Here is a 57,671-nt window from a genome sequence, read left to right on the forward strand (position 1 = left end):
AGCAGCGCCGCCGCCCTCGTTGGTGAGCGGTTTATAGTCCCAACCCCCAAAACAAGTCAACACGGATTTTCAAAATCATCCAAACTTTCATCCAAGCATCTGATATAAAACACAAATTCCAAAACCAACGGCCAAAACGCCGGTAAATCGACACAAGGCAAGGGTCAGAGCGTCCCTATTGGGGAGAGGCCTGCGGAGGGATTGGTGCCAACCGGTCGCGTCCGGTCGGGATTCCGGCGCGAAGACCGGCCAAACCTGCCAGGGCGGGATCCCTCGTCTTGTCTTGCCTGCCCCCCTCGTGCATGAAGATGAAGACTTCCCCCGCATATCAAGGTGACCCCGTGCGCGTCCTATCCGAAGCCTTCATCCCCGAACTCCCGAACCATTACCACGGAAAGGTGCGGGAGAATTACGACCTGCCCGACGGGCGCCGCATCATTATAGCCACCGACAGGCTGAGTGCCTTCGACCGCATCCTGACCTCCATTCCAGACAAGGGACAGGTCCTCACGCAGACAGCCCGCTACTGGTTCGACGCAACCCGCGACATCTGCCCCAATCATGTGCTCGCCTATCCGGATCCCAATGTCGTGGTCGGCAAGCGTCTCGACATTCTGCCGGTGGAGATCGTCGTGCGGGGCTATCTCGCGGGCACGACGGGGACCTCGCTCCTGACACTCTATAAGCAGGGCCGGCGAGACATGTACGGTCTCGACCTTCCCGACGGCCTTCGCGACAACGAAGTGCTCCCTGCCCCGGTCATCACGCCGACGAGCAAGGCTTTCGACGGCGGCCATGACGAGCCGCTGACGCCCGCGGAGATCGTCGAGCAGAAACTGCTGACGCAATCCCAGTGGGAGACATTGTCCCGGTACGCGCTGGCGCTTTTCAAGCGCGGGCAGGACCTTGCGGCACGGCGGGGACTGATCCTTGCCGACACCAAATACGAGTTCGGCGTGGACGGCGACGGCACGATCATCCTCGCCGACGAAATCCACACCCCCGACAGCAGCCGCTACTGGATAGCCTCGACATATAATGAGAGGTTCACCACGGGAGAGCGTCCCGAAAGCTTCGACAAGGATTTCGTACGCTCCTGGGTCGCGGAACGGTGCGATCCCTATAAGGACGAGATTCCGGAGATTCCCGCCTCCCTTATCGAGGCGACCGCCGACGTTTATCGGACCGCCTACGAAAAGATCACCGGACAGGCCTTCCAGCCGGACCGAAGCGGCGCGACAATCCTCGACCGTATTCGGCAGAACCTGCAGCCCTATTTCTGATCATCCCGAAGGACACCGGCATCAAAAGAAGAGAGGACGGATTGCGCAGACCCCGACGCAAAGCGGAAGAGACACGAGAGGATATCCTCGCGACGGCTGAGACGCTGTTCAGGACGCAGGGCATCGCCAAGTCGTCGATTGCCGACATCGCCCAGCAGCTCAACATGTCTCCGGCCAACGTCTTCAAGCACTTCCATTCGAAGAGCGTCCTCGTGGATGCGATCTGCGACCGTCACGTACGCCGGATGGTCGAGCGATTCAGCAGCTTCGACGATCCGGCGCCGGCGCCCGAACGCCTGCACCTGGTGGTCCAAAAGCTGATGGAAGCGCATCTTCAGGACATCCGCGAGAACCCCTTCTTCCTGGAACTCGTGTTCCTGATGCCGAAGGCCGAACTCGAAAGCGGCCAGCACTACCGCGATCTGATCGAAGAACTTTTTCGTGATCTCATCACGGACGGGATCAGGAGCGGCGTCTATCATTGTGACGATCCGGTGGCCGTCGCAGGCTTCGTCAGTTCCGCATTTGCAAGCGTTCTGCACCCGGTATTCCTTGCCGAAGCAACCGAAGACGAGTTGCAGGACCGCTGTGCTGGGATAGCGAGACTGGTCAATGCTGCACTGCAAAGTCCGCTTGCAAAGTGACGATTTCTCTTTTACGTCACTTTTAACCGGCTCTGGATTTCCCGGGCCTTGGACGCCAATCGTATTCGAGCCTTGGTCGCTGTACGCTACTGCCTGGGTTTGCCCACATACATAGCCGCAATCTTTGGATGACGCTGATGAACAGACGTGCTCTCTTCCTTCCCCTTTTCCTCTCGCTCGCCTTGACGGCCTGCAGCGATTCAAGCCCGGAGACCGCGGCCGGTGGCGCGGCCCAGGAGCGACCACCGTCCCCCGTGAGCGTCGTCACCATGACGAAGGGCGAGTTTCCCATCACCCGCATCCTGCCGGGCCGCGCTTCCGCCTTCCACGAAGCCGGCATTCGACCTCGCGTAACGGGTGCGATCCGCGAGATCTCCTTCAAGGAAGGTAGCGAGGTAAAGACCGGTGACCTGCTCTTCCAGATCGAGGACGATACCTACAGCGCAGCGCTCGCAGAGGCGCGAGCCACCGTTGCCAAGGCAGAAGCGTCGATCCCGAGCGCGCAGGCGAACCTCGCGCGTTACGAGCGCCTGGTGAACAGTGGCGCGACGCAGATCGAGTATGAAAATGCCCGCGTCACCCTCCTCCAGGCCGAAGCGGACGTTGCCCAGGCCAAGGCGGCCTTGCGCACGGCCGAAATCAATCTCGACCTCACCAAGATCCGGGCACCCTTCGATGGCGTGACGAGCATATCCAATGTGAGCATCGGCAATATCGTTACCGCCAATCAGGCTGACGCACTGACGACGCTTCGCCAGATCGATCCGATCTACATAGACCTGACCGAGTCGAGCACCAATCTTCTCGAGCTTCGCAATGCCATGGCATCGGGACGGCTGACCGGCGGACCCAGCCAGGCCGAACTGCAGCTGACGCTCGAGGACGGCACCGTCTATCCGCACACCGGAAAGCTCGACATGTCGGAAATGGCCGTCAGCGAGACCACGGGCACCTACCAGATCCGCGCCGTGTTCCCGAACGAAGACGAGATCATCCTGCCGGGCATGTATGTCCGAGCCGAGGTCACGCTGGGCGTCGAAGCCGGCTACCTGATCCCGCAAAGGGCGGCCACGCGCAACGCGCGCGGCGAGCTCTCCGCGAAGTTCGTATCTGCCGACAACAAGGTCGAGACGCGCATCTTCCCGGTCAGCCAGGTCTCCGGCAACAATTGGCTGGTGGCGGAGGGCATCGCCGATGGCGATCGCCTGATCGTGGACGGTTTCCAGTGGATCGGCGACGGAGCGACGGTCGCACCGGTCGAATCGACTGTCGACGACAGCGGCCTGGTTGTTCCAACCGAGCCGGCCGCGCAGACCGAACCGGCAGCCCAGTGACAGCCCTCATCCGTCAAGACATGCTGTAAGCCCAGCGCCAAGGGATTTTCAAATGGCCAAGTACTTCATCCGGCGGCCCGTGTTCGCCTGGGTCATCGCAATCGTCATCATGCTTGGTGGCGCCCTCGCGATCTCGACGCTGTCGATCTCGCAATACCCCGACATTGCTCCCACGACCGTGCGCATCAACGCATCCTACACCGGCGCGAGCGCGGAGACCGTCGAGAAGTCGGTGACCAGCATCATAGAGGACGGCATGACCGGCCTCGACGACCTGACCTACATGACCTCGTCGTCGAGCACGGGAAGCGCCTCGATCACGCTGACGTTCGGCACTGCGGTCGATCCCGAGATCGCCCAGGTTCAGGTGCAGAACAAGCTGCAGCTCGTCCAGTCCCAGCTTCCCGACGTGGTTCAGCAGGCCGGCATTTCGGTAACGCGCTCCACATCGAGCATCCTGATGGTCGGTGCGCTCGTCTCCACCGACGGCAAACGGAGCTCCGTGGATCTCGGCGACGTATTTTCGACCGCCATCGAAGACCAGATCAAGCGCTTGGAAGGGGTCGGCAGCATCGACATCTTCGGCTCCGGCTATGCGATGCGCATCTGGCTCGATCCTCTGAAGCTTCAGAAATACCAGCTCACGCCCACGGACGTGACATCCGCCATCCAGGCGCAGAACACCCAGGTCTCAGTCGGTTCACTCGGCGGACTTCCCTCCGTCGAGGGCCAGCAGCTGACGGTCACCATGACCGCCCAGAGCCAGCTCACCACCGTCGACGATTTCGAATCGATCATCCTTAAGGTCGAGCAGGACGGCGCGACGGTGCGATTGAGCGACGTGGCAAGGGTCGAGATCGGGCAGGAGAGCTATGGCTCGAGCTCGCGGCAGAACGGCCTTCCCTCCACCGGTTTTGCCGTCAATCTCGCGACGGGCGCGAACGCGCTGGATACCGCCGATCGTGTCAAGACCGCATTGACGGAGCTCGCCCCTACCCTGCCCGAAGGCGTCGAGATTACCTATCCCTATGACACAACGCCATTCGTCGAGCTTTCGATCGAGAAGGTCGTCCATACGCTGATCGAGGCGATCATTCTCGTCTTCGTCGTCCTTCTTATCTTCCTCCAGAACCTTCGCGCGACGCTGATCCCGATGATCGCCGTTCCCGTCGTTCTTCTCGGCACGTTCGGAATTCTTGCGCTGACAGGATACTCCATCAACACCCTCACCATGTTCGCCATGGTGCTGGCGATCGGTCTTTTGGTCGATGATGCGATCGTCGTCGTCGAGAATGTCGAGCGCATCATGGACGAAGAGGGCCTCGGCCCGCTCGAGGCGACGGAAAAGTCGATGGGCGAGATCACCGGTGCGATCATCGGTATCGCACTGGTGCTGACGGCCGTCTTCATTCCGATGGCCTTCTTCGGCGGCTCCACCGGCATCATCTACCGCCAGTTCTCGGTGACGATCGTATCTGCGATGCTCCTTTCCGCGGTCGTTGCGATTGTCCTGACACCCGCGCTCTGCGCGACGATGCTGAAGCCTATCGATCACCAGAAGAAGGGCCGCGGCATCGGTGCATGGTTCAATCGCGGCTTCGATCGCTCCACGAACGCCTATGTTTCGTCCATCGGCTACCTGCTGAAGCGCCCGTTGCGCGTCTTCGTCGTCTTCGCCGTAATCATTGCGGGCTGCGCACTGATCTTCACCCGCCTGCCAAGCTCCTTCCTTCCGCAGGAAGACCAGGGCGTGCTGCTGACGATCATCCAGACGCCAGCCGGCTCGACGACGGCCAGAACCGACGCCGTCGTGAAGCACGTCGAGAAGTACTTCCTCGAGCAGGAGAAGGAGAATGTCGCCGACGTATTCGGCGTGCTCGGCTTCAGCTTCGGCGGCAGCGGCCAGAACAATGCCATCGTGTTCACGAAACTGACCGACTTCGGCGAGCGAACCGGCCCTGGCCAGTCGGCTGCAGAAATCGTCCAGCGAGCAAGCGGATACTTCTTCACATTGCGTGACGCCCAGGTCTTCGCGCTCCTTCCGCCTGCGATCCAGGGCCTCGGCACGTCCAGCGGCTTTTCCATGTACCTCGTGGATAGCGGCGGCAACGGCAATGACGCGCTCACCACCGCCTCCCGGCAGTTGATGCAGACGGCAGCGGCGAACCCCAACATCAGTTCGCTGCGCACCAACAGCCAGCGTGAGGAAACCCAGCTCAGGATTCTTCTCGACCAGGAGAAGCTGGGCGCGATGGGCGTGGACCTCGCAACCGTCAACTCCATGCTCGCAACCATCTTTGCCGGGCGTGACGTCAACGATTTCACGCTGAACAACGAGTTGAAGCCGGTCTATGTCCAGGCGGACGCACCCTTCAGGATGCAGCCGGACGATCTCAAATACTGGTATGCTCGCAACAATGCCGGCGAGATGGTGCCCTTCTCCGCCTTCAGCACCGTCGAGTGGGTTGGAGGAACGCCGCAGCTGGCCCGCTACAACGGCACCAGCGCCATTTCCCTCGAAGGCGCGGCCGGCCCCGGCGTGAGCACCGGTCAGGCGATGGACGAAATGCAGCGGCTGACGGCTGAACTGCCGGGCGGCTATTCCGTGGCATGGCAGGGCATTTCCTACCAGGAGCGGCTCTCGGGTTCGCAGGCGCCGCTTCTCTATGCCCTGTCGGTGCTGATCGTCTTCCTTTGCCTTGCCGCGCTCTACGAGAGCTGGTCCGTACCCTTCTCCGTCATCCTGGCCGTTCCGGTCGGCGTGCTCGGAGCACTGGGTGCTGCCTATCTCTTCGGCCAGTCGAACGACGTCTACTTCAAGGTGGGACTTCTCACCACGATTGGACTGGCCGCCAAGAACGCGATTCTGATCGTGGAATTCGCCAAGGACAGGCAGGAACAGGGTATGGGCGTGATCGAGGCTGCCCTCGAAGCCGCCCGCCTTCGCCTCCGGCCGATCGTCATGACATCGCTTGCCTTCATCCTCGGGGTCGTACCGCTGGCCATCGCCACCGGGGCCGGCTCGGCAGCTCAGAATGCGATCGGCATCGGGGTTCTGGGGGGTATGCTTTCTGCAACACTGCTGGGAATTTTCTTCGTTCCTTCCTTCTTTGTTGTGGTCAGGCGGTTATCAAATCGTAAAAATCCAGACATCGTGGCATCCGATAAAGGATGAGTAGCGTGTCCCCGCCGAAATCATTCGATTCAGGCGGGGACGTGCTTAAGCCATGCCGGCGCATTTGAATTTCCGATAGGGCATTTGGGACAAAGATATGAAATCTATCAACGTAGCGGCTCCACTCGCCTTGCTTCTCCTGTCCGGCTGCGTTGTCGGCCCCGAGCATGTCTCGCCGGAGATCACCCTTCCCGCGAAATTCGCGGAAGGCCCCAATACCACCAATGGCAACATCGCAGACACGGCCTGGTGGACAGCCTTCCGCGACAGCCGCTTGAACGGCTATGTCGACCAGGGCCTTGCTCAGAACCTGAGCGTTCTGCAGGCCCTGGAGCGAATCAATCAGGCTGAGGCGGCCGTCATCACGGCCGGCGCCGGTGGCCTGCCGTCGCTGGATCTGACCGCTGATGGGGATCGAGCCGGAGCTGAGAGGCTGGGCGGAACGGTAAACCCGACGTCCTTGGAGACGCGGACCTCGGCGAGTGCCTCCCTGAGCGCATCCTGGTTCCTCGATCTCTTCGGCCTCTACAAGCGTTCCAGAGAGAGTGCGCTTGCCCAGCTGGGCGCAGCATATGCGAGCGTCGACGTGGCCCGCCTGACCCTCCTGTCGCAGCTCGTCGCCGCGTATATCGACGTGCGCTATTATCAGGAACGGATCGCCATCGCGCGCGAGAACCTCTCTTCCCGCCGAGAAACGCTTGAGCTGACACGCCTGCAGCTGGAAGCCGGAGCGGCATCGCGTCTCGACGTCGTCCAGGCGGAAGGTCTGGTCAATAGCACGTTGGCGGAGATTCCGGGCCTTGAAACGCAGTTCCGTCAGGCCGCACACCGGGTTGCGACCTTGCTGGGCCTGCCCGCCTCGTCCTTGCTTCCGGAACTTCAAAAAGGTGCGCGCCAACCGGTAGCCCGCTTCAAGGCCAGCGCCGGCGTGCCCGCCGACCTGATCCGCAACCGCCCGGACATCCGCGCTGCGGAGCGGCAACTGGCATCGGCGGTCGCCGAGATCGGCGTGGCCGAGGCTCAACTCTATCCGGCAATTACCCTGAGCGGCGCGATCCAGCCCTCCTATACCCGTGTCGTCGGCGGCTCCGAAGGCGGGCTCTTGAACTGGTCGTTCGGTCCGGGCCTGTCCCTGCCGATCTTCGACGGCGGCGCCCTCAAGGCTAACCTGAGCAGCGCGGAATCCTCCGCGCGGGAATCCTATCTTTCCTGGAAGGAAACCGTGCTCAACGCGGTCGAGGAGGTCGAGAACGCCCTGGCCGCTGTCGCACGCGACGCCAGGACGGTGGAAGCTCTTCGCAATACCGTTCGCTCCTACGAAGAAGCGCTCGATCTTGCGACCGCAAGCTATCGCGACGGCGCCTCGTCGCTGCTCGACGTCCTGGATGCACAGCGCCAGGTTTCCACGGCCCAGGCAAACCTCGCTGCGGCGGTCCAGCAGATGGCCCAGGATTTCGTCGCGCTGAACGTCGCCATCGGCGGCGGATACGGCTACGCCACCGGTGGCGGTCCGCTCGTCGCATCGGCGGCGGCGCTGCCGACCAAGTAACCGAAGCACAAGAGACAACAAAAAACCTCCGGTGGCGAAGCCCCGGAGGTTTTTTTGTTCAGTGGATGACGGCTTGCGTCAGTCCTTGGCGCGCTCGACGTAGGAGTTGTCTTCGGTGGCGATCACGACGCGGGTGCCGGCGTTGATGTGGGGCGGCACCATGGTGCGAAGGCCGTTCGAGAGCATGGCGGGCTTGTAGGACGAGGAGGCGGTCTGACCCTTCACGACCGGTTCCGTCTCGGTGATCTCCAGTGTCACGTGACGCGGCAGTTCAACGGCAAGCGGCACGCCTTCGTGCATGGACAGGATGCAGGTCATGCCTTCCTGGAGGTAGGCCTTCTGGTCGCCCATCGTGTCGACGTCGACGACCACCTGGTCATAGCTTTCCGGGTTCATGAAATGGAAGCCTTCGCCGTCCTCATAGAGGTACTGGAAGTTCACGTCTTCCACGAAAGCCCGTTCGACCTGCTCGGTCGTGCGCCAGCGTTCGGAAACCTTGACCCCATCGACGATCCTGCGCATGTCCACCTGGGTGACGGGCGTACCCTTGCCCGGATGGAAGTTCTGCGCCGTAAGCACCACATAAAGCTTGCCGTCCACATCCAGGACGTTGCCCTTGCGAACGGAGGAAGCGATGACCTTGACCATGAGTATTCCCTTGTAGCTGCCGGCTTGTAACCGCCGGAGATGCGTCGTAGAGGACCGACAGGCCGATCCGGCGGACGGATAAGTATTTCTCGGCGCAACTAGCCTAAAAACCGGCAAATAGGAAGCCTCGCCGGGCAAGCACGCCACAAAAGCTTACGAGCAGGACCATCATATGCAGCGCTCAGGTTCCACATCCGGTCGCTCTCCCTGGTGGGAGCCGCAGGTGCATGCTGACCGCCGCCCGCTTCTTCTTGCCCGCAACCGGCTACAGGCAAGCCTGCGCCGGCACTTCCACGACGAGGATTTCGTGGAAGTCGACACCGCTACGCTCCAGGTTTCGCCCGGAAACGAAACGCATCTTCATGCCTTCACGACAGAAGCGCTGACGATCGACGGGCGCCCGTCCCCGCTTTATCTGCACACGTCTCCGGAGTTTGCATGCAAGAAGCTGCTCACTGCGGGAGAGCGGCGGATCTTCTCCTTTGCGCATGTCTATCGCAACCGCGAGCGCGGCCCGCTCCACCACCCGGAATTCACCATGCTCGAATGGTACCGCGTGGGGGAGGACTACAGGCAACTGATGAAGGATTGCGGCGACCTTCTCGCACTCGCCGCCGAGGCTGCCGGCACGACCCGCCTCACCTATCGTGGCACCAGCATCGATCCCTTCGCCGAAATTGAACGCATCACCGTTGCCGAGGCTTTCCGCCGGTTTGCCGGAATTGACCTTCTCTCGTCGATCACTGGCGACGGCCGGACCGACCGCGAGGGTCTTGCCGCCGGATTGACGCAGGCAGGCATACGCCATGCCCATGACGATACCTGGTCCGATCTCTTCAGCCGCGTGCTGGTGGAGAAGATCGAGCCGAAACTCGGCATGGAACGGGCAACGATCCTCTGCGAATACCCCGTGGCCGAGGCAGCACTCGCGCGTCCTTCCGCCGACGACCCAAGGGTGGCGGAGCGGTTCGAACTCTATGCCTGCGGCGTCGAACTTGCGAACGCGTTCGGCGAACTCACCGATGCCGGCGAGCAGCGCCGGCGCTTCGAGCATGAGATGGCCGAGAAGACGCGCATCTATGGAGAGACCTACCCTATCGACGAGGATTTTCTCCGGGCTCTTGAGGCCATGCCGGAAGCGAGTGGCGCAGCGCTGGGATTTGACCGCCTGGTCATGCTCGCCACCGGCGCGGGCCGTATCGACGACGTGATGTGGGCGCCGGTTGCGGAGACGCTGCCATGACCCGCCCCGTCGCGCTCAAGACCGCCCGGGACCTTGCCGCGGCAGGGCTCGTCGATCATGCTCAGATCGAACCGATCGAGGAGGTCTCGAAGCGATACGCCCTGGCGATCACGCCCGAGATGGCGAACTTGATCAATCCCGCCGATCCTGACGATCCCATTGCCCGGCAGTTCATTCCCAGCGCGGGCGAACTCGAAACCACGCCGGAAGAACGCGCCGATCCCATTGGCGATCACGCCCACACGCCCGTGAAGGGCGTGGTGCACCGTTATCCGGATCGCGTCCTGCTCAAGGCCGTGCACGTCTGCCCCGTCTATTGCCGCTTCTGCTTCCGAAGGGAAATGGTCGGGCCCCAGGGTGACGGCATGATGACGGCGGAGGAACTGGAGGCTGCTCTCGACTATATCCGGTCTCGCGAGGAAATCTGGGAGGTCATTCTGACCGGCGGCGACCCGCTCGTCCTGTCCCCGCGCCGCCTTGGCGAGATCATGCAGGGCCTCTCCGCCATCGGGCACGTGAAGATCGTACGCTTTCATACCCGGGTGCCCGTCGTCGACCCCGGATCGATCATCGCGGACCTCATCACCGCCCTGAAGTCCAGCGGCAAGACCACGTATGTGGCCCTTCATGCAAACCACCCCAGCGAAATGACTGAGGCGGCGCGAGCCGCCTGCGCGCGCCTGGTCGATGCGGGAATTGCGATGGTCAGCCAGACCGTTCTCCTCAAGGGGGTGAACGACGACCCCGCGGTTCTGGCGGACCTGATGAGGGCGTTCGTCGAGACGCGCGTGAAGCCCTATTACCTGCATCACCCGGACCTCGCCCCCGGCACCAGCCATTTTCGCCTCGATATCGCCGAGGGGCAAAGGATCGTCGCCGCCCTGCGTGGCCGCATATCGGGTCTTTGCCAGCCCACTTACGTACTCGATATCCCCGGTGGCCATGGCAAGGCACCTATCGGCGACTGCGCTGTCCGCACCGACGACTGCCACTCTCTCGTGCGGGACTTTTCCGGAACCGAACACCGTTACCCACCGGAGGCGTGAGCGGGTCCGGACGCCGACCCTGCATACAAGCCGGCACTGGCGCAGAGGTATCCCGGTTATTCTTGCCGAAGGCCCGATCATTGTGAGCCGTGGACATCCTGCCGCGCTGGCGGATTGGATTGTCTCCATGTCGGAGAGGGTGGCGCTTTTCCAGGGAATAAAGACAATGAATTCAGGTCGCCGCTATCGTGGTGTCAAATGGCGCACTTCACCCCGATGAAGGCTGTCCTTAATATGAGTCAGATCCGACAACACCCAGTCAGGAATGATTCGATGGGCGGGAATTGATCCTGCGCCTCACCCATGTATACAAATCGTTCCGTGAATAGAGGAAATCCCGATGACGAACTACGTCCTTACCGTAACCTGCAACTCGACGCGCGGCGTCGTGGCCGCGATTTCGGGCTTCCTTGCGGACAAGGGCTGCAACATCATCGATTCCTCGCAGTTCGACGACCTCGACACGAACAAGTTCTTCATGCGCGTCTCCTTCATCTCCGAGGAGGGCGCAAGCCGGCCGGAGTTGGTCGAGAGCTTCGCGCCCGTCGCGAGCCGGTTCGGAATGGCCTGGGAAATCCATGATGCCTCCGACCGGATGAAGGTCCTTCTGATGGTGTCGCGGTTCGGGCACTGCCTCAACGACCTGCTCTATCGGTGGAAGATCGGCGCACTGCCGATCGACATTGTGGGGGTCGTCTCCAACCACTTCGAATACCAGAAGGTGGTGGTGAACCACGACATCCCCTTCCATCACATCAAGGTCACGAAGGAGAACAAGCCGCAGGCCGAGGCGCAGCTTCTGGAACTGGTCGAGCAGACCGGCACCGACCTGATCGTCCTCGCCCGCTATATGCAGGTTCTCTCCGATCAGCTGTGCTCGAAGATGTCGGGAAGGATCATCAACATCCACCACTCCTTCCTGCCGAGTTTCAAGGGAGCGAACCCCTACAAGCAGGCGTATCAGCGCGGCGTCAAGCTGATCGGCGCCACCGCCCATTACGTCACCGCGGATCTCGACGAAGGCCCGATCATCGAACAGGACACGGTGCGCGTCACCCATGCGCAGAGCCCGGAAGACTACGTCTCGCTGGGCCGCGACGTGGAAAGCCAGGTCCTGGCCCGCGCCATCCATGCGCATATCCACCGTCGGGTTTTCCTCAACGGCAACCGCACCATCGTCTTCCCGCCGAGCCCTGGAAGCTACGCGTCGGAACGCATGGGCTAAGCTGGCGCACGGCCAAGCCAGGACCCTCCACGGAGATCCCGATGAGATTTTGGGCGGGCGCAGAGCGGTTTTGCGCTCGCGGGCCTTGCGCATGGCTCTCGCAGCCTTATCTAAATGTCGCAGCAACCACGGCAGAGACGCAATAGAATTTCTCATTTCAGCCGTAATTCTGTCATCGGAAAGAAAAATATCCTAGATAAGGTAAATTTCGTTGCCGATGAATCCAATTCGGGCTAAGGTCCGTTCTGCTGGCGATTTCGGTCGCCCGCAAAAGTGCAACCGCCAAAGGAGAGTGACATGTTTGATATGACGCGCGTCGCCGCCTTTTGTCGGGGAGCGTTCAAAGTGAACGGCACGGAGCTTGTCGCTCTCATGTGCTGTCGAATGTAACGATCCGGATCATCCGTTCCAGAAAATTCATTCGTCAGAGCTGTCGCCGACAGCCACAGGAGAGTCTGCTCATGCAGAAGCAAGTCATAGAATACGGCGGAGAGCCGGTCGGCATCGTCGTACCGGACGAAGACCGGCTGAAGTTCATTGCCGTCAAGTTCCACGTCATAGACCTGGACGAGCACCGCTTCACCTCGGCCGACGAGGTGCGGCTGGCCATCCGGGATCTCGTGCGTGCGCGCAACACCGAGGCCGCAGCTCATGCTTGATGGCTGCAACGGCGGCCGACCTGAAAGCGGGTCGGCCTTCGCGCTCTAGAATGCCGTGAAGGTCAGCGTCGTCAGGGAGCGCTCGATCCCGGGAATGGAGGCGATCTTTTCGTTTACGAAATGCCCGACCTCATCACCGTCCTTGATGTAGATCTTGAGCAGCAAGTCCCAGTCGCCGCTGGTCGAGTAGAGTTCCGACACCAGTTCCGTCTTGTAGATTGCGTCCGCCACCTCATAGGTCTTTCCTGGCTGGCATCTGAGCTGAACGAAGATCGGCTTCATGTTGGGTCTGTCCTTATCGGTCGCCGCATGGGCAAGGGTGTTCGATGAACTATTGGCCCATGCGTTCGCCCACTGCAAGCCGGCCCGGCCCCTCCGGCGCGCGCGCCTCGTTCACCAGCCATTCCTTGAACGCGGCAAAGGGCTGGAAATCCACCCTCTCGGCGGGATGGGCGAGAAAATAGCTTCCAGTCTCGTTTTGCACCGTTTGTGCGGCGATCACCAGCCGGCCCGTCTGCAGTTCGGGCGTTATGAGAAACTCGGGAAGTAGCGCCGCCCCCATCCCGGCCGCCGTCGCCTCCACGATCGTCATGTATTGATCCATCAGCATCCCGTGAAGCTGATCGAAGGCAACGTCCTCGGTCCGGAACCAGTTCTCCCAGGCGTCGGGACGACTGCTCAGGTGCAGCAGCGGAACCTCCAGGAGGTCCGCCGGTCGCTGCAACCCGAAGCGGGCCCGGAACTCGGGGCTGCACACGGCCACCGTCTGCTCCTTCATCAGGAAGGCAAGTTCCGCCCCCGGCCATCGCTCCTCACCGAAATGAATGGCCGCATCTATCGAGTCGAAACGGAAATCGAATGGTTCGAGACGACTGATCAGATTGACGGACACCTCGGGATTCCGCTCCAGGAACCGGCCGAGCCGCGGCGCGAGCCAGCGAGCCCCGAACAACGGCAGCACCGCGATATTGATCACCCCTCCCTTCGGATGGGCCCGCAGATTGAGGGATGCCGTGGAAATCCGCCGCAGCGCCTCGCGGATCTCCCGGGCATAACCGTCGCCGGCAAGTGTCAGCCTTATCGTCTGCCGCTCGCGCCGGAAGAGCGGCGCGCCGAGCTGCTTCTCGAGGGCGGAAATCTGGCGGCTGACGGCGCTCTGGGTCAGCCCGAGCTCGTTTGCGGCCGCGGTGATGCTGCCGGTGCGGGCGGCCGCCTCGAAGGCGGCCAGAAGCGAGAACGAGGGCAGGAAGCGCCTGGGTGGCAGCACGTCATTCCTCCGTTGAATGACCTGTTGAGAAACTGTCGATATTCACGTTGGCACCGCCTCTGTAAAGTCCGTTCCGGAATTCACCCGGAACCCTCGGACATGCTCGATAACCCACGCTCCCACGGATTGTGGGAAATGACCGCCCCGCCGCCGCCCTCCACGCATCGATTGCAGGAGAGCATCTCCGCACAGGTCGTGATCGTCGGCGGCGGATATACTGGATTGTCCGCGGCGCTGCATCTGGCGGAAGCCGGCACCGACGTCGTTCTGCTGGAAGCACACGAGTTCGGCTTCGGCGGAGCCGGGCGAAACGTGGGTCTCATCAACGCCGGCATGTGGGTCATGCCCGACGACTTCCCGAGGGAGCTTGGCCCGCACTACGGAGAACGTCTCCTCGACCTGCTCGGCAACGGACCCTACCTGGTTCGGGACCTCATCGATCGCCACGATATCGCCTGCGAACTGGAGCGTAACGGCACGCTGCATCTCGCCGTCGGCAAGGAAGGGCTGAAGGAACTCGCCGAACGCGCCGCGCAGTGGCAGAAGCGGGGCGCACCGGTCACCCTGCTGGACGCCGCCGAAACCGCTCGCCGTGTCGGATCTCCTGTCTATGCCGGCTCCATGCTCGACATGCGCGCGGGCACGCTGCAACCCCTCGCCTATGCGCGCGGGCTTGCCAAGGCTGCGATCGGCGCGGGCGCAAGGCTCTACCGCGACAGTGCCGTCCTCGCTCACGAGCAGTGCGATGGCAGCCACGTCCTGCGAACGGCAAAGGGCGAGGTGAAGGCGGAATGGGTCATCGTCGCAAGCGAGGCCTACAGTTCCGGTCCATGGGAGGTCATCCGCAAGGAACAGGTCTATCTCCCCTATTTCAATCTCGCCACCGTGCCACTTCCCCAGGAAGAGCAGCGCGCCATTCTGCATGGACGCGAAGGTTGCTGGGACACGCGGGAAGTGCTCTCCTCCTTCCGCATGGATAAGGCCGGCCGGCTGGTATTCGGCAGCGTCGGTGCATTGCGCGGCACGGGAGCGGGAATCCACAAGGCCTGGGCACGCCGGTCAATTCGCCGGATATTCCCGCAGATCGCCGACATCCCCTTCGAGGCTGAATGGTACGGGATGATCGGCATGACGGACAACGCCCTGCCCCGTCTCCACAAGTTCGCGCCCAATGTGCTCGGTTTCTGCGGCTACAATGGTCGCGGAATTTCCCCTGGGACGACCTTCGGCAAGGTGCTCGCCGATCACATCCTCGGCCGTGTTGCCGAAAAGGATCTGCCGCTGCCGATCACCGAACCGGCGATCCCGTCGATGCGACCGCTCAAGGAAGCATATTACGAACTCGGCGCGCAGATTGCGCACTTTACCGGCGAGCGCTTCTGATTGCAGAACCGCCGCCGATCAGTACATTGACCCCAATTCGATATCCGGAAGGACTGACATGACGCTTGCCAATCTCGATCTCGCCCAGGACGTGAAAGACATCTTCAACGATCTCGGCATCAAGCCCGAGAGCTATACCGGTGGTACCCTTGCCGTCCGCTCGCCGATTACCGGGCGGGAGATCGGCAGGCTTCCCGAGATCACGACGGCGGATGCAGCGACGGCAATCGAAAAGGCCCATGAGGCGTTCCTCGCGTGGCGCCTCGTGCCAGCTCCCAAGCGGGGCGAACTCGTTCGCCTCCTCGGCGAGGAGCTGAGGGCGTCCAAGGAGGCCCTCGGTCGCCTGGTCTCCATCGAGGTTGGCAAGATCACCTCCGAAGGCCTGGGCGAAGTCCAGGAAATGATCGACATCTGCGATTTTGCGGTGGGTCTCTCCCGCCAGCTCTACGGCCTGACGATTGCAACCGAGCGCGCCGAGCACCGTATGATGGAAACCTGGCATCCGCTGGGTGTCATCGGGATCATCTCCGCCTTCAACTTCCCGGTTGCGGTATGGTCGTGGAACGCGGCCCTGGCTATCGTCTGCGGCAACGCGACGGTCTGGAAGCCCTCCGAGAAGACCCCGCTGACCGCACTTGCCACGCAGGCGATCTTCGAGCGGGCGCTGTCTCGCTACATCGCCGAGGGCAATACGGCTCCCGGCAACCTATCCACCCTGCTGATCGGCGGGCGTGAGATCGGCGAAGTGCTAGTCGACCACGAGAAGGTGCCGCTCGTCTCGGCGACAGGCTCGACCGCCATGGGCCGCGCAGTCGGTCCGCGCCTGGCACAGCGCTTCGCGCGCTCGCTGCTTGAACTCGGCGGCAACAATGCCGCGATCGTCGCTCCGACCGCCGATCTCGACCTCACCCTTCGCGGGGTTGCCTTCGCGGCCATGGGAACCGCCGGACAGCGTTGCACGACGCTGCGACGCCTGTTCGTCCATGACAGCGTCTACGAAACGCTCGTTCCGCGTCTGGTGAAAGCCTATCAGTCCGTCACCATCGGCAGCCCGCTTGAAGCAGGCAAGCTGGTCGGACCGCTGATCGACAAGGCCGCCTATGACAAGATGCAGAAGTCGCTGGAAGCCGCAAAGGCTGCCGGCGGCAAGGTCACGGGCGGCGAAAGGCTGGAGCAGGACGGCGCCCCGGACGCCTATTATGTCCGCCCCGCCATCGTCGAGATGCCTGCGCAGACCGGCCCCGTGCGGGAAGAGACCTTCGCACCGATCCTCTACGTCATGAAGTACAGCGACTTCGAGGACGCGCTGCGGCTCCATAACGATGTGCCGCAGGGCCTCTCCTCGTCCATTTTCACGAACGACATGCGCGAGGCGGAAACATTCCTGTCCGATCGCGGCTCGGACTGCGGTATCGCCAACGTCAACATCGGGCCCTCGGGTGCCGAGATCGGCGGTGCCTTCGGCGGCGAGAAGGAAACGGGTGGCGGACGCGAATCCGGCTCCGACGCATGGAAAGCCTATATGCGTCGCGCGACCAACACCCTGAACTACGGGCGTACCCTGCCGCTTGCCCAGGGCGTCAGGTTCGACGTAATCTGAGCCATGCGCGGGCCGCTCAATCTCCTGACCGACATCAAGGGCGTGGCTGTCGGCCACGCCACTGATCTGGCGCTCGGCTCAGGCGTGACAGCGGTCATCTTCGACAAGCCGGCTGTTGCTTCAGGAACGGTCCTGGGCGGGGCTCCGGGAGGACGGGAAACCGCGCTCCTCGATCCCGCGATGACGGTCGAGACGGTCGATGCCTTCGTCCTCTCCGGAGGTTCGGCCTTCGGCCTCGACGCGGCAGGCGGTGTCCAGTCTGGCCTTCGGCAAGCCGGTCGCGGCTTTCCCGTCGGCGATACCCGTGTCCCGATCGTTCCCCAGGCGATCCTGATGGACCTCCTGAACGGTGGCAACAAGGACTGGGGCCTCCACTCCCCCTATCGCGACCTGGGCTACGCCGCATTCCAGGCGGCAGAGGGCGGAGCCTTCTCCCTGGGCAGCGTGGGCGCCGGCACCGGAGCGACCACCGCGACGGTCAAGGGCGGCGTGGGATCGGCGAGCGCAGTGACCTCCGGCGGCCATGTGGTTGCAGCGCTGGTTGCGACCAATGCCATGGGCTCCGCTACCGTGGGGGACGGGCCGCATTTCTGGGCTGCACCGTATGAGATCGACGACGAGTTCGGCGGCTTGGGCCTTCCCTCCCCGGTCGATACCCGGATGCGCCTCAAGGGCGTGAATGTCACGGCGACCACGATCGGGGTGGTGGTGACAGATGCGATCCTGACCAAGACGCAGGCGCACCGCCTGTCCATCGCTGCCCATGACGGTCTTGCCCGGGCTATCCTCCCGGCCCACCTTCCCTCCGACGGCGACACCGTGTTTTCCGCGGCAACCGGGGAGAAGGCGGTGGGCGACATGCCGGTCCTGATGGAGATATTCCATCTCGCCGCCCTGGTCTTGTCGCGAGCCATCGCGCGCGGTGTCTTCGAGGCAACCCCATTGCCGGTCGCGGGTGCGCAGCCCGCGTGGCACGACCGCTTTGGCGGCAGCGCTAGCGGCTGAGCTTGTCCAAGGCCGTTTCCAGCCGCTCCCATTGATCTTCGGAGGGAAGGCCGATCCGCAGCTCGTCCGGGCGTCCCACAAACCGCCGAGCGAAGATGCCTTGCCTCCCGAGTACGTCGAAGATGCGCTGCGCATCCGCCTGACGGATGAAACGAAAGAGCGACGTCCCGCCCGCCACGTTTATTCCATGGCCCGCGAGCAACGCATCGAGACGTCCCGCGCACGCCTCAAGCCGCTCGCCCATCTCCAACCTCCACGCCTCGTCCGCAAGCGCCTCGCTGCCGATGTGGAGCGCCGGGCCGGATACCGCCCAGGGTCCTAGCTCACCTTCGATCTGCGCGATGATATCGGGACGAGAGATCGCAAAGCCGAGCCGCAGCCCCGCCATGCCGTAGAACTTGCCGAAGGATCGCAGGACCAGCAGTCCTCCGCCATCGACCGCGTCCGCGACACTCTCCCGCCCAGAAGCATCCTGGAAGGCCTCGTCGACGACGAGAAGCCCGCCCTTGTCACGCATGCGTGCGGCGAGGTCGAGAAGATGTGCTCGCTGGACGATCCTGCCCGTCGGATTGTTCGGGTTGACGATCACGGCAAGATCCGCCCCGGCCAGCGCGGCCACGTCCTCTGTTTCCGTCACTGCGTAGCCCGCCAGGTGCGCGGCTCGCGCGTGCTCCGCATAGGTCGGCGACAGGACGGCCGCGGCCGATCCTTTCACAAGCCTCCTGGCAACGATCGGCAAAAGAATCTGCGTTCCCGGTCCCGCGACCACATGCGAAGCCGAGGGGGTGCCATAGGCGCGGGCAGCGACGTCCTTCAGCCTTTCCAGTTCCCCAGGGTCAGGCAGTCGAGAGAAAACATTGGTCGGCAAGGGTGAATACGGATAGGGATTCGGGTTGACGCCGGTGGAGAGATCGATCCAGGGCTCGGGCGCATCGGGGAAGAGCGCGCGGGCCCGTGCGAGATTGCCGCCGTGTTCAATTGCACCGCCAATAGAATTTCCAGACGCCATCGGCCCAATGTACCTCCTTCTCGCATTCCTCGCGCTGCTGACAGAGCGCGTCATCGGTTATCCAGGCTGGGTATATCGTCTGATCGGGCATCCCGTCACTTGGATTGGAAGCCTGATTTCGGCTCTGGATACGCGCTGGAACCGGGATGGTGATCCAGCTGGCCGCCGCAGATGGGCCGGCATCGCCGCGCTTGCCGTCATCATCTCCGTGGTTGCTTCACTGTCAGTGATCCTCGAGAGCCTGCTTCTGGCCGTCCCCCTGGGCTTTTTCGTTCTCGTGCTGGTGGCGGCAAGCCTCCCCGCGCAGAAGAGCCTCGAGCAGCATGTCGAGGCCGTCGCTTCGGCCCTCGAAACCGGTGGCCTGCCGGCCGCGCGCATCGCGGTCTCGATGATCGTCGGGCGCGACCCCGACAATCTGGATGAACCCGCCGTCTGTCGTGCGGCGATCGAAAGCCTTGCGGAGAATTTCTCGGACGGTATCGTTGCTCCGGTATTCTGGCTCGGCCTCGGCGGCCTTGCAGGGGGGGCCGCCTACAAGGCGATCAACACCGCCGACAGCATGATTGGACATCGTTCACCACGCCACGAGGCATTCGGCTGGGCGTCGGCCCGTCTCGACGACCTGGTGAACCTGCCGGCATCGCGCTTGAGCGCTCTGCTATTCATCACCGCGGCCTGCCTGGTCCCCGGCGCCTCACCCCGCAGCGCCATCGCAGCCGTCATGCGCGACGCCCGACTTCACCGCTCGCCGAACGCGGGCTGGCCGGAGGCTGCGATGGCAGGCGCCCTGGGAATTGCCCTGGCGGGCCCGCGCAGCTATGGCGGCCGGATGGTCGAGGCCCGCTTCATGGGCGAAGGCGGCCGCAAGGACCTTGACGCGTCCGACATCCGCCGCGCGCTACGACTCGCGCGGGTCGCCGACGCGCTCCTCATAGGGGCTTTCGGGCTGGCGGCCCTCGTTCTTACCCGTTGACCGGTCGGGCGAACGCACGGTCATCGCGGTATCAATTTCCGCCCTTGGGCGCCGCGAACCGGCCATCATAGGGAAGCCCGATCTCTCCCAGGGCGGACACGGCGGAGAAGTTCAGAAGGTCGATCCCGCGTTCCGCGCACACGGTTTTCGCAAGCGCGACATGACCCAGGATGCGTTCTTTTGCCCTCGCCACCCCTGAGCGTGCGGTGTCTCCTGCCGTTTCGTAGAAACGGGGCGTGTCTGCATTGGAGATGTCTATTCCGAAGAGCCCGATGCGCTGCGGCCTGCAGAAGATCGCGAATTGCAACGCGCTGATCGCGACCGAGCCGCCCTGGAAGACACCGCGCGCGGGATCATCGGAAAACCCGCTCGCCCCGTCATCGCTCAGCCGCGCAAACGGCAGTTCGGCAAGGGCCGGGTTATGACGCCGTGCGCCGCCATATGGCTTTCGGATATCGTCGATCAGAATGATGTGCTTGTCCGATAGCCAGCCGCTGTCCAGTTCGCAGATGGCCCGCATCACGCTCGGCGAGAACAGGCAGATCGTGCCTGCCCTGATCTTCTCCCGCATCAGCGAGAAGTGACGCCAGACAAAGCGCTCGTCCTCGATAGCGACCGCGAGGGCTTTTTCAACGTCTCCACCAAGCAGGCTGATCGCGCCGTTGAGCAGAATGGCCGAGCCGGAAGCGATTCCGGAGACGTCATTATCGCGGATTGATGGTCCGGAGCCGATTATGTTGATCTCGCTTCCGGCCGCGGCCCTCAGATGCGCCGGGTGCAACAGCGGGGCAATCCTTGCCCCACGGTACGTCACCTCCCCTGAGGCGCCCTCTGCGAGCGGAATGTCGAGTTTCAGGCCCGGCCAGGCATTCTGGGCGTGCGCGCGCGACTTGCCGAGCATGACCTGGGCGAGGATCTTGATGATGGATCGCCGCAAGGGCCGTTCAGATCTTGATCTCATAGGCAGGACAAACCTTGTTTCGAGAGCGCGGCCATCTGCGGAAGGCCAGCCTGAGTTGACCACGACAGGGTTTACCGAACAAATGTTGCAGCGAAAAGCCGGCCTGGCGAGTTAAGTCCTGTCAACTGAAGTCGAAGGTTCGTGGAATGGCATTTCAGGAGGTAAAGACTCGGTTCTACCGTCAGCTCAAATATTCGCTCGTCCGACCAAAGCCCCCGAAGGCGCCGTTTGCCTTCACAGCGCCTGTGGTCGTGGTTGGGTCCGCACCCCTTTCGAACAAGCCTCAAGGTCTGCATGAGGGGTTCACAACCATCACGGTGAACGGTTCACAATCCGTGCTCAAGCAGTGGGGCATCGACGTGCCCGACATCACCTTCATGCAGTTCAACCAGGTCCGAGGGACCAATACCAACGCTCTCGAGGTGCGGCGGGTTCTGAACGGCAAGCGCACAGGCCACCTCTATGTCTTTCTCTGGCGAGAGGGACGCCCTGCGCTGGAACAGGGCCTTGCCGCGTTCAACTACCGGCATGACAAGCTGCACCTCGTCAACCGTTACCAGCGCATGGCTCTTCTGGGCCGAATGTGCGGATTCCAGAGCCTGGAGATCGAGGCCGAAGATAAGTGCTCCAACGGCATCAATGCGGTGCTGTTCGCTTTATACCACAAGGCCCCGGCCGTGATCCTGACCGGCATAAACCCGGCAAGCGCGGGACACGCCTATAATCGCGAGGACTTGCCTCGCCTGCATCAGAGCATGGATCTGAAGGTCCTGCAAAAGCTGCTCGCCGCAAACCACCCGGTCTTCACGGCCGATCCCGAGGTCTCTTCATTGACCGGACTGCCCCTGTGGGCAGGCCGTGGCGACTGACAAGCGCAGGCGGTCAGCTCCCGATGTCGATGCGGTTTTCGCTCAGGAAGTTCACCATGGCGAGATCCTCGACCTCGTTCTCCTGGATGATGCGCATGGTGGTCCGCATCTTGTCTTCCACCCGCGCCGCCGAGGCCGCGTAGGTCGAGCCTCTCGCCATCTTCGCCAGCATCTCCTCTTCCGACTTGCTGTAGTAGTGGTTGAGCTGCAGCGCCTTGTTGGAATAGAAGCCCTGCTGCTTGCGCCCCCTCCGATCGGCACGTTGACCAACGTCATTGCACGTAAGGTCACCAAAATGGCGGGTCGTGAAATGGTGGACCGCCACTTCCGTCACTTCGCAAGGATCGACGATGCACTTGAAGTTCGAGGCCGGCTCTCCCCCGCCGATCGGCTTTGCGGCGCGCCGCGTATAGTTCGTCAATATGCCGCCCGCGGGTTTCTGCTTGTGCCCGCTGGTGCCGAACATGTGCCATGGCAGCGATACATTGGGGAAATCTCCGGTAGCGGCCAGCGCCTCCTCGATTGTCTTTCCGGTCATCGGCAGCAGGAATTCGTCGACATCGATGAACGCCATGCGCCGGAACCGGCCGCCAAAATTCAGGATCGCATGGGCGAAGGCCACCACCTGTCCATCGATCGGCTGACCGGTCTTGGCGGCAGCCACGCGACCCGCCCAGGGAACGATCGTCAGTTCGCTCGCATCCAAGGTGCTTGCGAGGACGCTGCAGGTCTCATCGGTCGAGCCGTTGTCATAGACGATGAAATGCTTCACGCCGACCGCTCGATGGAAGCACGCCCATTCGGCTATATAGGCTGCCTCGTTCTTCACGCAGACGGCGATGGCGACGCCGGCGCGATCCGGACGGGGCGCCGGCGGCTCTATCGAGAGGTTCTTTATTGAAGATTGCGACCGCCTGAACCAGCCCATCGAGCCTCGTCTCCCTCGTAGAATTGATAGCGGAAGCATCCCGCCGGCAACCGGCCAGGATATCTCCGACTTACGGAACGCTATCGCTCGCCACCAGTTTCCTGACGGATCGTCTACTTCTCAATGAACGGCATGGGAAGTGGCGACCGCGTTGACACTCTTCCTTTTATCGTGCTTGTCTGCGCCTCTGTTAATTTACTCATTTTCGAATGTTCACACAAAAAGGCGCGGCGCTGATCGCTCCTTCCATCAAGCAAAGGGTGATGCATGAGAGACGACGTAGCGCAGATCTTTGTCGGTTTCGATTCGAAGGAAGTGGTTGCCTATCACGTCCTTTGCCAAAGCATCATCGAACGATCTTCCATACCGGTGGTCTTCTCTCCGATCGTCCTTGACAACCTCCAGGGCGTTTTCACTCGCGAGCGCAATCCGCTGCAATCGACGGAATTCTCCTTTTCCCGCTTCCTGGTCCCGTATCTCAGCGACTACCGAGGCTGGTCGATCTTCATGGATTGCGACATGCTCGCCCGCGCCGACATCGCGGAGCTTTGGGCCCTGCGCGACGACAAATGGTCGGCGATGTGCGTCAAACACGACTATGTTCCGAAGGTCGAGACGAAGTTCCTCGGCCAGACGCAGACCAAGTACGAGAAAAAGAACTGGTCGAGCATGATCCTGTTCAACAACGCGAAATGCGGCGCCCTGACCCGGGACTACGTCAACACGGCAACCGGCCTGCAACTGCATCAGTTCAAGTGGCTCGACAGCGACGACCAGATCGGCGAGGTGCCCGTGACGTGGAACTATCTCGTGAACGAGTATGACTATCGCGAGGATGCGAAGCTGGTCCACTTCACAGACGGCGGTCCCTATTTCGAGGACTACAAGGACGATGATTACGCGGAGGAATGGTTCGCCATGCGCGACAAGGTCGTCTCCGTGCATCAGAAGTAGAGATGAACACGGGAGTTCCCCCAGTCGGCGTTGAGGCCGCCCGGCTACCCCGGCCGGGGGCAGTTTCGGGCCTGTCCGAAAGCTCGAACTGGCGGGAGATCCTCGCGCCCTATTCGCACATTGTGCTGGTCGCCAACAGCGGCGCGCTGAACGTCGCGGATATTCAGCCGCAGTATCCCGCCACCACACTCTTCGTGTTCTTCAACAGGGTCTACAAGAGCCTGGACAAGCCTTTCGACGGGCATGCGCTGCTGGTATCGCGGGCGCAGCCGAAGGGGGCGAACATCGTGTACCGCAACGAGGTCTCCGATGTTCTTTCCTATTTTGCCCAGGCACATTTTCTCGGCATCCTGAACATCCGCCTGGCAGCCAGCGAGAAACTCAATACCTCCGCGGATTACCAGAACGCGCCGACCGGCCATCTCGATCTCCTCGGTTATTGCGACAGTTTCTACACGAGCGGCAAGACGCCGACGAGCGGGTTCGCGATCGCCCTCTGGCTCAGCGAGTTGAGGCTCCCGGCAAAAATCGTTCTTGCCGGTTTCTCGGCAAAGCGCACGGCGAAATGGCGGGTGGTCTCAATCCATGACTGGAGCTTCGAGCAGACTTTCCTCCGCGTATTCGCCCGCCTCGGCAAGGTCACGATCGAGGGCGGGGTTCCGAAAAATCCCTATGCCGCGCTGGCCGAGCGGTTCCCCGAAATACCGCCGTCCGACATCGAACTCGCGGCCACCGAGGTCCTGTCAGAACGCCTGTCCCACAGCGATGGCGAGATCGACAAGCTGATCTCCCTGACCAATTTCATCCGGGCGGGCGACGAGTTCCTGAGGGGTCTCCGGCCGAGCAGCGTCAAGCGGCGCATCCGGGGTTCGCGGTGACCGGGGATCGGCGCGGCTGGTGCGCCCGCCCCTCATTCGCGGCAGTGCAAGATCGAAACAAGTGAGCAGACGCGCCGGCCGAGCGATTCATCCTTGACCAATCTCCCCGCAGCCGTGATGAGACCGCGAGGTGGGCGTTGCAAAACTCCCCCGACGCGTGCATCCGACCTGGAATTTTCCCGATGAAGCGCATTTTCGATTTTGCCGTTGCTGCCCTGGCGCTGGCCGTTTTCGCCGTTCCCATGCTTTTCATCTGGATAATCGTGAGAGCGACATCTCCCGGACCTGCCCTATACTGGTCCCAGCGCGTCGGCCGAGACAACAAGCTCTTCTGGATGCCTAAGTTCCGGACCATGAAGATAGATGCGCCCGTCGTTGCGACCCACCTCTTGGAAAACCCCGCGCAGCATCTTACGCCGGTGGGCAGCTTCCTGCGGAAAACCAGTCTCGACGAGTTGCCGCAATTGTGGTCCATCCTGAAGGGCGACATGAGCTTCGTCGGGCCACGACCGGCCCTTTTCAATCAGGAAGATCTGGTGGCAGCTCGCACGGAGAAGAATGTTCACAGGCTTCCCCCGGGCCTGACCGGCTGGGCGCAGGTCAATGGCCGGGACGAACTCGCCATCCCTGAAAAGGTAAAGCTTGACGCTGAGTACCTGCATAGGCAGAGCTTCTGGTTTGACCTTCGCATTCTTGGCATTACTGCCCTGAAGGTGCTGGGTGCAGCGGGCGTAAAGCACTAGATGGTTATCGGGATGGCATTTCAGACACGCGCGAGACTATCTGCGCCGGCGGGCAGGAGATCGCAATGATCCCTGCGCTCTCCGAAACCCGCATGGTCCAGAAGCTCAGGGAAAGGATCATCGGGACACCGCGCGTCTGGAAGCGGGTGATCATGATCGGCCTCGACATCGCAACGCTGATGTTCACCCTGTGGGCGAGCTATGCGATCCGTCTTGCTGTCTGGACACCCACGATCACGACCGAGCGACTTGTTCTTGCCGCCCTCGCTCCGGCGATCGCCATTCCGGTATTCATCCGTCTCGGCCTCTACCGTTCCGTCATCCGCTATCTTCCGGAAGCTGCGATCTGGACGATATTGAAGGCCATGGTCATCGCGACCGCCGGATGGGTCATCGTCATCTTCCTGATGGAGATGGCGGGACAGGGGATCGTCCCCCGCTCCATTCCATTTCTCTATTTCATTCTCGGCACGCTGCTGATCGGCGCGATCCGCTTCGGCCTCAAATGGATCGTCACGACAGGGACCGGTCTTCGACGTGACGAGGAGCCGATCCTGATCTACGGGGCAGGCCCGAGCGCGGCGCAACTGGCCCGTGCCTTGCGGGGCCACGGCAATCGCTTCGTCATGGGACTGGTGGATGACGACCCTCGCAACCACGGCACCGAGATCGCCGGCTACAGGGTCTTCCCTTCCAGCGACCTGCCTGGCCTGATCGACCGGTACGGCATCAAGGAAATCGTCCTCAGCATGTCTGCCATCCCGGCTGACACGCGCCAGAAGGTGATTGCACGCGTTACGGGGCTGAATGTCAGGGTCCGCACCTTGCCGGACATATCCGACATCGTGGATGGCCGTTATATCGTCAACCAGATCCGGGAGATCGAGCTGGATGAGTTGCTCGGCCGCTCGTTCGTTCCGGCGGACAAGGAATTGCTGGCGGAAGCGATCAGCGGCAAAGTCGTCATGGTGACGGGAGCCGGCGGCTCCATCGGATCCGAGCTCTGCAGGCTCATCGTTCGCTGGAAACCAAGCAAGCTCGTATTGCTGGAAGCCAGTGAATACGCGCTCTACCAGATCGAGCAGGAACTGCTGGGCAAGGGGGACGTGAACATCGTCCCGGTGCTGGGGTCGGTCACCGACGACAAGACCGTAAGGCGCGCTCTGCGTACCTACGCTCCACAGGTGCTCTACCACGCCGCCGCCCACAAGCATGTCCCTCTCGTTGAGGCGAATGTGCTGGAAGGCATCCGCAACAACGTCTTCGGGACCCTGACCGTTGCGACGGCAGCCGCGGACGAAGGGGTGGAAAGCTTCGTGCTGATTTCGTCGGACAAGGCCGTGCGACCCACGAATGTGATGGGCGCCACCAAGCGATGGGCGGAGCTTATCGTTCGCCTGAAGGCGACGGAGGTGGAAACCAAGGCCGGATGCCAGACCTTCTGCGCGGTTCGCTTCGGGAATGTGATCGGTTCCAATGGCTCGGTCGTCCCCCGCTTCAAGCAGCAGATCGCCAATGGCGGTCCCGTGACCGTGACCGATCCCGACATGACCCGTTACTTCATGTCGATCCCCGAGGCCGCCGAGCTTATCGTTCAGGCGGGAACGCTTTCTGCTGGCGGTGACGTCTTCCTTCTCGACATGGGGGAGCCCGTCCGCATCGGCGATCTGGCCGCCAACATGATCCGTCTCGCCGGCTTCAAGGTACGCGATCCGCAAAGCGAGACTGACACCGGCATCGCCATCGAGGTGATCGGCCGGCGCCCGGGCGAGAAGCTGTACGAGGAACTCTTCTACGACCGCAACAATGCCAAGCCCACCCGCCACCCGAAGATCCTCCGGGCCGATTCCGCCACCATCCTCGGCTACGACATGGTCGGCGCACTCCACGACCTGCAGCAGACATTGGCGGATGAGGACGAGGCGATGGCCCGAAAAGTCCTATTCGGGATGATCACTGAAGACATAACCGAGGCAGACCAGGTTGCCGCCAGCCTCGGACGCTGAGGAGGCACGGCGATGGGAGTGACGCTCGTCACCGGTGCATCGGGTTTCGTCGGGACGCATCTTCTGAAGGAGATGCGCGAGCGCGGTCTTGCCGTGCGAGGCGTCAGTCGCAGTAAGGCGGCGGGGACGCTCACCATTCCCTCCTATGGTCCCGAATTGGACTGGAGGCCGTATCTCGAGGACGTCGATACCATCGTTCACCTGGCGGCCAGGGTGCATGTCATGCGGGAGACGGCCACGGATCCGCTCGCGGAGTTCCGGAGAGCGAATGTCGATGCCACGCTCCATCTTGCACGGCAGTCGGCCGCGGCAGGCGTCCGGCGCTTCGTCTTTGTCAGCACGATCAAGGTGAACGGCGAGCGCACCGAACCCGGGAAACCCTTCACCGCCGACGACCAGCCGAACCCCCAGGACCCCTATGCGGTTTCCAAAGCCGAGGCTGAGGCGGCGCTCACGACCCTGGGTCACGAGACCGGAATGGAGATCGTCATCATCCGCCCGCCCCTCGTCTACGGACCGGGTGTGGGAGGAAACTTCAAGAGCCTCATGAAATGGGCTTCATTCGGCCTGCCTTCGATATTCGAGGATGTGAAGAACCGGCGCTCGCTGGTCTTCGTAGGCAACCTCTGCGACCTGATCATCACGACCCTCTCACACCCGAACGCCGCAGGTCGCGTGCTGCTTGCCGGTGACGGACCGGCGCTCTCGACCCACGAACTGCTCGTGAGCCTTGCCGCAGCCTTCGGGAAGAAGGCGAGAAGCGTGCGAGTTCGCGCAGGCGTGCTTCGCGTCGCAAGTGCCCTGATCGGCCGGAAGGAGGCCTTCAGACGCCTGTTGGACAATCTGGAAGTTGACGACCGAACCACTCGCCAGTGTTTATCCTGGAGACCGCCATATACGGAAGGTCCCGCGCTCGCTGTAACCGGAAGTCCCGCGGCTCATCATCTTCCCTCATCGCCGGTTGAGTGATGCCCGCCGAAGGATTGAAGATGAGCAAGACCATCCCGCTGACTGGAAAGAGGTTGCCCGGGGGAGCGCTTCCCAATTACAAAGTAACGAGCGCGGGCGTGAAGAAAGCACGACCTCTTGCCGACAGGAATTCTCTTGAGCGACGCGGTAGAACTTTGGGGTCATGATGCTTGATTCTCCTCACCTTCCGCCGCTCCTTCAGGCATCTTCCCGGCTAAAGGGCTGGCTGCACCTCACCGCGCTTCCCCTGTGGCGTTCAAACGCATTCGATGCGGAGCGCGGCTTCGCGGAATCGTTGGATTTGAACGGCGAAGCGACCCGGGTCCATCGGCGTAGCCGCGTTCAACCTCGGCAGATATATTGCTTCGCCGAAGCTGGCGTCCGGGGTTGGTCCGGAGATTGGTCTAACCCGGTTCAATCGGGTCTCGCTTACTTCGACCAGGTGTATCGCTTACCTAACGGCTTCTATGGCGCGCTCGCGACCTTCGAGGGCCGCCTGATCGACGAGAGCTTCGATCTCTATAATCAGGCCTTCGCGATATTGGCATTCTGCTACACCGCAAAAGCGATACCGGGATTAGCACCGGAGATGTCCGGCCGAGCGCTGCGCCTCCTCGAAGCCTTGAGATGTGATTACGCTCACCAGAAGGCAGGCTTCCATGAAGCGCGCCCGGAACGCCTCCCGCTCTGTTCCAACCCGCACATGCACCTGTTCGAGGCGGCGCTCGCCTGCGAAGAACAGGCGGGATTCGATAGCGAAATATGGGGGGCACTAGCCGATGAGATTGCGGAGCTCTGCATGAGCCGCTTCATCGACGGCAGGTCAGGCGCACTCCGTGAGTTCTTCGACGGGGACTGGCGACCGGCTCTCGGCATCAAGGGCCGTATTGTGGAACCAGGTCACCAGTTCGAGTGGTCATGGTTGTTGGCGATTTGGGCCGAGCGTCGCAGGATAAGCGATGCCCTGTCGGTGGCCAAACGCTTGTTTCAGATCGGCGTGACCCATGGAATCTGTCCTGAGCGCGGCGTGGCAGTCATGTCGCTTCTGGATGACTTCTCCGTTCATGACCCACTCGCGCGGCTCTGGCCTCAAACCGAATGGCTTAAGTCGGCGGTCCGCTTAGCCACCATTTCGAAGGGGGAGGAACGCGAATATTATCTGGCTTCCGCACGGAACGCAGTCAGAGCGCTCGACCTTTTCCTGGACGTGCCGCTGGCAGGTGGTTGGCGAGACAAACTGGACAAGACAGGCCGCTTCGAGGAAGAGCCTGCTCCCGGCAGTTCCTTCTATCACATAGTCTGTGCGATCTATGAACTCGAAGACCGCATGAGACAGATTGCCGAGGCATCAGGAAGGGCGGCCCACCCGCTCATATAGACGCGCATAGGAATCGGCCATTCGCTCGGCCGTGAAGTTGTCCAGATATCGCTGCCGGGCGTTCGCGCCGAATTCGTCCGCCATTTTCTGATCGTCCAACAGTCGCCTCATGGCCGCGGCCAACGCGTCGCTGTTGTCCGGATCGATGACCAGGCCGGTCACCCCGTCCCGGTTCACGTAGCTGGTACCGGTCCCGATCTCGCAAGAGATCATCGGCTTCCCCCGCATTGAAGCCTCCACAAGGGACAACCCAAAGGCCTCCGAGCGTAGGTGAGACGGGAAAACGAGGCCGACACTGAGGTCCAGAACGGCCATCTTGTCCTCGTCCGGAAGACTTCCGACGAAGTACATATTGTCAATCCCGCGACGCTGCGCCTCCTGACGAAACTCATCGGTCTCGGCGCCGCCGATCAGAACGATCGGAATGCCGGTCTTTTCCGCCGCCTCCATCAGCACGTGTATCCCCTTGTAATAGCGGAACACGCCAATGAACACGAAGAAGCGTGCCGGAAGCTTCGCCCTCCAGACGTCCCGGCGCTCCGCGTCGACGACAGGATAGCTGGCTTCGTCAAGGCCGAGAGGAATGACCTCCACCTTGGAGCTGAACTTATGAAGGACGGGGCTGGACCGGAGATAATTCGGCGAAGTCGCGACGATAGCATCCATGCTGCCCAGGAAGCGCGACATCAGCGGCTCGTACAGACGGAGCAGCGTCTTTTGCTTCACGATATCCGAGTGATAGGTGACGACCGCCGGTTTTTGCAGGTGGCTGGTCAGGTGGATGACATCCATTAACGGCCATGGAAAATGGAAGTGAATGATGTCCGCCTGCCGACCGAGCTGCCGGAACCGGCGAAACGCGGCGCGAGAAAAGCCCGTGGAAGCGACCTCGAAATCGAGCTGGGCCTTGTGCGCAAAGTGCCCGCCGAACTGGCGCGAGTTCTTCTCTGGCTCGGGACTCAGGGAAAGGACGTCTGACTGGATGCCATGCCGCTCCACACCCTGGCAGATCGCCGCGATTGTCCTTTCGACACCCCCGAAGGTATCCGGCCAATATGTCTTGAAGAAATGCAGAATTTTCATGCGGGCAAAGCCTGAGGGTCGGTTTGGAGCGGCGCAGATCAAGAACCGATTTCTCCTGGCATGGCAAGGCTCCCCGCCGCGGAGAATGGGTATACGACCGGCTCCCACCGGGCCGGGCGGCCTGACGGGGTTGTCTTGGAGAGACGGAACGTTTATTGCCGCGCTACTCACGATCCGTCACTGAACCCTCTCGATGGCGGTGACAACGGGCGGCCACGGCATTTTTGACCATAGCGATGGACTTTTCTGCTTCTATGAAAAATCACCCGGTCGACCCGCTAGCGCCCGCCCGAACGCTGATCCTCAACAGGGGCCTTCTTTGGGAGCTGACGAAGCGTGACTTCGTGGCGCGCTACAAGGGTTCCCTGCTCGGCCTAGCGTGGTCGCTCTTCAACCCGCTGCTGATGCTTGCCATCTACACGTTCGTCTTCAGCGTCGCCTTCAGGGCACGGTGGAACGTCGCAGGCGAGGACAATGTAAACTTCGCCATCATCCTCTTCTCCGGGCTGATCGTTCACGCGCTGTTTGCAGAATGCCTGGTCCGCGCGCCCAGCCTGATCCTTTCGAACGCGAACTACGTCAAGAAGGTCGTGTTCCCGCTGGAGATACTGCCTCTCATGACCATGGGGACGGCGCTCGGCAATTTCGTCGTCAGCCTCCTCGTCCTCCTGCTCTTCTGCCTACTGTCCGGCACCCCCCTGCATCCTGCGGGCCTGCTTATTCCCGTAATTCTGCTGCCCATGCTTCTGATGGTGCTGGGCCTGAGCTGGTTCCTCGCCTCACTGGGCGTCTATCTTCGCGACTTTGCCCAGGTGATCGGCATGCTGACGACGGTTGCGCTTTTCCTGGCGCCCGTCTTCTATCCCATCACCGCCTTGCCGCCGATCTACCAGTCCCTTCTGATCTTGAACCCGATCACCCTCCCCGTCATCCAGTTGCGAGACGCACTCCTTTGGGGACAACCCCTGAACTGGGCGGCGTGGGGCACCAGCCTGGTCATTGGATCAGCCATCTTCTACCTCGGTTTCGCATGGTTCCAGAAGACCAGACGAGGCTTCGCAGATGTCCTCTAACGAACCAGTCATCGAAGTTCGCGGCCTCGGCAAGCGCTACGACATCTACGACAGCCCGCGTGACCGCCTGAAGCAACTCGTCTTGCCCAGACTGGCCCACTTGGTCGGGCGGCGAGATGCCTTGCCTAGCTATCATCGGGAGTTCTGGGCGTTGCAGGACATCTCGTTCGAGGTGCGTCCGGGCGAAACGCTGGGCATCATCGGGCGCAATGGTGGCGGCAAGAGCACTCTGCTGCAGATCCTGGCGGGCACGCTGGCCCCCACGGTCGGCGACGTCACTGTGAAAGGCCGCGTTGCCGCCCTTCTGGAGTTGGGCAGCGGTTTCAATCCCGATTTCACCGGGCGCGAGAACGTTCTTCTCAATGCCCGCATCCTGGGCCTGAGCCGCAGCGAGATCGAAGAGAAATACGAGCAGATCGTCGCCTTTGCGGATATCGGCGACTTTATCAACCAGCCCGTCAAGACCTATTCCAGCGGAATGTTCGTTCGCCTGGCCTTCGCAGTGCAGGCCCATATCGACGCCTCCATCGTCATCATCGACGAAGCACTGGCTGTCGGCGACGTCTTCTTTCGCCAGAAGTGCTATGCGCGCCTTGAGGAAATCAGGGCTTCCGGCGCGGCGGTGCTTCTGGTCTCCCACGCCATGACCGACATCGAGCAGTTCTGCGATCGCGCAATCCTGCTCGACCACGGCAGGATGAACTTCATCGGCAATGCCACCGAGGCGGCAAAGCGATACTATCAATTGCATCAGGAAAGAGCCCTGCCGGCGGCGGCAGTGGATGGAGGGGCCAGTAAGGCGCCGCCGGAAATCAGCGTCGGTGAAGCATCAAGCTTTGATTTCTGGCCCGGCGACAGCAGCTTTATTGACGCGAGTGGCAAGACCCAGGTCGGGAACGGCTGGGCGAAGTGCCTGCGCTACGCAGTCTGCGATACCCAGGGAAATCGATGTGCGAGCTTCGCCCAGGGCGAGACAGCCGTGTTCTACTCCGAATTCCTCACGTTGGAACCCATTTCGGTCCCGCTGGCCGGGGTCGTTCTCCAGAATGAGCGCGGCGTTAACGTTCACGGGAAAGGCTCGTTGGAGCATTATGCCAAAGCACCGGATCACCTCCCGGCAGGCGTCGTCATACAATGTCGTCAAACGGTTGAACTCAAGCTAGAACTCGGCGAATACACGTTCGAACTTGGACTAGCAACGATCGACGGCGACACCTATAGGGAGATGAGCAACCTCAATCACGAGCGGATATTCTCGCGGATTGTCCGCCTGTGTCACCTTCCTCACGCGGGGGTACTTGCCGTCGGCTGGCGCCCCGTCCACCATGGCCCTCCCCTTACCCACCACGGAATAGCGGATCTACCAGGAACGTTTGAATATGGCTTTGCCCGAAACAGCACAAACTGAAATCCGAACGAAGATCCTGCCCATTGATGAAGTGCTTCGCGGCTACGACGCGGTAGCGGCACTCTATCCCTACATCCCACCACTCAGCCACTGGCGGGCTTGGGAATATGCAGCCTATCAGCACCATAAGATCAAGGGCCGCATCCTTGATATCGGCTGCGGGGACGGTCGATATTTCCAGTTGATCTGGCCCGGAGCCAAGAACGTCGTTGGCGTGGATATGGATCCGGAGACAGCCGAAAGAGGTAGACAAAGCGGCGTCTACCGTTCGGTCCACACGACCGTGGCACATCAGATTCCTGAGCAGGATTCGAGCTTTGATCACGCCTTCGCCAATTGTTCACTGGAACATATGGATAACCTTGATGGAGTGTTGACCGAGATCGCGAGATGTCTGTCTCCCGGTGGCACCCTCTCATGCAGCGTGGTTACGAACAGATTTGTAGAATGGTCGCTATTGCCTGCGATGGTATCCGAAGCCGGGTTCGATCAGGTCGCTGAAGGGCTTCAAGCGAAGTTCATGGAGTATCACCATCTGGCCAACCCGTTGAAAGTGAAAGAATGGACGGAGGCCTTCAACAAGGCAGGAATGGTCGTCGAAAGCCACATACCCATCCTTCCTCGCTATAGTGGCAGCCTGTGGGCCCTAATGGATAGTTTGTGGCATCTCGAACGGAAAGCCGGAGGAGAGTTCGGCGAAATCGTACACCCCATGCTCGCCTCCAACCCCAAATTCCCTTCAGCGTTTCGCAAGATCATGAACGGCCTCCTGGAAATGGAGCAGGACTGGCATGATTGTACGGGAGCAGTGTTCAGCGTGAGGAAAGTCAAGCCATGATACCTAGAACGTGCTGGTGCGGGAGCACAGAACATCATGAATTTAGCCCAGAGTATGTAAGGTGCGCTGCCTGCGGCACGCTGGTATCCTGCGTAGGCCTGTCAGATGACGAACTAAAAGTTGCAGACGACGACGCCGATTTCTACGGCAAGAAATACTGGCTTGAGCATCAAAACCAAGATCTTGGCTTCCCGAACATCTTCCAAAGAGCCAAGAGGGATTTGACTGATCGAAACCTGCACTGGCTCAAAACGCTACTCCGTTATAAGGCCCCTCCAAGCAAAGTGCTTGAGATGGGATGTTCGCACGGAAGTTTCGTGGCGCTACTACGGCAGGCGGGCTACGACGCCTCCGGCATGGAGATGAGCCCGTGGGTAGTCGAATTCGCACAGGAAACGTTCGACATACCCATGCTGGTCGGGCCCGTCGAAAACACCGAACTGGAAGCGGGAACATTCGACGTAGTCGCCTTGATGGACGTGCTGGAACATCTCCCCGATCCCGTTGGGACGATGTCTCACGCCCTCAGATTGCTTAAGCCGGACGGAATCCTTCTCATCCAGACTCCGCAGGCGAAAGATGAGATGACCTACCCTGCCCTGGTAGAGAGCAACGCTCCCTTCCTCGAGCAGTTCAAGTCCGACGAACATCTCTACCTTTTCACTCAAAGCTCGGCGACCACCCTCTTTGAACGGCTCGGAGCAAGCTTCGTTCAGTTCGAGCCGCCCATTTTCTACCAGTATGACATGTTCTTCGTCGTCAGCAGGCAGCCGATCGCCGCGGTCTCCGCGGAGGAGGCCACGAAGGCACTTGAGACTCCAAAGGGCCGATTTGTTCAGGCACTTCTCGATCAGGACGAGGAAATCAAGCGCCTCAATGAACACGTAAAGCTGATAGACGCCGACCGGGAGGCCAGGCTCGAGCAGATTCATACGCTGACGAAAATGATCCAAGAGAAGCAGGGTATGCCACTCGCAAAGTTCAGGCCGAGATGACCTCAAGCGAAAAGAAGCCCAGGATTTCGATCGTGACGCCCTCCCTCAACCAGGGGCGGTTTCTGCAGGAATGCATCGATTCCATTCGAGCGCAGAATTGGCCCGAGGTGGAGCATTTCATCATCGATGGCGGCTCTACCGACAATACGCTCGATGTCATCCGCAAGAACGACGGGTGGCTGACGGGGCATGTCAGCGAACCTGACAGAGGTGCCGCCGACGCGATCAACAAGGGCTTGCTAAAGTGCACGGGCGACATCGTAGCCTGGTTGAATGCGGACGATTTCTATCTGCCTGGCGCATTCGAAGCGATCGCTGAAGCGTATCGGGCCGCACCCGAGGCGAGCTTCTGGTTCGGCAACGGGATACGCGCAGACAAGGAAGGCCGCAGGACCGCCGTCTTCAACGACGGTCCCATGCTCTACAATCACGAAGCCCTGCTGGGCGGATTGGATTACATTCTCCAGCCTTCGACCTTCATGAACGGGCCGGTGCTCCGGCAATTGGGCGGGCTCGATGAGAACTTGCGCTGGAGCTTCGACTGGGACCTCTGGATCCGGCTCGCGAAGCTGTCGCAACCTCACCCGGTCGAGGCGGTTATCGCGGCTTCCCGCGAGTGGGGCGAGACGTTGACGGCGACGGGCGGCTTCCGGCGGGTCGAAGAGATCCGCCTTCTGGCGGAGCGCCACAGCGGACGCCCGATGTCACCGGGGGCCCTCTGCTACTGGCTGGACAACATGAATTCACTCGTCCAATCGAGCGACGACCTGTTCAGCCAGCAAACCCATACGGCTTTGCTCAATCTGTGGAAGGAAGTGCAGGAGGATATGCAGCGGTTAGGTGTGAATGCCTCTGGTATGCCCATCAGTACCGGTGCGACCCCTCTCGTCTCGGGCAGAAAGCAAACCCGGCCCAAATTTTACCACCGGATTGGACGAGAACTTCGGCGCAGCTTGCAGAAGAGGTTCTAGCATGAGCATCATTCCTGCGCAGGGCGGCCCCTTGACGGTCGCGATAGATTTGTACCCGCTGGTGCCGGGCGTATCCGGAGGCATTGTCCCCTGGGTTCACGGCGTCGTCAGGGAAATGGTGCGCCTCTACCCGGAAGACAGGTTTGTCTTCTTCCATCGTCCCGGCGCTCCACCGCTGAAGATTGTCGCCCCGAATGTGGAATTCGTGGCGCTGGACGATCACCCGACGGCCTTCTACGCGGAGATGACCCGTCACTGCCACAGCATGCGTCCTGACGCACTCCTGCGAACCTACCCGCAAGAGAATGATCCGGAGTTTCCATTTCCCCGGCAAGTATTCGTAATTCCGGACATCCAGCACGAATTCTTTCCGGACTTCTTTCAGCCTGCCGTGTTGGCGGCGCGGCGCCGCGCCTTTGGAGCTGCTCTCTCCCGCGCCGGCGCGATCGCCACGATGACCGATCATTCCCGCGAGACAATGGTCAGCAACGGCTGGACCATGACGGATGACGTGTTCCTCATGCCTGCGGCTCTTCCCGAAGAATTGCGGGAAACCCCGAGCAAGAGCGACCTGCCTGCGGAAGCTGCGGCCTTCGATCACTACTTCTACATGCCGGCGAACCTCTGGCCGCATAAGAACCACCGCCGCCTGTTCGAGGCGTTCAAGCTCGCCCTCCCGGACCTTCCTCCGAATACCGGTCTCGTCCTGACGGGAAGCCCCGATGGCCTGGAGCAGAGCATCAAGGGTTTTGAAGACCTTCCGGTCGTCCACCTTGGCTTTCTTCCGCACAGGCAGGTTGCCGCTCTCTTTGCCAATGCGACAGCGCTTGTCTACTTTTCCCTTTTCGAAGGCTTCGGCATGCCCCTGCTGGAAGCATTCCATCACGGGACGCCCGTTCTCTGCAGCAACACGACGTCCCTTCCCGAGGTCGGAGGCGATGCCGTGCTGTCCTGCGATCCGACCGACATACCGACGATGGCGAACCTGATGCGCCGCATCACCACTGAAGAGGGCTTGAGAGAAAGCCTCTCCGAAAAGGCGAAACTGCGGGTGGCGGCCTATGACTGGGCAAAGCCCGCTCATTCGCTCCGCGCGGCATTGCAACGGGTCTCTCAGAACCCGGTCGAACACAAGCAGCGAAGGCCGCTCGTCAGCATTGTCATGCCGACCCGCAATCAAGCCCAGTTTATCCGCGAGTCGATCGACAGCGTGCTCAGCCAGAGCTACGACAATGTCGAACTCCTTGTCATGGATGGAGCTTCCACCGACGAGACCGTCGAGATCCTCAAGAGCTATGGCGACCGCATCCGGTGGATTTCGGAGCCGGACGAGGGCCAGGCAGATGCCATCAACAAGGGCATGAAGCTACTGAACGGAGAAATCCTGGCCTACCTGAATTCGGATGACATCCTGCTTCCCGGTGCGCTGCAAACTGCAGTCCGGTTTTTCAATGACCATCCGGAATGCGACATGGTGTACGGCAATGCCGATTACATCGACGCGGACGGCGCCGTCATCGGCAAGTACAACACCGCCGATTATTCCTTGGGGCGCCTGATGCATGACTGCTGCGTCTGCCAGCCGGCGGCCTTCTGGCGCCGACGCATTGCAGAGAGGATCGGACCGTTCGACGTCTCGATGCAGACCGCGATGGACTACGAATACTGGCTTCGCATGGCGACATCCGGGGCAATCATCCGGCATACGCCGAAAAAACTCGCGCAGTCCCGGCTGCACGAGGATGCAAAGACACTGGCAATGCGCGGGATAATCTATCGGGAGGTCTTCCAGATCTGCGAGAAACATGGTGGGTATGTCAGCCTGAGCTACTACAACGGCCTTTGGGCGTACCGCTTCTATGAGGCGTGGGCTGGGGGGCGCGGCCTTAAACGAGTTCTACCACATGTGCACAGAATCCCGGCCGTATTGGGCTTCCTGGCGCAGGCGCGGGACATTGGAGGGGACAGGGCGAGAACCAAGCTCGTGGCGCGAACGATGTTCAACCTGATCGACCGCCAACTGCCGTGGGCGGGAAACCTGATCCGGGGGGCATGGTTCCGCTCGGCCGCGCTGCGCCGACGTTTCCAGTAAAGATTAGACGTACCAGGGGCCGAATGAAACGAGCGCTGATCACAGGAATAACGGGGCAGGACGGCTCCTACCTCGCGGAGTTTCTTCTCGGGAAGGGTTATGAGGTCTATGGACTGGCGCGGCCTGCAAGCTGGGCTGCGCCGAACTGCGCAAGCCACTTGGCCGGACAGGTAAACATTCTCTTCGGTGACCTGATCGAGGACCTGGAACTCGCCCATGTCCTCCATGAAACGAAGCCGGATGAAATCTACAATCTCGCATCCCAGTCTCGCCCTGGAGAATCATGGGCGCGGGCGCCGGAGACGCTTGAGGTGAATGGCCTGGCTGCGATCAAGCTTTTCGAAGCGGTTCGCATTCATCGACCGGAAGCACGCGTATACCACGCCTCCTCTTCCGAGATGTTCGGTCAGTCCCAGGACCCGCGGCAGAATGAGGAGACTTCCTTTCATCCGGTCAATCCCTATGCCGCGGCCAAGGTCTACGCCCACCACATGGCCGCGATCTACCGCGACAGCTACAGCCTCTATATCGCCAGCGGCATCCTCTTCAATCACGAGAGTGAACGACGGCCGCTGCACTTCCTGACCCAGAAGGTTGCCTACGGCGCCGCCTGCGCGGCTCTGGGAATCGAAAACTCCCCGGACATGAACGAAAGAGGCCGCCCGATCGTTGAAGGCGGGCGGCTCGCCCTCGGCAACCTGAACATTGCGCGCGATTGGGGCTATGCGCCGGATTTCGTGCGCGCTATGTGGATGATTCTTCAGCAGGAAAAGCCGACCGATTTCGTCATTGGCACGGGCAGCCTGCATACACTGACGGAATTATGCGAGATCGCCTATCAAACGGTTGGCCGTGACTGGCAAAAATGTGTATTCAGCGACCCGGCACTGGTGCGGCCGCTGGAACCGGGTCAGATCTTGGCAGATCCGGCCAAGGCCGAAGAAATTCTTGGGTGGTCGCCGACCGTCACTTTTGAAGAGATGGTCCGGCGAATGGTTGAAGCGCAACTGGCGCGTTTAAGACAATTAACTTAGTCGAGGACATCGTGAAAAAGGCACTTATCACCGGGATTACTGGCCAGGATGGGTCATATCTTGCAGAGTTTCTTCTGAAGAAGGGCTATGAGGTCCACGGGATCAAGCGGCGCACGTCACTCTTCAATACCGACCGGATCGATCATCTGTATCAGGATCCGCACGAGAAAAATAAGCGGCTGGTCCTGCACTATGGCGACATGACGGATTCGTCGAGCCTCGTCAGGATCATTCAGCACGTGCAGCCGGACGAGATCTACAATCTGGCGGCCCAGTCCCACGTAGCTGTCTCCTTCGAGGAGCCGGAATATACGGCCAACTCGGATGCCCTTGGTGCACTCCGCATCCTCGAGGCAATCCGTATTCTCGGGCTGGAGAAGAAAACCCGCTTCTATCAGGCTTCGACGTCGGAACTGTACGGACTGGTGCAGGAGATTCCGCAGCGGGAGACGACCCCCTTCTATCCCCGCTCGCCTTACGCGGTGGCAAAGCTCTATGCCTACTGGATCACGGTAAACTACCGGGAAGCCTACGGCATGTACGCCTGCAACGGCATTCTCTTCAACCACGAAAGCCCGGTGCGCGGCGAAACCTTCGTGACGCGCAAGATTACTCGTGCCCTGGCGCGCATCAAGCTCGGCCTGCAGGATTGCCTCTATCTCGGCAACATGGACGCCAAGCGAGACTGGGGCCACGCGAAGGACTACGTGGAGATGCAGTGGCTCATGCTGCAGCAGGACGAACCGGAAGACTTCGTCATCGCCACCGGCGTGCAGTACAGCGTGCGTGAATTCGTCGATGCCGCCGCCCAGGAAATCGGGCTGGGCATCACCTGGAAGGGTGAAGGCGTCGACGAGAAGGGCTATGACGACAAGGGTCGTTGCATCGTCGCGGTCGATCCGCGCTATTTCCGTCCCACCGAAGTGGAAACGCTGCTCGGCGACCCTGCGAAGGCCAAGCAGAAACTCGGCTGGGAGCCGAAGATCACCTTCAAGGAACTGGTCGCGGAGATGATGCGCGAGGATCTGAAGTCCGCCGAGCGCGATGAGCTGGTCAAGCGGCACGGCTTTTCCGCCTACGATTACCACGAGTAGACCATGGACAAGAACGCCAAGATATATGTTGCCGGGCATCGCGGCATGGTCGGATCGGCGATCGTACGCCGACTGACCGACCTGGGTTACGCGAATGTCGTGACCCGGTCGCACGCGGAGCTGGACCTCACGAACCAGCAGGCGGTGACTGATTTCCTGTCGACCGAGCGGCCGGACTACATCTTCATGGCGGCCGCCAAGGTCGGGGGGATACAGGCCAACAACATATATCGCGCCGAGTTCCTCTACCAGAACCTGATGATCGAGGCGAACATCGTGCACGCCGCCTGGCAGGCCGGGATAAAGCGCATGCTTTTCCTCGGCTCCAGTTGCATCTATCCTCGCGATTGCCCGCAGCCGATCCGCGAGGACTATCTGCTGACCGGCCCGCTGGAGCAGACCAACGAACCCTACGCAATCGCCAAGATCGCCGGCGTGAAGCTCTGCGAAAGCTATAACCGGCAGTACGGAACGAGCTACGTCTCCGCGATGCCGACAAACCTGTACGGGCCCAACGACAATTACGACCTAGCCAATAGCCACGTCCTGCCTGCGCTGATCCGGAAGGCTCATGAGGCGAAACTTCGCGGGGACAGCACCTATACGGTCTGGGGATCCGGCCGTCCGATGCGCGAATTCCTCCATGTCGACGACATGGCGCACGCCTGCCTCTTCCTGATGGAAGACGAGACGATCACCGACGGGCTCTTCAATGTCGGTACCGGAACGGATGTCACCATCCGCGAGCTCGCCGAAACGGTCATGGACGTCGTCGGGTTCAAGGGAGACATCGTCTTCGATGCCAGCAAGCCGGACGGTACTCCGCGCAAGCTTCTCGACGTGAGCCGCCTGAAGGAACGAGGCTGGACGGCAAAGATCGGGCTGCGCGAGGGCATTGCGCTCGCCTATGCCGACTTCCTGTCCAAACATGCCGGAGACTAAGCTGGCAGATCCACTCGTTACCGTCGCAGTGCCATCCTACAATCAGGGACGCTTCCTGGATCAGGCGCTGGCCTCCATCTTCGAACAGGACGTTCCTGTCGAAGTTTTCGTCATGGACGGCGGCTCCACGGACAATTCCCTTGAAGTAATCTCCCGTTGGAAAGATCGCCTCGCAGGCTACCGGAGCCATGGCGACGACGGACAGGCAGCGGCAATCAACGAGGGGATCGCACGAGGACGGGCGAAATACGTCTGCTGGCTGAACAGCGACGACTGGTTCCTGCCGGGCGCGCTGTCGCGCCTGATCGAGGCGTCCGAGGCGATGCCGGACGCACCCATGGTCTACGGCCGTTGCTGGAACCACCTGGAAGATACGGGCGCACGCCGGCCGGTATGGGTGGAGCCCTTCGCGGAGCGGAGGCTCGCCCTGCGCTGCATCATCTCCCAGCCCGCGACGCTGATCCGCCGCACCGCCTGGGAACACGTCGGCGGCGTGGACCCTGCCCTGCACATGACGATGGACTACGATCTCTGGTGGCGTCTCTACAAGACGACAGGCGCCCCCCATTTCATCGACGACTTCGTCGCCGTCAATCGCGTCCACGACGCCACGAAGACGGGCAACAACCGCCGACTGCACTACCGCGAAGCCATCGACCTGGTGCGCAGGCATCACGGTCGGGTGCCCCTTAAGTGGTGGCTCGCGCAGCCTTACGCCGTGTGGTGGAGGTCGCTAATGAGGTAGCCACGGGGTTAAGGTGCCCCGGACATCCGATGACGTAAAAAAACCCACATCTTCTTGGTACGTGATACGCACATCCTCGCCTGCGAAACAGAGAGGCTCTATGCTGCTACCGACGATTTTCACCCAAGCACGCGAGAATTCTTGGAATGAGAATTAGATACGGAAATTTCAGACGTTTATCGCGCAGGCCTCAGCCTCTTTAGAAAGCATCACCAAAGAATACGATCCTTCCGTTCCGCCATCAGACATAGCAGCTGTTTCCTATTTTCGAATCTGAAGATAACGAAGGTCAAGGGGAGTGGTGAAGTTGGATGAGAGTGAATTTGATCGGTTCGCGGACGAGTATCGCCAACTGCACGCCAATGTAATCACCGCATCAGGAGAAGCTCCAGAATATTTTGCCGAGTACAAGGTAGCGGACTTGGTCAATCATGCGGCAGCCAGGTCGGTTTCAGTGAAACGTATATTGGACTTCGGCTGTGGGGTTGGAACATCAAGCCGATACTTCTTGAATTGCTTTCCAGACGCTGAAATCGTTGGGATAGACGTTTCAGGCAAGAGTTTGGAGATCGCAAGATCCCGGTACGGCGAGGAGGTAACGTACTCACTACTAGACGAAGTTATCGATTACCCGGAGAATAGTTTCGACGTGGCATTTGCAGCATGCGTGTTCCACCACATCCCGTGGGAGGAGCACAGGAAATGGCTTAGCGAGATCCACCGGGTACTGAGACGAGGCGGCTTGGTCGCAATATTCGAGCACAATCCCTGGAATCCTCTGACTGTCCACGCGGTGAACACTTGCGAATTCGACAAAAATGCCCGCCTAATGACGGCCCACCATCTCCGCAAAACTCTTGGCGACGTGCGGTTTGAGGCAGTGCGACACCACTACAGAATCTTTTTCCCGCGTAAGCTTGCATCTCTTCGTCCAATGGAGAGATACCTGAGTTGGATGCCACTTGGCGCACAGTATTCTGTGACCGCCCAGAAAGAAAAACACATTGACCGTTGAACTTTTCCGCTATCTGTCGGTTGGCGTTTTCAACACCTCCGTCAGCCTAACACTGATATACGCTTCGATGTATTTAGGTGTCGGAGACGTATTAGCTAACCTTCTAGGCTATTCTATAGGAATCGTAATCAGTTACGTAATGAACAGCATTTGGACGTTCCGCGCAAAGGCAACAAAAAATAGCGTAATTAAGTATCTTTGCCTCGTAGGAACTTGTTATGTAGCCAACCTCGCGGCAATGACATTCGCTCGAGACGTTTTTCTCATTAACAGCTACTTCGCCCAGCTCTTCGGCATGTGCACCTATACGTTCTGTGGGTACATCGGCTCGCGCTTCTATGTCTTTGCAAGGCAAGATTCTAAACGCACCTAGGCGGCAGCTATTTTTCCTCGCATTTTTCTGGGTTCGACGAACCCACCGTCTCGCCAACCACATATTGCGGCCGAGAGTTGATGGTGAGAAGCACGCGGCCCAGGTACTCTCCCAGGACGCCGAGAGCAAGAAGCTGCACGCCGCCGATCACGAGAACGGCGACAATAAGAGACGCCCAGCCCGCAGGCATCACGTCTGTCGTCAATTTCTGGATGACCAGCAAAAATGCGAAAAGAAATCCAAGGCAGGACACGACGATGCCCAGCAGGGAGGTTAGGCGCAACGGCACCAGCGAAAAGCTGGTTGCCATTTTCAGCCAGAGAGAAATGGACTTCCTGAGCCCGTACCGGCTGCTTCCTGCAAAGCGTTCGAAATGGTCGACATCTACGGAAGCAATATTCCTGGTAAACGACAGGATCAACCCGTCCACGTAAACATATGGCCCCGAGTAGGTCAGGATGTCCTTGCAGATCGCTGACTTGATCGCCCGGAAGGGTGAAAGATAAAGATCCGTCGGCTTCTGCATGAGATAGGCGGCAATTCTGTTGTTGAATTTGCTGCCTGCAATCTTCCAGGCCGCGTGGCTCCGATTCTTGAAACGGGCGTAAACCACGTCATGCCCTTCGGCGATCTTTTCAAGGAGCTTGGGGATGTCACCGGGCGAATGTTGAAGATCATCGTCCATGGTCACCACGATATCCCCGGCGGCGCGGGCAAAACCCGCCATCAGGGCATTGTGCTGGCCGGCATTCATGCGGAGCAGGACCCCCGACACTTTGGGGCGAGTGGCCGCCAGCTGTTTTATGACGTCCCAGGTACCGTCCGGCGAATGATCACAGACGAGAATGATCTCGTAATCGCCCATCACGGTCGGTGCTTCGCTCAGCACGACCTCCAGCTGCCGCACCAGCTCGGCAATCGTAAGCTCGCTTCCATAGGCGGGAATGACGACCGAAAGCTTCAAGACCTTTTCACCCTCTGTAATATTTTCTGATCGTCCGTTCGAGATATCCCTCGTCGAACGACAGCCCCAATTCCGCGGCTGCCCGCCTTACTTCGGGAACGTCGATAACATAGTCTCCGCCTTCATCAACCACTGAATAGTCGGCTTTCCGAGCCAGAACCAACTCGAAGGTTTCGACGACATCGATGACCGAGACCGAAAATGGGCACGCAATATTGTAGCCCCCCCGCCCGGGGCGATCGTGGCGAACGAGATGGGCCACGATGGCAGCAATGTCGTCAACATCGATAAGATTACGCCGCGCATTCCTCCAGACGTTGAAATGCTCCCCCGTCCGGATCTTGCTGAACAGAAAATTCGTGAGAAGATTGGGATTGGATGACGCCCCAACGACCTGCGGCAGGCGGAATATGGCTGGCCGGCGAGCACTCTGTACTAGAGCTTCCATCTTCAGCTTGTGGCGGACGTAAGGGGTATCCGACATGTCCGGATCGAGCACGCTGCAACTGCCGAAATAGAGAATTCGCTCTGCCGTCTCCAGCGACGCCCGAAGCAACATCTCCTCTCTGAGAAACTCTTCGACACGAGTCTCCCTCGAATTCGACACGCCGGACGCAAAGACCGTTATCTCGGGATCTTCCCCGAAATAAGGACGGAACGCCGACGCAACCAGTCCTCGGCCAATGATCATGGCACAAGCCGCATGAAAGCTAGCTGCCTCCAACCTGACGAGCTATTTCGCCAAGGTACACACCGTAGCTGTTCTTGCGCAAGGCATGCGCCCTTGCGGCCAGGGCGTCTGCGGTCATCCAGCCATTGCGAAGGGAAATTTCCTCCAGGCAGGCGATCTTGTATCCTTGGCGCTTCTCGATGATCTCCACGAAGTGAGATGCTTCCAGCAGGCTTTCAAAAGTGCCCGTGTCAAGCCATGCAAAGCCTCGACCCAGCACCTCGACGTTCAGCAGCCCGTTCTGCATGTAATGCTGATTGATGCTGGTGATTTCCAATTCGCCGCGAGCAGACGGCTTCACCGCCTTTGCAATTTCCACCACGTCGTTGTCGTAGAAATAAAGTCCGGTCACGGCATAGTGGCTTCTTGGATTTTCGGGTTTTTCTTCAATGGAAATTGCCCGCATCTCGGAATCAAACTCCACCACTCCGAAGCGCTCCGGGTCCTTGACTGGATAGCCGAATACAGTTGCGCCGCGGTCCGTTGCGGTGGCGCGTTGCAGGAGCGGGCTGAAGCCTTGACCGTAGAAGATATTGTCGCCGAGGACGAGGCAAACCTCATCGCCGCCGATAAAGGATTCTCCTATAATGAATGCCTGCGCGAGCCCATCGGGGCTTGGCTGCATGGCGTATTCGAGGTTGATGCCAAATTGGCTCCCGTCTTTGAGCAACCGCTGGAAAGCCGGCTGGTCCTCGGGCGTGGTGATGATCAGGATGTCCCGAATATCCGCCAGCATGAGGACCGAAAGCGGATAGTAAATCATAGGCTTGTCATAGACCGGTAGCAGTTGCTTTGAGATCCCCTCAGTGATCGGGTAGAGTCTCGTCCCGGAACCTCCGGCAAGAATGATACCCTTACGAGTCAACGGCCTGCTCCGTCATACTGTTTTCCGACCCAGGTGAGATATGCGCCACTTGTGACGTCCTCGACCCAGGCCTGATTGTCCAGAAACCACTCTACCGTCTTGCGAAGGCCGGTCTCGAATGTCTCCGCTGGACGCCAGCCCAGTTCACTCTCTATCTTGCTGGCATCGATCGCATAACGGCGATCATGGCCCGGCCGGTCCTTCACGAAGGTAATCTGCTCCGCATAAGACACTCCATCGGCACGAGGCTTCAATTCATCGAGAATTGCGCAGAGTGCTCTGACGACGTCGAGATTGGCCATCTCGTTCCATCCGCCGATGTTATAAGTCTCCCCAACCGATCCACCGTCAACGACGCTCCTGATTGCCGAACAGTGATCCTTCACATACAGCCAATCGCGAACTTGCTGCCCGTCACCATAGACCGGCAGCGGCTTTCCCGACAGCGCGTTGTGGATGCACAAGGGAATAAGCTTTTCAGGAAAATGATACGGGCCGTAATTGTTCGAGCAGTTGGTGGTCAGCACCGGCAGACCGTACGTATGGTGATACGCCCGCACCAGATGATCGGAAGCTGCCTTGCTGGCTGAATACGGGCTGTTGGGCTCGTAACGGCTCACCTCGCTGAAGGGAGCAGCACCATGGCTCAGCGAGCCGTAGACCTCGTCGGTAGAGACATGCAGGAACCGAAACTGGCTCCTCTCAGGATCAGGCAAGGCGCTCCAGTAGGCCCTCGCGGCCTCAAGCAGCCGGAACGTTCCGACCACGTTCGTCTCTATGAAAGCCTCGGGCCCGTGGATGGATCGATCGACATGCGACTCCGCCGCAAAATTGAGAATGGCTCTCGGCCTATGCTCGGAAAGCAGGGAGGAAACGAGGGCTTTGTCAGCGATATCGGACCGGACGAAGATGTGTCGCGGATCGTCCGTCAGCGACTCAAGGTTCCTCAGGTTTCCTGCATAGGTGAGCTTGTCGACATTGACGACTGGTTCGTCACGGCACTGCAGCCATTCCAGCACAAAGTTGCTGCCGATGAAACCTGCGCCTCCCGTCACGACTATCGTCATTGGCTACTTGTCCCACCCATGAAATCGTCCCTGAAGGAAGTCGGACTTTCTTCAGACCCTCGCAGGCAGGCCTTACACGAGCCTAAACGGTCGGTCAAACGCACTGCTGGCTATCGATGGCTCCATTAGTTTTGCCACCCACCTTCACCCGTCTCTCGCCAAGATGCGGCGGGGGTTCGAACATCCTCGTTGCGGCCTCCGCTCGGGCATTCGTTCGAACCGGTCACGACGTTCGGGTTTGGGCGGGTTTGAGCGAGGCAAGCTGCAGCAGTATCGCGCTAGGAACGCGTCGAGCAGGATGTCGGCCATCGTGTCGTAGTCGCCGGCGATCCAAGTGCGGTCTTCGAGATCGGTCGAGCCGACGCAGCTCCGGAAACCATTCACGTCCCCATTGAAACCGGCCAGCGGCAACGTTTCGTAACACCACAAAACACTGTCGGACCCACGTGCCGTTAAAGTTCCACTGGTGTCATCCGGAGCGCTTTCGGATCGAATGTAAGGACGTTCTTATGGTTAGGGTCTCGAAGTCGCTCGCTGTACATTCGCGCCACGTTGGCCTGATATTATTCTCCCTTGCCGCCGTCTCGGCTCCGCAAGCACGGGAGCAGACACCGGTCACGGTCGTCGTTGCCCGGCAAGGCGAGGTGACGGAACGGATTCCGATCGTCGGTTCGCTGGCGGCAAGGGAAGAGATCCAGGTCCACGCCCTCGTTCAGGGATCGGTGATCGAGAAAATCCTGATCGAGAGCGGAGCACGTGTCGAAAGGGGCCAAGCGTTGGCGGTGCTCGATACGACTGATGCCCGTATGCTGCTCCAGAAAATCTCGGTGCGCATTCGGCGGGCGAAGGCCGCAGTATCGGTGGAGGCCAGCAGGGTAGACGTCGCTCGCGTCACCGAACTGGAGACCAGGAAGACACTCGAGCGCAGCCGCGCATTGCACCCGAAGGGAGCCGTTTCTCAGCAGTTGCTGGATGAACATCAAAACGCGCATGCCCGCGCACTGGCGGAGTTGAACCTGGCGCGCCAGTCGCTGGTGCTCGCCGAAGCGGACGCAGAGATCACGGCACGTGAGCGTGAAGAGATCGAACTCACGATCGAGCGCAGTACCGTGCGTGCGCCTGAGGCGGGACTTGTCTTGAGGCGCTCAACCCGGGTCGGTGCCATGACATCCGTTGCAGACACGCCGCTTTTTGTCATCGCCAAGGATGCTGCTATTGAGTTCGTCGCGAAGGTCACGGAGACAGCTTTCCTCCATCTGAGCGAAGGCATGCGCGCGGATATTGCCTTGCCTGGGGGCGCACGTCCTGTCGGCGGCACCGTGAGGCTGAATGCGGCCGAACTCGATCCGACGACGCGGAGCGGAGAAGTGCGGATCGAGCTAGACGCGACGCAGGGCCTGAAACCCGGTATGTTCGCGCGAGCCAGCATCAACGCGTCCGTTCGCCGGAATATCCTTCTTCCCGGCAGCGCGGTGAAGACCGCAGGCGGCTCAAGCTCCGTGATGGTCGTCGAGGGCGATGTCGTGGCGACGCGTAAGGTCGCTGTCGGGACGCGCCAGGACGGGTTCGTTGAGATCGTCGAAGGCGTCAATGACGGAGACATGGTCGTCCTGAAATCGGGAGGCTTCCTGAAGGTGGCGGATCGGGTATTGCCGGTCATTATTGCCGATCGGTCACCGCCACATGATCTTGCAGCCTCGCTTGCGGCAACGGCAGAGACCGGAGCAGTGCGATGAACGGCGACATCTCTGCCTGGGCGATCCGCCATCCGCTGCCATCCGTTCTGCTGTTCGTCGTACTTACAATGCTTGGGCTCTACAGCTTTGCCAGATTGCCGATCACCCACTTCCCTACAATCGTTACGCCAGGAGTGCAGGTGACTGTCGTGCGATCGGGCGCTTCACCGGTTGAACTCGAGACCGAGGTGACCCGCCTGATCGAAAATGCCATCGCTTCGCTGCCGGCCATCAAGGAACTGTCATCATCGATCGGGGAGGGTCAAACCGTCACGACCGTCGAATTTGAACTCGGGACGGTTTCACCAGACCGGGCGATGGCCGACGTCCGCGACGTGATTGCCCGCATCAGAGGGGACCTTCCGACTACCATTGACGAGCCGGTGATCGAGCGGGTCGAGGAGGAGGCCCAGTCCGTCGTCACCTATGCCGTCACAAGTCAGAACATGACGGTGGCGGAACTCTCATGGTTCGTCGACGACGCCGTTTCCCGCGAACTGCAGGGGCTTCCGGACGTCGGGCGGGTTGAGCGGGTCGGCGGGGCCGACCGGGAAATTCAGGTCCAAGTGGATCCTGATCGGCTGCAGTCACTGTCGCTGTCCGTCAGTACGATCAACGAGGCCATTCGGGAGAGCCAGCTTGAGCGGTCAGGTGGGCGCAGCGAGATGGACGGCGGCGAACAGATCCTGACGACCGCAGCGGCCGCCCGTACGGTGGCGGATCTCGAAAACCAGCGCCTCGCCCTTTCCGGTGAAAATTCGTTGCGCCTGGCAGACCTGGCGACGGTTCGCGATACAGTCTCAGAACAAAGAAGCTTTGCGACCTTGAATGGCGCCGAGATCGTCGGCTTTGCCGTTTATCGAGCTCAAGGAGCAAGTGACGTGGTTGTCGCGGCCGACGTTGCCGGGTCCGTTGACGAGCTTCGCAAGTCGCAGCCCGACCTGCGCTTCACCCTCGTCGACGACAACGTTTCCTATACCGCAGGCAACTATCACTCCGCGATGGACACGCTGCTCGAGGGCGCCGCTCTCTCGATCGTTGTCGTGTTTCTCTTCCTGCGCGACTGGCGCGCGACACTGGTTGCGGCCGTGGCCTTGCCGCTGTCGATCATACCGACGTTCTTCGCGCTCGACCTGTTTGGCTTCTCACTCAACATTCTCAGTCTGCTGGCTATCACGCTGGTGACCGGCATTCTCGTCGATGATGCAATCGTCGAGATCGAGAACGTCGTACGTCATCGCAACATGGGAAAGACTGCCTATCGCGCGGCGCTCGACGCGTCCGGAGAGATCGGCCTCGCAGTCATCGCGATTTCGGCCACCATCATCGCGGTCTTCGCGCCGGTAGGATTGATGAGCGGTGTCGTCGGCCTCTACTTCCGCGAATTCGGCCTCACTGTCGCCGTTGCGGTGTTTTTCTCTCTCGTGGTTGCTCGCCTGATCACTCCGATCATGGCTGCCTACGTAATGACCGGTACGCCGACCGCCGAGGGCGGCAAAGGCCGAATGTCATCGGCTTACGAAGCAATGCTGCGCCTTAGTCTGCGCGGGCGATGGATAACAGCCAGCCTGGCCTTCGCGTTATTCGGGCTGGCCGTGACGTCCCTACTTTCGATGCCCACGACGTTCTTGCCGGCCGAGGATACCGGGCGGTTGATGCTGACGGTCGAGATGCCGCCGGGCGCGACGCTTGCCGACACTCGCATCACGACGGATGCGATATCGGCGCAAATCGGCAAGCTGGAGGAAGTGGAGGGCGTTCTTGTTCGTGCCGGATGGAGCATCGGTGGTCGCGAGGATGTGCGTCATGCGGTCGTTTCGATCGATCTGAAACACAAATCGGAACGGACCCGCTCGTCCTTCGATGTCGAAGCCGAAATCGAAGAACTTCTGGCCGTCATTCCCGATGCTCGCCTCCGCTTCCTCAACAGCCGTGGCGGCCGCGACGTCTCTGTGTCCGTGTTGGGCACCGATGGCGACATGGTGCAGGAGGCGGCCGACAGAATTCTGCAGGAGATGGCGAGCGAGCCAAATTTCGTCGCTCCAGCCAGCGACACCCTCGCCACGCGCCCGGAACTGAAGGTGACCGTATTCCCGGACGAGGCCGCAACATTGGGGGTGTCCGCTGCGGCGATTGCCAGGACGATCCGCATATCGACCGTCGGCGACGTCGATTCGCAGCTGGCGAGTTATATCGACGGGTCTCGACAGATCCCGATCCGGGTGCTCCTCGATCGTACTGCCCGAAGCGACATGGCAATATTCGAAACGCTTCGCGTGCCCCGGTCGAATGGCGCCGATGTTCCCCTATCGGCCGTGGCGGAGATCAGCTTCGACGAAACCGTGGCTGCCATCGACCGTCTCGACCGCCAGCGCAGCATTGAGATCGGCGCAGATGTAGCGGTAGGGTTGACCTCTGGGCAGGGGATGGAACGGCTGCTGCAGCTACCGAGTGTCAAAGATCTGCCTGATGGCGTCCGCGTTCAGGCGACCGGCGATTCCGACACGGAAGGGGAGGTTTTTGAGAGCTTCGCGGTTGCCATGGGAGCGGGTATCCTGCTCGTCATGATCGTCTTGATCCTGCTGTTCAAAAGTGTCCTGTCGCCCTTCACCATTCTGGCGTCCCTACCGCTTTCCCTAGGTGGCGTGGCGGCAGCTCTACTCCCAAGCGGTCACGCCATCTCCCTGCCGGTTGTGATCGGCATCCTGATGCTGATGGGCATCGTCACCAAAAACGCGATCATGCTCGTCGATTTCGCCATCGAACGGGAGGCGCAGGGTCAGTCCCGCATCGAAGCAGTGGTCGAGGCGTGCCTGGAGCGCGTCCGTCCCATTATCATGACCACGCTTGCGATGGCAGGAGGTATGCTTCCGTCAGCCTTCGGGGCCGGGGATGGCGGCGAGTTCCGCGCTCCTATGGCAATCGCCGTAATTGGCGGATTGCTCGTGTCCACGGTGTTGTCGCTGATCGTAATTCCCTCTCTGCATCTGATTCTCGGCGACGTCAGCGATCGCCTAAACCGCAGCGTCACGCCCCTCCTCCGGTCTGCCTAACCGGGCGCCTGAAGATCGCTGACGCGGTCATTGGTCTCGCCTGCAGGCGATATGATCAAGCTTGCCCAGTCCGCCGCCTCGTCGCCGTTCCTGGATGCTGCCGATCTACAAACCCGGCAACCTTCCCAAGCGTCGCAACAAAATTTAATAATCGGAAACATCTGCGGCCTGCGGCAACGATAGTGTCTGCGTTCAGGCAGGAGACGAACCGCGTGCATGTGACCAGCGCTAACGCAAAGATCCTGATTGTCGAGGACGATCCGGAAATCGGCAAGCTTCTTGCCCTGACCGTTCATGAGAACGGCATGACACCGACCGTCGCCGAAGACAGTCATGTGATGAATGCTCTTCTCCGCAGCAACGAGTTCGACCTCATCATCCTTGATGTCATGCTACCTGGAGAGGATGGCCTGAGCATCTGTCGCCGAATACGCTCGGAGAAGACCACGCCCATCATCCTGTTGACGGCACTCGGAGAGGAGGTAGATCGTATCGTGGGGTTGGAGGTCGGCGCGGACGATTATGTCACCAAGCCCTTCAGTCCGAGAGAGGTCGTTGCTCGTATTCGAAGCCTTCTGCGGCGATCCTCCTATGGTCTCGTCAATACGGCCGGCCAGCGAAAACTGCGCTTCGAGGGATGGCAGATCGATCCGCTCCGCCGACAATTGCACGATGCGAGCAGCGCTCGAGTGGCTGTGACAACGACGGAGTTCGACCTTCTTCTGGCTTTCTGCCGCAATCCCGGCCGGATCATAACCCGGGAGGAACTGCTCTCGCTGACGCATACCGGTCTCGCCGGCCCCATCGAGCGGAGCATCGACGTCCACATCAGCCGTCTGCGCCAGAAGATCGAAACGGATCCACGCAATCCGGTCCTGTTACAGACCGTCAGGCTCGGCGGCTACGTGTTCACCGCCATGGTCGAGCAGGTTTAGACAGGAAAGCCGGGCAACGCCCGGCTTTCCTATTCTCGCCACACGATCGCTAGATCTAGAATCTATAGCCGACGAACAGGGAGACGGACGGCTGAACGTCCTGCTCGACGATCGGGCTATCGGCCGCATCGCCGGTGAGAACCCCGACCCCGGCTTCACCCCGTAGCAGCCAGTTGTCGGTCAAAATATAGGTTGCGGAAGCTGAGAGATCGACGCGCTTGAGGCCGGCCTCCGCCTTGTACTCCGGCAGGCCCGACCGCGCCGACTGGCTGGCGTTCACGCCGAAATAGGCTTCCATATGCTTGTCGTTGGCAACAGTAGCCGCGATGTTGGCACCGAGGATCAGTCGTTCCGTAACCGGTGCCTTGTACTCGGCGCCGAACGTGCCGATCAGGCTTTCGCTCCCGTCGATTGTCTGGTCGATCGCCGCATAGAGTTCGAGTGCATTCCAGGTGTAGGATGCCCTGGCGCCGACGGTTGCCGCGAAATCGATCTCACCCAGGCCGCGAAGCCGGTCGCCATCGTCCTTGTCGCGTCCGCTCTCGTAGCCGACCCTGCCTGCGAGCGCGAAACCATCATGCCGAAGCGCCGCGACTGTTACGCCGCGGGGATCGATCTCCAGCCACTCCCCGTACGTGAATAACACGACCGGTATGGGGCTGAGCTTGTATTCGTCACTGCCTTCATATTCCGGCTGATAAGAACCACCGACGCCAACGATCAGGCTCCAGTTACGTTCTGGTTCGCCTTCGAAACGACCTTCGTCAAACAGTGGTTCTGGTGGCTGACCGGTCGTCCCGCCATCAGCCGCTTCGGCACACGTCATAGAAATACTGTAGGCAAGGTTGACGACGACAACGCCGGATATGGCCTTAGAAAGGCAATGTCGGACTGTCCGTTGAGTGTAAAACATGGGTGCTCCAGTGATCTCACACGGGGACCCCAACCTCGTCTGGGACCGTGTTGCAACGCCCGTCTTCCTGACATGGCCGGATCTGCCGGCGCATGTATTTTTATTGCGCTTTGTTTCCAATGGGGGCGTTGGCGTACGGACACAAAACTTAATGTGGCTTCTCAGCCGGAAGTATCTAAGCTGACCGGCGCGAGGTGCCCAAGTGACGCTCGCGTTCCCGACATGCATCAGCCGATGAGCCCGTGGAGATAAATTGCGACCTCGCATCCGCCTGCCGACCGGGACGATCCATGGTCAGATCACCGCCATCATTCTGGTCTGCCTGATGATCGTTATCATTGCCGGCTCGTCGCTGGAGCGTTGGGTCGAGGCGGATTACGGCTTCCCCGACATCGAGAGCTACTCCGACCGGCTCTCTGCGATGGCGTCTGTCCTTTCTGCTGCGACGCCTGCAGAGAGAGCCACCATTGTCTCGGCGGCAAATCGTAGTGGCTGGGACCTTTCCTTGAGGCCCGCCTCCTACGCCGAACGTTTCGTGACCTCGTCACGACAAGAGCCGTTCCTGCATGCGGCGATCGACTGGCTGTTCCCGCCGGACAACGTCGCCGTGCCGATCGGAGGTTGGCGCACCTTTGTCGGGACGGAGCGTGTCCTTGCCGCCAAGGTGGATGCCGAGACCATTATCGTCATGGAACCCCTTCCGAGCAGCTTTCTCCGCAGCGACGCATTGAGCTTTGGCTCGAACTACCTCGTGGCCCTGGTAACGCTGATCATATTGTTTTCCTCGTTTGCGGTCTGGGCAATCACCCGCCCGTTGCGCCGGATCGCGGCGGCGGCGATGGAGGCGGACATTTCCGTTCAAGCGGCGCCATTCGAAGAACGTGGCAGCGGCGAAATCATAGCCTTGGCGCGCGCGCTGAATGCGATGCAGAGCCGGATCTCAACCATGGTTGAAGCCCGCACCCGAATGCTGCGCGGCATCAGCCACGACCTGCGCACACCCTTGACGCGGCTGCGGCTGCGCGCAGAGCGCGCGCAGCCAGAAGAGCTCCGTGACGCATTGCTGGTCGATATCCGGCGGATTGACCACCTTCTGCAGGAAAGCCTTGGATATCTGCGAGACAATCACACTCGCGAGGCTTTCCAGCGCGCCGATCTGGCGTCCATTCTGAAGACAATCTGCGACGAGTTCGCCGACATGGGGCATGACGTGACGTACAGCGGTCCACTTCGTCTCATCGCGGAGTTCAAGCCGCTCGCCTTGACCCGAGCCATTACCAACCTCTGTCAGAACGCGGTCAAGTTCGGCACCAAAGTCGACGTGTCACTTTCTGAGGTTGATGGAAGTGCGATAATCGACGTGACCGATGACGGCCCGGGAATTCCCGAAGAATACAAAGGACGTGTTCGAGAGCCATTCTTCAAGCTGGACCCAGCACGAGGGGGCGACGTTTCCGGTTTTGGTCTCGGATTGTCCATCGTGTCCGAGATCGTCGAGACGCATCGGGGTAGCTTTCAACTACTGGATCGCCAACCCACGGGCCTGATTGCAAGACTGGCGCTCCCGCTGGCACCGAACCGGTAAACCTCCCTCGTCTTCGTTTGAGCGATTGAGTAATCGACCCTCGACGAGGGAACTGGCTGCGTGGCGATCGGGAGGCAGACCAGAATGGCGGATGACGCGACCGCAACAGGAAGCTGTCGGGCGATCGCGCCATCTGAGGCGCGCGCCGAAGTCATCGCCCCTCAGATGGATCGCGATCGAGGATCCTCAGCTCCTTGTAAGGCGAGATGCTGCTCACATGTTCAGACCGCGTTCGAAAGCCGACGCCGCCCGGCACCGCCTCGAAACACAAGGAGATCAGCAAATCGTCCGGAAAGCCTTACTGCCAAGCGTTCCCAATGGCGGAGAGGGTGACTGCTTTCGCGACCGACCCATCTGAACTCAGGATATCTCATATCGTACTGTAATTACACTTGATTTTTCCACGACCTCCCTTTTTCCACGTAACATTCCGTACCATCTCGCAACAGCAAATCTCGCCACTTGTGGCGGGCTAGCAAGCCTTAACTAAGTTCATAAAGGATGCCGCCACATGCTCAGCGACGCAAAGGCTCGGAAGCTGAAACCAACCGATAAGCCTGTATCGGACGGCACCATTGTCGGCCTTTACCTAGTGCCCGGCGGAAGTCCCGGCACGGGAAAGTGGATCTTGCGTTTTCTCTCACCTGCCACTGGCAAACGTCGGGAAATGGGACTTGGAAGCTATCCGACAACATCTATTCGAGATGCACGGGTCAGGGGCTTTGAGGCGCGTGGCGTCATCGACAAAGGCAATGACCCGCTGGAAGTCCGCCGCGAGGAGGAGCGGGAGGCGGCAAGGCTCGCTACCGTCCCCACTTTCGCAGAGGCCGCATGCCAACACCACGCGGACAAGGCCGGGGGGTTCCGCAACAAGAAACATCGAGACCAGTGGATCACTACACTAGAGAGGTTTATTTTTCCGAAGATTGGCAAGACACGGGTCAACCAACTCGGCCCGGCCGATTTTGCCGCCTGCCTCAAGCCAATCTGGCTCGAGAAGCCGGAGACAGCCTCTCGGGTGAAGCAACGTTGTGACGCTGTCATGAACTGGGCTGCTGCAAACGGCTTCATCGTCGCAAGCCCAGTCGGTGTAGTAGACAAGCTATTGCCCAGACAACCTGGGAAGCGGGAGAGGGTTCAACACCAACCTGCCCTGCCTTGGAGATCGGTGCCGAGCTTCTTCAGGGAGGTTTTGCACGCCGGCGAAGCAAATATCACCCGTCAAATGCTGGAGCTCGTCATCCTGACCGCCTGCCGCTCCGGCGAGCTTCGGCACATGGAATGGCAGGAGATCAACTTCTCGCAAGCTATCTGGACTGTGCCGGCACGCAGGATGAAGGCGAAGGCTGCCCACCGCGTCCCGCTGGGCCCACGATCTATCGAGATCCTAGAAAACCGACTTGAGCAATCGGAACGCAGAGAAGGTCTCGTCTTTCTGTCGCGGACGAACAACCCAGTCACCGACATGGCACTGACGAAGTTCCTGCACGATCATGACGTCGAAAGCGATACCCAAGGACGAAATGCGACAGCGCATGGCTTTCGATCGAGCTTTCGCGACTGGGCATCCGAGAACGGATATCCGCGGGACCTGGCCGAAAGGGCGTTGGCCCACACAGTGAAGAGTGCCGTGGAGGCTGCCTACCACCGAACCGATCTTCTGGAACAGCGACGCCCGGTGATGTTAGCTTGGGAGAATTTTTGCCTTCGAGGAGATGCCAACACCTCACAGGTATCGTGACCTTCGAGTTGCGCAACATGTATTTGCCTGCGGAGCTCTCTGCGCCGGGTCAGCTCTCAGTGGAAATCAACACCACATGCTCCACGCGTCGCGAGTGAGACGATGCCGTCTCATTGGAGTAGGGAGAGGTCGACATCAACCGCTTGGCGCTTTTCCGCGGCCGAGCGGATTGCGTCCAGGACCATTAAGTTGGCCGTTGCATCGCGGGCACTGACGAGCGGCGAGCCACCGTGCCGGACGAGCTCGGCAAAGTGCAGCAACTGCTCGGTATAGGGGTCCGCCGGCTGGATGGACAGTTTTGACAGCTTCAGCTTGCGCGTCCAGTCCGGTTCGCCTTCCGGTTCCCACAGCGTCAGATCAGGTAGCGAGAGCCCGGCCCTGCTGCCGGCATAGTGATGTGCGGTGACATCGTGAGCAGGGAAACGCATCGGGTTTTCGCCCGCGGAGAGATCCCACGCCCAGGGGCCGGTGGCGGCGTCGGAAATGCAAAGGGTTGCAAGGCCGCCCTTCACGAAGGACAGGGCGACAGCCGCCGTATCCTCCACCGGGAAACTGCGCCGGGCATTGCTGGTGATCGCCTGTACACTAGCCACTTCCCCGAAGAAATGGCGTAAAAGATCGATCTCATGCACGAGATTGATAAGCAGCGGCCCACCTGCTCCGGGCGTCCGGCGCCACGCAGCCTCGAAA

At 60.5% G+C, this 57,671-nt stretch carries 50 protein-coding genes (1 of these 50 running past the window's edge); 37 read left to right on the forward strand and 13 right to left on the reverse strand.

The window, feature by feature from the left end; translation table 11 throughout:
• Nucleotides 1–341 precede the first annotated feature (341 nt).
• The 5 genes from ACWGPT_RS12670 (at nucleotide 342) to ACWGPT_RS12690 (ending at nucleotide 7,985) form a co-directional block, all read left to right on the forward strand.
• Complete coding sequence (locus ACWGPT_RS12670; protein ID WP_452605971.1) at nucleotides 342–1,283, forward strand: phosphoribosylaminoimidazolesuccinocarboxamide synthase; 942 nt, start codon at nucleotides 342–344, stop codon at nucleotides 1,281–1,283.
• A gap of 41 nt (nucleotides 1,284–1,324) precedes the next feature.
• The gene (locus tag ACWGPT_RS12675; RefSeq protein ID WP_452605972.1) at nucleotides 1,325–1,927 is read left to right on the forward strand and encodes a TetR family transcriptional regulator; all 603 of its coding nucleotides are present in this window, start codon (nucleotides 1,325–1,327) and stop codon (nucleotides 1,925–1,927) included.
• Between the two features lie 137 nt (nucleotides 1,928–2,064).
• Nucleotides 2,065–3,261: an efflux RND transporter periplasmic adaptor subunit gene (locus tag ACWGPT_RS12680; protein ID WP_452605973.1), complete on the forward strand. Its 1,197-nt coding sequence runs from the start codon at nucleotides 2,065–2,067 to the stop codon at nucleotides 3,259–3,261.
• A 52-nt stretch (nucleotides 3,262–3,313) separates the two neighbouring features.
• Nucleotides 3,314–6,436, forward strand: coding sequence for an efflux RND transporter permease subunit (locus ACWGPT_RS12685; RefSeq protein WP_452605974.1), 3,123 nt, complete (start codon nucleotides 3,314–3,316; stop codon nucleotides 6,434–6,436).
• A gap of 97 nt (nucleotides 6,437–6,533) precedes the next feature.
• Nucleotides 6,534–7,985, forward strand: a complete 1,452-nt coding sequence (locus ACWGPT_RS12690; RefSeq protein WP_452605975.1) for an efflux transporter outer membrane subunit — start codon at nucleotides 6,534–6,536, stop codon at nucleotides 7,983–7,985.
• A gap of 78 nt (nucleotides 7,986–8,063) precedes the next feature.
• On the opposite strand, the gene efp is transcribed toward ACWGPT_RS12690, so the two are convergent.
• Nucleotides 8,064–8,633, reverse strand: a complete 570-nt coding sequence (gene efp, locus ACWGPT_RS12695) for an elongation factor P (RefSeq protein WP_452605976.1) — start codon at nucleotides 8,631–8,633, stop codon at nucleotides 8,064–8,066.
• A 172-nt stretch (nucleotides 8,634–8,805) separates the two neighbouring features.
• Between efp and epmA the strand changes: the two genes are divergently transcribed.
• From epmA to ACWGPT_RS12715, 4 genes are all read left to right on the forward strand, one after another.
• Entirely contained in the window at nucleotides 8,806–9,876 is a 1,071-nt protein-coding gene (gene epmA, locus ACWGPT_RS12700) for an EF-P lysine aminoacylase EpmA (RefSeq protein WP_452605977.1), read from the forward strand.
• Complete coding sequence (locus ACWGPT_RS12705) at nucleotides 9,873–10,922, forward strand: lysine-2,3-aminomutase-like protein (protein WP_452605978.1); 1,050 nt, start codon at nucleotides 9,873–9,875, stop codon at nucleotides 10,920–10,922. The genes epmA and ACWGPT_RS12705 overlap by 4 nt, the downstream gene beginning before the upstream one ends.
• Nucleotides 10,923–11,262: 340 nt before the next feature.
• Nucleotides 11,263–12,147, forward strand: a complete 885-nt coding sequence (purU, locus tag ACWGPT_RS12710; protein ID WP_452605979.1) for a formyltetrahydrofolate deformylase — start codon at nucleotides 11,263–11,265, stop codon at nucleotides 12,145–12,147.
• Between the two features lie 461 nt (nucleotides 12,148–12,608).
• On the forward strand, nucleotides 12,609–12,806 hold the full coding sequence (locus tag ACWGPT_RS12715; protein ID WP_452605980.1) for a hypothetical protein: 198 nt from the start codon (nucleotides 12,609–12,611) through the stop codon (nucleotides 12,804–12,806).
• Between the two features lie 45 nt (nucleotides 12,807–12,851).
• Here ACWGPT_RS12715 and ACWGPT_RS12720 read toward each other — a convergent pair whose 3' ends face one another.
• Together ACWGPT_RS12720 and ACWGPT_RS12725 are read right to left on the reverse strand one after the other, a co-directional pair.
• Nucleotides 12,852–13,088, reverse strand: a complete 237-nt coding sequence (locus tag ACWGPT_RS12720; RefSeq protein ID WP_452605981.1) for an Lrp/AsnC ligand binding domain-containing protein — start codon at nucleotides 13,086–13,088, stop codon at nucleotides 12,852–12,854.
• Between the two features lie 49 nt (nucleotides 13,089–13,137).
• Nucleotides 13,138–14,073 carry a LysR family transcriptional regulator gene (locus ACWGPT_RS12725; RefSeq protein ID WP_452605982.1) on the reverse strand — a complete coding sequence of 312 codons (936 nt, stop codon included), beginning with the start codon at nucleotides 14,071–14,073 and terminating at the stop codon, nucleotides 13,138–13,140.
• A gap of 99 nt (nucleotides 14,074–14,172) precedes the next feature.
• Between ACWGPT_RS12725 and ACWGPT_RS12730 the strand changes: the two genes are divergently transcribed.
• Genes ACWGPT_RS12730 through ACWGPT_RS12740 form a run of 3 tightly spaced genes read left to right on the forward strand, consistent with a single transcriptional unit; the run spans nucleotide 14,173 to nucleotide 18,061 of the window.
• Nucleotides 14,173–15,456: an NAD(P)/FAD-dependent oxidoreductase gene (locus ACWGPT_RS12730; RefSeq protein WP_452605983.1), complete on the forward strand. Its 1,284-nt coding sequence runs from the start codon at nucleotides 14,173–14,175 to the stop codon at nucleotides 15,454–15,456.
• A 58-nt stretch (nucleotides 15,457–15,514) separates the two neighbouring features.
• Entirely contained in the window at nucleotides 15,515–17,056 is a 1,542-nt protein-coding gene (gene amaB, locus ACWGPT_RS12735; protein WP_452605984.1) for an L-piperidine-6-carboxylate dehydrogenase, read from the forward strand.
• 3 nt (nucleotides 17,057–17,059) lie between these two features.
• Entirely contained in the window at nucleotides 17,060–18,061 is a 1,002-nt protein-coding gene (locus ACWGPT_RS12740) for a P1 family peptidase (protein ID WP_452605985.1), read from the forward strand.
• Here the strand turns inward: ACWGPT_RS12740 and cobD are convergent.
• Nucleotides 18,051–19,070, reverse strand: a complete 1,020-nt coding sequence (gene cobD / locus ACWGPT_RS12745) for a threonine-phosphate decarboxylase CobD (RefSeq protein WP_452605986.1) — start codon at nucleotides 19,068–19,070, stop codon at nucleotides 18,051–18,053. The genes ACWGPT_RS12740 and cobD overlap by 11 nt on opposite strands.
• A 7-nt stretch (nucleotides 19,071–19,077) precedes the next feature.
• Here cobD and cbiB point away from each other — a divergent pair, with 7 nt between their 5' ends.
• Nucleotides 19,078–20,043: an adenosylcobinamide-phosphate synthase CbiB gene (gene cbiB / locus ACWGPT_RS12750; RefSeq protein ID WP_452605987.1), complete on the forward strand. Its 966-nt coding sequence runs from the start codon at nucleotides 19,078–19,080 to the stop codon at nucleotides 20,041–20,043.
• Between the two features lie 31 nt (nucleotides 20,044–20,074).
• Here the strand turns inward: cbiB and ACWGPT_RS12755 are convergent, their stop codons facing one another.
• The gene (locus tag ACWGPT_RS12755; RefSeq protein WP_452605988.1) at nucleotides 20,075–21,004 is read right to left on the reverse strand and encodes a glycosyl transferase; all 930 of its coding nucleotides are present in this window, start codon (nucleotides 21,002–21,004) and stop codon (nucleotides 20,075–20,077) included.
• Nucleotides 21,005–21,150: 146 nt separating this feature from the next.
• Between ACWGPT_RS12755 and ACWGPT_RS12760 the strand changes: the two genes are divergently transcribed.
• On the forward strand, nucleotides 21,151–21,873 hold the full coding sequence (locus ACWGPT_RS12760; protein WP_452605989.1) for a membrane-anchored protein: 723 nt from the start codon (nucleotides 21,151–21,153) through the stop codon (nucleotides 21,871–21,873).
• Nucleotides 21,874–21,886: 13 nt separating this feature from the next.
• Here the strand turns inward: ACWGPT_RS12760 and ACWGPT_RS12765 are convergent, their stop codons facing one another.
• Complete coding sequence (locus ACWGPT_RS12765) at nucleotides 21,887–22,801, reverse strand: glycosyltransferase family 92 protein (RefSeq protein ID WP_452605990.1); 915 nt, start codon at nucleotides 22,799–22,801, stop codon at nucleotides 21,887–21,889.
• A 267-nt stretch (nucleotides 22,802–23,068) separates the two neighbouring features.
• On the opposite strand from ACWGPT_RS12765, the gene ACWGPT_RS12770 reads away from it, so the two are divergent.
• From ACWGPT_RS12770 to ACWGPT_RS12795, 6 genes are all read left to right on the forward strand, one after another.
• Nucleotides 23,069–23,755, forward strand: coding sequence for a glycosyltransferase (locus ACWGPT_RS12770; RefSeq protein ID WP_452605991.1), 687 nt, complete (start codon nucleotides 23,069–23,071; stop codon nucleotides 23,753–23,755).
• A gap of 2 nt (nucleotides 23,756–23,757) precedes the next feature.
• Nucleotides 23,758–24,633 (forward strand): 3-deoxy-manno-octulosonate cytidylyltransferase, encoded by an 876-nt coding sequence (locus ACWGPT_RS12775; RefSeq protein ID WP_452605992.1) that lies wholly within the window; start codon nucleotides 23,758–23,760, stop codon nucleotides 24,631–24,633.
• A 182-nt stretch (nucleotides 24,634–24,815) separates the two neighbouring features.
• Nucleotides 24,816–25,376: a sugar transferase gene (locus ACWGPT_RS12780; RefSeq protein WP_452605993.1), complete on the forward strand. Its 561-nt coding sequence runs from the start codon at nucleotides 24,816–24,818 to the stop codon at nucleotides 25,374–25,376.
• A gap of 65 nt (nucleotides 25,377–25,441) precedes the next feature.
• Nucleotides 25,442–27,382: a polysaccharide biosynthesis protein gene (locus ACWGPT_RS12785; RefSeq protein ID WP_452605994.1), complete on the forward strand. Its 1,941-nt coding sequence runs from the start codon at nucleotides 25,442–25,444 to the stop codon at nucleotides 27,380–27,382.
• Nucleotides 27,383–27,394: 12 nt separating this feature from the next.
• Nucleotides 27,395–28,351, forward strand: a complete 957-nt coding sequence (locus ACWGPT_RS12790) for an NAD-dependent epimerase/dehydratase family protein (protein WP_452605995.1) — start codon at nucleotides 27,395–27,397, stop codon at nucleotides 28,349–28,351.
• A gap of 166 nt (nucleotides 28,352–28,517) precedes the next feature.
• Complete coding sequence (locus ACWGPT_RS12795) at nucleotides 28,518–29,729, forward strand: AGE family epimerase/isomerase (RefSeq protein ID WP_452606218.1); 1,212 nt, start codon at nucleotides 28,518–28,520, stop codon at nucleotides 29,727–29,729.
• Here ACWGPT_RS12795 and ACWGPT_RS12800 read toward each other — a convergent pair.
• Entirely contained in the window at nucleotides 29,700–30,812 is a 1,113-nt protein-coding gene (locus tag ACWGPT_RS12800) for a glycosyltransferase (RefSeq protein ID WP_452605996.1), read from the reverse strand. The genes ACWGPT_RS12795 and ACWGPT_RS12800 overlap by 30 nt on opposite strands.
• A 254-nt stretch (nucleotides 30,813–31,066) precedes the next feature.
• On the opposite strand from ACWGPT_RS12800, the gene ACWGPT_RS12805 reads away from it, so the two are divergent.
• The 12 genes from ACWGPT_RS12805 to ACWGPT_RS12860 all read left to right on the forward strand — a co-directional run bounded on the left by ACWGPT_RS12805 (nucleotide 31,067) and on the right by ACWGPT_RS12860 (nucleotide 43,392).
• Nucleotides 31,067–31,885: an ABC transporter permease gene (locus ACWGPT_RS12805; RefSeq protein WP_452605997.1), complete on the forward strand. Its 819-nt coding sequence runs from the start codon at nucleotides 31,067–31,069 to the stop codon at nucleotides 31,883–31,885.
• Nucleotides 31,875–33,293, forward strand: a complete 1,419-nt coding sequence (locus tag ACWGPT_RS12810) for an ABC transporter ATP-binding protein (RefSeq protein ID WP_452605998.1) — start codon at nucleotides 31,875–31,877, stop codon at nucleotides 33,291–33,293. Before ACWGPT_RS12805 ends, ACWGPT_RS12810 begins: the two co-directional genes overlap by 11 nt.
• Complete coding sequence (locus ACWGPT_RS12815; protein ID WP_452605999.1) at nucleotides 33,265–34,131, forward strand: class I SAM-dependent methyltransferase; 867 nt, start codon at nucleotides 33,265–33,267, stop codon at nucleotides 34,129–34,131. Before ACWGPT_RS12810 ends, ACWGPT_RS12815 begins: the two co-directional genes overlap by 29 nt.
• Entirely contained in the window at nucleotides 34,128–35,126 is a 999-nt protein-coding gene (locus tag ACWGPT_RS12820) for a class I SAM-dependent methyltransferase (protein WP_452606000.1), read from the forward strand. The genes ACWGPT_RS12815 and ACWGPT_RS12820 overlap by 4 nt, the downstream gene beginning before the upstream one ends.
• A gap of 32 nt (nucleotides 35,127–35,158) precedes the next feature.
• Entirely contained in the window at nucleotides 35,159–36,097 is a 939-nt protein-coding gene (locus tag ACWGPT_RS12825) for a glycosyltransferase family 2 protein (RefSeq protein WP_452606001.1), read from the forward strand.
• Entirely contained in the window at nucleotides 36,000–38,189 is a 2,190-nt protein-coding gene (locus ACWGPT_RS12830; protein ID WP_452606002.1) for a glycosyltransferase, read from the forward strand. The genes ACWGPT_RS12825 and ACWGPT_RS12830 overlap by 98 nt, the downstream gene beginning before the upstream one ends.
• A gap of 23 nt (nucleotides 38,190–38,212) precedes the next feature.
• The gene (locus tag ACWGPT_RS12835) at nucleotides 38,213–39,223 is read left to right on the forward strand and encodes a GDP-mannose 4,6-dehydratase (RefSeq protein ID WP_452606003.1); all 1,011 of its coding nucleotides are present in this window, start codon (nucleotides 38,213–38,215) and stop codon (nucleotides 39,221–39,223) included.
• Between the two features lie 11 nt (nucleotides 39,224–39,234).
• On the forward strand, nucleotides 39,235–40,317 hold the full coding sequence (gmd, locus tag ACWGPT_RS12840; protein WP_452606004.1) for a GDP-mannose 4,6-dehydratase: 1,083 nt from the start codon (nucleotides 39,235–39,237) through the stop codon (nucleotides 40,315–40,317).
• A gap of 3 nt (nucleotides 40,318–40,320) precedes the next feature.
• The gene (fcl, locus tag ACWGPT_RS12845; protein ID WP_452606005.1) at nucleotides 40,321–41,259 is read left to right on the forward strand and encodes a GDP-L-fucose synthase; all 939 of its coding nucleotides are present in this window, start codon (nucleotides 40,321–40,323) and stop codon (nucleotides 41,257–41,259) included.
• Nucleotides 41,246–42,004 (forward strand): glycosyltransferase family 2 protein, encoded by a 759-nt coding sequence (locus ACWGPT_RS12850; RefSeq protein ID WP_452606006.1) that lies wholly within the window; start codon nucleotides 41,246–41,248, stop codon nucleotides 42,002–42,004. The genes fcl and ACWGPT_RS12850 overlap by 14 nt, the downstream gene beginning before the upstream one ends.
• Nucleotides 42,005–42,311: 307 nt before the next feature.
• The gene (locus tag ACWGPT_RS12855; protein WP_452606007.1) at nucleotides 42,312–43,019 is read left to right on the forward strand and encodes a class I SAM-dependent methyltransferase; all 708 of its coding nucleotides are present in this window, start codon (nucleotides 42,312–42,314) and stop codon (nucleotides 43,017–43,019) included.
• Nucleotides 43,009–43,392 carry a GtrA family protein gene (locus ACWGPT_RS12860; RefSeq protein WP_452606008.1) on the forward strand — a complete coding sequence of 128 codons (384 nt, stop codon included), beginning with the start codon at nucleotides 43,009–43,011 and terminating at the stop codon, nucleotides 43,390–43,392. The genes ACWGPT_RS12855 and ACWGPT_RS12860 overlap by 11 nt, the downstream gene beginning before the upstream one ends.
• Nucleotides 43,393–43,399: 7 nt before the next feature.
• Here ACWGPT_RS12860 and ACWGPT_RS12865 read toward each other — a convergent pair whose 3' ends face one another.
• Genes ACWGPT_RS12865 through rfbB form a run of 4 tightly spaced genes read right to left on the reverse strand, consistent with a single transcriptional unit; the run spans nucleotide 43,400 to nucleotide 47,018 of the window.
• Nucleotides 43,400–44,356 (reverse strand): glycosyltransferase family 2 protein, encoded by a 957-nt coding sequence (locus tag ACWGPT_RS12865; protein ID WP_452606009.1) that lies wholly within the window; start codon nucleotides 44,354–44,356, stop codon nucleotides 43,400–43,402.
• A 7-nt stretch (nucleotides 44,357–44,363) separates the two neighbouring features.
• The gene (locus ACWGPT_RS12870; RefSeq protein WP_452606010.1) at nucleotides 44,364–45,047 is read right to left on the reverse strand and encodes an NAD-dependent epimerase/dehydratase family protein; all 684 of its coding nucleotides are present in this window, start codon (nucleotides 45,045–45,047) and stop codon (nucleotides 44,364–44,366) included.
• 19 nt (nucleotides 45,048–45,066) lie between these two features.
• Nucleotides 45,067–45,951, reverse strand: a complete 885-nt coding sequence (rfbA, locus tag ACWGPT_RS12875) for a glucose-1-phosphate thymidylyltransferase RfbA (RefSeq protein ID WP_452606011.1) — start codon at nucleotides 45,949–45,951, stop codon at nucleotides 45,067–45,069.
• The gene (gene rfbB / locus ACWGPT_RS12880) at nucleotides 45,948–47,018 is read right to left on the reverse strand and encodes a dTDP-glucose 4,6-dehydratase (protein WP_452606012.1); all 1,071 of its coding nucleotides are present in this window, start codon (nucleotides 47,016–47,018) and stop codon (nucleotides 45,948–45,950) included. The genes rfbA and rfbB overlap by 4 nt, the downstream gene beginning before the upstream one ends.
• Before the next feature lie 509 nt (nucleotides 47,019–47,527).
• Here rfbB and ACWGPT_RS12885 point away from each other — a divergent pair.
• The 3 genes from ACWGPT_RS12885 to ACWGPT_RS12895 all read left to right on the forward strand — a co-directional run bounded on the left by ACWGPT_RS12885 (nucleotide 47,528) and on the right by ACWGPT_RS12895 (nucleotide 52,742).
• Entirely contained in the window at nucleotides 47,528–48,754 is a 1,227-nt protein-coding gene (locus ACWGPT_RS12885) for an efflux RND transporter periplasmic adaptor subunit (protein WP_452606013.1), read from the forward strand.
• Nucleotides 48,751–51,807 (forward strand): efflux RND transporter permease subunit, encoded by a 3,057-nt coding sequence (locus ACWGPT_RS12890; RefSeq protein ID WP_452606014.1) that lies wholly within the window; start codon nucleotides 48,751–48,753, stop codon nucleotides 51,805–51,807. Before ACWGPT_RS12885 ends, ACWGPT_RS12890 begins: the two co-directional genes overlap by 4 nt.
• A 218-nt stretch (nucleotides 51,808–52,025) precedes the next feature.
• A complete protein-coding gene (locus tag ACWGPT_RS12895) occupies nucleotides 52,026–52,742 on the forward strand; it encodes a response regulator (protein ID WP_452606015.1) in 717 nt (238 codons plus the stop codon).
• Nucleotides 52,743–52,797: 55 nt separating this feature from the next.
• On the opposite strand, the gene ACWGPT_RS12900 is transcribed toward ACWGPT_RS12895, so the two are convergent.
• On the reverse strand, nucleotides 52,798–53,568 hold the full coding sequence (locus ACWGPT_RS12900; protein WP_452606016.1) for a MipA/OmpV family protein: 771 nt from the start codon (nucleotides 53,566–53,568) through the stop codon (nucleotides 52,798–52,800).
• A gap of 340 nt (nucleotides 53,569–53,908) precedes the next feature.
• Here ACWGPT_RS12900 and ACWGPT_RS12905 point away from each other — a divergent pair, with 340 nt between their 5' ends.
• Together ACWGPT_RS12905 and ACWGPT_RS12910 are read left to right on the forward strand one after the other, a co-directional pair.
• A complete protein-coding gene (locus ACWGPT_RS12905) occupies nucleotides 53,909–55,240 on the forward strand; it encodes an ATP-binding protein (RefSeq protein ID WP_452606017.1) in 1,332 nt (443 codons plus the stop codon).
• A 511-nt stretch (nucleotides 55,241–55,751) separates the two neighbouring features.
• Entirely contained in the window at nucleotides 55,752–56,981 is a 1,230-nt protein-coding gene (locus ACWGPT_RS12910; RefSeq protein WP_452606018.1) for a tyrosine-type recombinase/integrase, read from the forward strand.
• A 110-nt stretch (nucleotides 56,982–57,091) separates the two neighbouring features.
• Here the strand turns inward: ACWGPT_RS12910 and ACWGPT_RS12915 are convergent, their stop codons facing one another.
• Nucleotides 57,092–57,671, reverse strand: partial view of a Gfo/Idh/MocA family protein gene (locus ACWGPT_RS12915; RefSeq protein WP_452606019.1) — the 3' portion only. Its footprint extends 491 nt past the window's final position; the window shows 580 of its 1,071 coding nt (coding positions 492–1,071); its start codon lies beyond the right edge, outside the window; its stop codon occupies nucleotides 57,092–57,094.

Source organism: Pseudorhizobium sp. NPDC055634, assembly GCF_053618655.1.

Bases quoted from the DNA above. Each gene is read 5' to 3' on its own strand.
- ACWGPT_RS12820 (WP_452606000.1), top strand. From the start codon at position 34,128: ATGATACCTAGAACGTGCTGGTGCGGGAGCACAGAACATCATGAATTT.
- purU (WP_452605979.1), top strand. From the start codon at position 11,263: ATGACGAACTACGTCCTTACCGTAACCTGCAACTCGACGCGCGGCGTC.
- ACWGPT_RS12885 (WP_452606013.1), top strand. From the start codon at position 47,528: ATGGTTAGGGTCTCGAAGTCGCTCGCTGTACATTCGCGCCACGTTGGC.
- ACWGPT_RS12900 (WP_452606016.1), bottom strand. From the start codon at position 53,568: ATGACGTGTGCCGAAGCGGCTGATGGCGGGACGACCGGTCAGCCACCA.
- ACWGPT_RS12760 (WP_452605989.1), top strand. From the start codon at position 21,151: ATGGCATTTCAGGAGGTAAAGACTCGGTTCTACCGTCAGCTCAAATAT.
- ACWGPT_RS12705 (WP_452605978.1), top strand. From the start codon at position 9,873: ATGACCCGCCCCGTCGCGCTCAAGACCGCCCGGGACCTTGCCGCGGCA.
- ACWGPT_RS12790 (WP_452605995.1), top strand. From the start codon at position 27,395: ATGGGAGTGACGCTCGTCACCGGTGCATCGGGTTTCGTCGGGACGCAT.
- epmA (WP_452605977.1), top strand. From the start codon at position 8,806: ATGCAGCGCTCAGGTTCCACATCCGGTCGCTCTCCCTGGTGGGAGCCG.
- cbiB (WP_452605987.1), top strand. From the start codon at position 19,078: ATGTACCTCCTTCTCGCATTCCTCGCGCTGCTGACAGAGCGCGTCATC.
- fcl (WP_452606005.1), top strand. From the start codon at position 40,321: ATGGACAAGAACGCCAAGATATATGTTGCCGGGCATCGCGGCATGGTC.
- ACWGPT_RS12780 (WP_452605993.1), top strand. From the start codon at position 24,816: ATGAAGCGCATTTTCGATTTTGCCGTTGCTGCCCTGGCGCTGGCCGTT.
- ACWGPT_RS12765 (WP_452605990.1), bottom strand. From the start codon at position 22,801: ATGGGCTGGTTCAGGCGGTCGCAATCTTCAATAAAGAACCTCTCGATA.
- ACWGPT_RS12850 (WP_452606006.1), top strand. From the start codon at position 41,246: ATGCCGGAGACTAAGCTGGCAGATCCACTCGTTACCGTCGCAGTGCCA.
- ACWGPT_RS12740 (WP_452605985.1), top strand. From the start codon at position 17,060: ATGCGCGGGCCGCTCAATCTCCTGACCGACATCAAGGGCGTGGCTGTC.
- ACWGPT_RS12910 (WP_452606018.1), top strand. From the start codon at position 55,752: ATGCTCAGCGACGCAAAGGCTCGGAAGCTGAAACCAACCGATAAGCCT.
- efp (WP_452605976.1), bottom strand. From the start codon at position 8,633: ATGGTCAAGGTCATCGCTTCCTCCGTTCGCAAGGGCAACGTCCTGGAT.
- ACWGPT_RS12755 (WP_452605988.1), bottom strand. From the start codon at position 21,004: ATGAGATCAAGATCTGAACGGCCCTTGCGGCGATCCATCATCAAGATC.
- amaB (WP_452605984.1), top strand. From the start codon at position 15,515: ATGACGCTTGCCAATCTCGATCTCGCCCAGGACGTGAAAGACATCTTC.
- ACWGPT_RS12810 (WP_452605998.1), top strand. From the start codon at position 31,875: ATGTCCTCTAACGAACCAGTCATCGAAGTTCGCGGCCTCGGCAAGCGC.
- ACWGPT_RS12795 (WP_452606218.1), top strand. From the start codon at position 28,518: ATGCTTGATTCTCCTCACCTTCCGCCGCTCCTTCAGGCATCTTCCCGG.
- ACWGPT_RS12890 (WP_452606014.1), top strand. From the start codon at position 48,751: ATGAACGGCGACATCTCTGCCTGGGCGATCCGCCATCCGCTGCCATCC.
- ACWGPT_RS12785 (WP_452605994.1), top strand. From the start codon at position 25,442: ATGATCCCTGCGCTCTCCGAAACCCGCATGGTCCAGAAGCTCAGGGAA.
- rfbB (WP_452606012.1), bottom strand. From the start codon at position 47,018: ATGACGATAGTCGTGACGGGAGGCGCAGGTTTCATCGGCAGCAACTTT.
- ACWGPT_RS12800 (WP_452605996.1), bottom strand. From the start codon at position 30,812: ATGAAAATTCTGCATTTCTTCAAGACATATTGGCCGGATACCTTCGGG.
- ACWGPT_RS12775 (WP_452605992.1), top strand. From the start codon at position 23,758: ATGAACACGGGAGTTCCCCCAGTCGGCGTTGAGGCCGCCCGGCTACCC.
- cobD (WP_452605986.1), bottom strand. From the start codon at position 19,070: ATGGCGTCTGGAAATTCTATTGGCGGTGCAATTGAACACGGCGGCAAT.
- ACWGPT_RS12685 (WP_452605974.1), top strand. From the start codon at position 3,314: ATGGCCAAGTACTTCATCCGGCGGCCCGTGTTCGCCTGGGTCATCGCA.
- ACWGPT_RS12690 (WP_452605975.1), top strand. From the start codon at position 6,534: ATGAAATCTATCAACGTAGCGGCTCCACTCGCCTTGCTTCTCCTGTCC.
- ACWGPT_RS12835 (WP_452606003.1), top strand. From the start codon at position 38,213: ATGAAACGAGCGCTGATCACAGGAATAACGGGGCAGGACGGCTCCTAC.
- ACWGPT_RS12870 (WP_452606010.1), bottom strand. From the start codon at position 45,047: ATGATCATTGGCCGAGGACTGGTTGCGTCGGCGTTCCGTCCTTATTTC.
- ACWGPT_RS12680 (WP_452605973.1), top strand. From the start codon at position 2,065: ATGAACAGACGTGCTCTCTTCCTTCCCCTTTTCCTCTCGCTCGCCTTG.
- ACWGPT_RS12720 (WP_452605981.1), bottom strand. From the start codon at position 13,088: ATGAAGCCGATCTTCGTTCAGCTCAGATGCCAGCCAGGAAAGACCTAT.
- ACWGPT_RS12805 (WP_452605997.1), top strand. From the start codon at position 31,067: ATGAAAAATCACCCGGTCGACCCGCTAGCGCCCGCCCGAACGCTGATC.
- ACWGPT_RS12730 (WP_452605983.1), top strand. From the start codon at position 14,173: ATGCTCGATAACCCACGCTCCCACGGATTGTGGGAAATGACCGCCCCG.
- ACWGPT_RS12770 (WP_452605991.1), top strand. From the start codon at position 23,069: ATGAGAGACGACGTAGCGCAGATCTTTGTCGGTTTCGATTCGAAGGAA.
- ACWGPT_RS12715 (WP_452605980.1), top strand. From the start codon at position 12,609: ATGCAGAAGCAAGTCATAGAATACGGCGGAGAGCCGGTCGGCATCGTC.
- ACWGPT_RS12815 (WP_452605999.1), top strand. From the start codon at position 33,265: ATGGCTTTGCCCGAAACAGCACAAACTGAAATCCGAACGAAGATCCTG.